This is a genomic window from Ramlibacter henchirensis (assembly GCF_004682015.1).
Classification (GTDB): domain Bacteria; phylum Pseudomonadota; class Gammaproteobacteria; order Burkholderiales; family Burkholderiaceae_C; genus Ramlibacter; species Ramlibacter henchirensis.
This window is the reverse complement of sequence record NZ_SMLM01000002.1, coordinates 894155-950419: the sequence shown is the minus strand read 5'-3', so window position 1 is coordinate 950419 and position 56265 is coordinate 894155. Positions and strand designations below refer to the sequence as shown.

The window sequence follows — 56265 nt, the reverse complement described above, 5'->3', positions numbered from 1 at the left end:
CACCAACGATCCCTTGGGGAGAATTGCAGCCCTTCCCGCTGAGGACTCCACTCACGCCGTTTGCCAAGGAACAGGGATCTCCCGCAGCCTCTCAAGGAACATAGCGCCCCGTTTCCGCTCCGCGTCCATCGAGTAGGCAACGAGCCCACCAAGATGGTTGTGGAATCCGAATGCGCTATCAAATGCAGCGCGACTCGCCGCAGCTTCCAAGCCGTACTTCTTCGCTGCATATAGATGTCGATCAACTCGGGCGATGAATTGCCTCGATAACTTGGGCTCAGCACCGTCGACTAGCAATCCAAGTACGGTCCTTCTCGACCCTGGTCCAGCAACGCGACGCTTCCGCTTGTTCTCGGAGAACCCAGTCAAGCCGATTTGGCGACTAACCTCGTACTGGAGCTGAGAGATCGGGGCCGAGAGCCTCACCGTGGAGAATGTGAGATCGTCTGCGTACCTCGTATAGATCATGCCGGCGGCGTCGGCGAAGTCTTGCAGCCGTGCGTCCAAGTCATGTGCGGCGAGGTTTGCGAGCATCGGACTCGTTGGTGCGCCTTGCGGAAGAACGCCCATAACGTCTTTTCTGTAGAACGAGTACCGCTGCGCTGCGGTGCTCGGCCGAAGATAAGCTTGGCTAGCGCCAGGAAGGTGAAGCGTCGTGCATAAACGGGCAAGCTCAAAGGAAAGAAGTGGACGGTACTGCAGGCTGGCGAACACTTCGTAAACAGACCACTCGCTGATCGAGTAGAAGAAGTCTTTGAGGTCGAAGTGAAGCAGCCAACTAGCGCCGCAGTGCATCTGCGCACACTTGCGGATTCCGCCAGTGCTGTGGAAAGCGAAGGATGCAGGGTGCGGCGCGATCCCTTGTAGCACCTCCTGGTTCAGAAATCTTTGAACGATTAGCAGCTGGGTACCGACCTCGTGGATGAAGCGACGTCCACCAGAACGTTTGGAGATTGCGAATAACTTGTAGTTCGCAGCCTCGCGTTTGCGCTCGACTGTCTGCCGTAAGAAGCTATACGACACCCCGACTATCTCTGCCAGATGGCCGAGCGTAGTAATTACGGGAAGGTTCCTGCGCTGCAGCTTTGCTACGTATGCGGCTAAGCGGCCCGCCCTAGCAACACCGATCTTCGTTGCGGCTGCCGAGAAGAGGTGGTGTGCCGACCAAGTTTCCACTTACTTCTTCCTTTGACCTCGGGTCCGACATCGTCGTGGCGAATACGAGTCGCCGAAGGTCATTTTGGCACGACGATATTGGGCGGCGAAGCCGCCTTTGCGTCAGATCTTCCCAGAGAAGCCTACCCGGCTTCCCCATTCCCAAACGACAAGCGCTCAGGAATTCTGCCCACGCCTTTACGGCGCGAGCGGCTAAGCGGATTCAAGGGGCACACCACGACTGCGGAATGTACATTGTGTAGTCGAACTCCGCAATGGCCGCCTCGGACCGCAGCAAAGCATCGCGTCCCGCTGGCAGCAACCTATGGGTTGGTGTGATGAGGCCAGCTTCGACTGAAATGGTTAGCAACCCTTTGGCGTACCTCTGATCGCAATCAAAGCGACGCGCGATGGACGCGGGGCTTCTAACACCGCGCTTGACGAGAGCTAAGAGCTTCTTGATCTCACTATCTAATTGGCTGCCTTCAGCCGCCTGATTGAAACCTCCGATGACCGCCGATGTGTCCAGGAGGTCGAGCACCCAGCTCGGCAAAGCACGATTTCCGAACAGAGGCTGGAATCCGGGGGCGTCGCTCCAGAATATTCCCGGGATGTTGTCTGGGACGCTGTGAAAGAACACTAAGTTCGCCATAACATTTCCAACGCCGCGAACTACGAAGGCACTTAATCGAGCCTCAGCGTCGCAGAAATCCAGTACGTGCTGGTACTGTTTTCCCCACCGGGACTCTAGCCACTCTGAATGGAACACCCTTCTGCTGTAGAAGGATACCTTGGTGCTTTTTCGGTACTTTCTGCTGTAGTGATCAGACCCGGGCAGTTTTGTGATGATTCGTTGTTCGCCAGACGTGATCCGGGAGTAAGCGACGACGTGGAATCTAATCCAGCCGAAGCTCCACCAACTTAGTATCGTTCTATTCTGAAGGAACGCGACTAGATAGTTCAGAACGCGCTCTCCGCTGCCTATGGAGTCGTCAATAAGGACGATGTCATGGATCTTGCTCAGCTTGAGTTCGTCTATCGTCGCATGATCGAAGGCTTGCTGCGGATCACGTCGACAGAAATTCGCAACTAGCGAATAGACAAAATCTTCACTGCCTTGTGACGTCCCTGGCCGGGATGAAAGTGCGCCTTGTGGTGTCCACAGACCCGCGTCCAGCTTCCGAACCGCGTAAAGCGCCAATTTCTTGCCTTGCTGAATTTGTTGCAAGGCTCCGTTGAGCCAACCAGAGTAGTCGTCCCGACTCACGAACTCAAGCGAGGCGACCATAGATTTCGCTAGCGCTCTGTCTGACGCGGGAAACTGGGCGCACCATGTAGCAATCTCCTCGCTCACCGCAATGCGCGCCGGGTCCAATTTCCTCATCGTGACTCCTCCACGAACTACACACATTCGCCAACGGCAGCCCAGTATGTACGTGCTCTGCAGCGGCGATCCAGATCTCAGTAGCCCCATTGTGGGCGCATATCGGCTGGAGCTTCTCCGCCCGCGACTGCAGGCGACGCAGCTTCGAGCGAAACCCCTAGCTTCGGATAACGCCCACTTATCCGAAGCTAGCCGGCGCCGCTGCTACGTGTGGGCGTGGACCGGCGGATTGCGAGTCCGCCGGCTGACGACTGCCTTCGGCCAGGAGGATGCTAGCGGGGCTCGTGCTTCTCCGGGCCTAGGTCGGGCCTCGGCCGGCGGATGATGATTTCCTTGTGAATCGCACTCGCTCACGTTGCATTCGCGACGATGCCTCACGCCACTAGAGTTCTAAATGCGGTTCCAGCGTCGGCATGTGTTGAAGCGTCTCGCTGGAGCAACCGCGTTCGGTAAGTCGTCCCGCGGAAAGCTCAGTCCAGCTTGATCGCCATTGGCTTGACAATGCTTTCCCAGAACGCCACTTGCTCTCGGCCGAACGCAGTCACCTCCGGGCCGGTCTTGAGGAACACCTGAGCGCCGATAGTTTCGAACTTTGACTTGGCTTCCGGCGATTCAAGGGATACCTGCGCGGCATGCGCTAGTCGCGTCACCGCGGCCTCGGGTGTGCCTGCCGGAACGGCAAGAGCAAACCAAAGGGAGATGGGGACATTCTTGACCTCGAGTTCATCGAGGGTGGGTACGGCAGGCATTTGGGACAGTCGCTTCTCTGTGGCGACTGCGAGGATCTTGATCCGCCCAGACTCGGCAAAGGATTTCGCGGAGCCGAAGTCGACTAGCGCGGCGCCGATTGTTCCAGTCGACAGGTCCGTCAGAATGTTGCCCATTCCGCGATAGGGCACGTGCTGCATCTTCGTGCCGGTTCGCGTCTGCAGCAGTTCCATTCCCACGTGCAGAGGCGATCCGACGCCGGGGGATCCGTAGCTGATCTTTCCTGGGTTCGCCTTCGAGGACTGGATGAAATCCTGGAAGTTCTTGCTTGGGCTGTTGCCAGGCACCGCCAGTACGAGCGGAAGGCGCACGAGCGTGGCGACGAGTTTCAGGTCTTTTGGTCCGGCAAATGGCAGCTTGCTGAAAACCAGATGCGCGGTCGTGAAGAGTGAGTTATCAATCGTCGAGACGGTATAGCCATCCGGGGCGGACTGGACGACGTAACCGGTCCCGATGGTACCTGCGGCGCCCGCGCGGTTGTCCACAACAATCGGCTGGTTCAGCGCAGTGGCCATTCCCGCGGACACGATCCGCGTCACAGCATCCATCCCGCCGCCCGCCGGCACCGGGACCACCCACTTGATCGGCTTGTCGGGGTAGGTCGCGGTCTGCGCCCATGTGTCTGCTGTAGCCATCGCAAGGATAGCCGAGCACACAGCCATCAACATGGTCTTCGTCACGGCACGGCGACCGGACTGGGTCTTCGAATGGTTCAAGGCTGTCTCCTGGAGTAGTGGATCGAATGGCACTCGCGGTTGATCCTAGATTCGCCTACTGCCGTCACGATGGTCATTCACCAACTGGCCATTCGCAAAAGGAGAAGCGCGCAGGGCTGATTCGTGGAACGCCACGCGCAGGGGGGGCACTTCGCGCTTTGAGAACGGGAGGCTGCGCAATGGGAAGTCTCGTCCTCGCGACGAGACCTAGACTCACAGGAATGGAGAGACACCAATGAGCTACCTCGAACTTCCTGGCCGCATTCTTTTTCTTTGCAATGACGGCGAAAAGGTGCGCACCCAGTTGTCCGGGAAGAATTTGAGGCTCAGCGATGCCGGGGAACTGCGCAATGACATCTCGACGGACGAGATCACCCCGGGCCCATCTTTGATCCACGTCGATGAGCAGTTGGGCCGGCACGTCTACACAGGCTTTAGCACCGGCGACGACCGACCCATCAATAAGGATGCCACGCTCGCGGGAAAGTTTTCGGTGACCGTCGGTGGTCGACGGTATGGGAAAGGCTCGTCGCGTGAGCATAGTCCAGTGGCCGAGCGATATGCGGGGATACGCCTGGTGATTGCCGAGAGCTTCGAGCGGATCTACCGCCAGAACGCTGACAACGTCGGCCTCTACACCTCAACGGATTTTGGTCTGATTGAGCGCATCCAGCGTGGCGAGTCCATCGAGATCGAGGAACTTCTCGCTCCCCGGGACAAGCTGGCCGCCTCAATCTTGCGCATGGGCGGGCTGCTCCTTTATGGGCGCGAACACTTGAAATCCGTGCGATACGGTCAGCTGTCGAAGGACGATCACCGACCTTTGACGCTTACGCAAAAGATACTGGCGCGGCATGCTGTCGAGACCACTCACACCAGTGGCGAGCTGATTCCAGGACAAGGCGCGTTCGTCCGCGCGGACTGGCGTTACATCATCGAGGTCTATACCGGGATGGCAGCTCACATGATGCATACCACCTTTGGTCGGCCGTTGAAGCTCGTTGACGTCCCCTCCATCTTGGGGTTCGCCGAGCACGCTTCTTATATCAATTGGCATCCCAAATACGTTCATCCAGGTAAGCCGCCGGTGCTCATGAGGGTCATGCACGAAGCCCACGAAGAGTTCATGAAGGAGTACGGCATCCGTTCACACGGCTACCTGCCCGGCGCCGGCGGGTCCGAGGGCATCTGCCACCCCCTGATGGCAGAGCGATATGCGCTACCCGGCCAAGTATTGGTAGGAACTGACTCCCACACTCCTCATTCTGGAGCGCTCGGCTGTTTGGCCTTCGGGGTGGGCACAACTGACATGGCCAGCGCCATGCTGACGGGCGCTGTGCGTATCACAGTGCCCGAAACGCTGCGCATTGAGTTCAATGGCGAGGTGCCGGCAGGAATCACCGGCAAGGATCTCGCCTTGAACCTGCTTGCGCATCCCAAGATTCGCGGAGGGCTCGGGCTCGGAAAGGTCTTCGAGTTCTCCGGTACGAGCATGCGCTATTTGTCGATCGACGAGCGAACGACCTTGACAAACATGGTGGCAGAACTCGGCGGGTTCACTGGGATCGTCGAGCCGGACGAGAAGACCTGCGAGTTCCTGCGTGAAAGGCGCGGCATCGACTACACGCTCGAGCCCTGGATGAAGAGTGACCCGGGCGCGAGCTATTCGGACACGATCGTTGTCGAGACGGCGCTTCTGTCCCCGATGGTCGCTGCGCCAGGCGATCCCGGAAACGGCATCCCGCTGTCCAGCCTCCCCCAGCGGCCGAAAATTCATATTGCCTTTGCGGGATCGTGTACAGGCGGGAAGCGGGAAGACTTCGATGCCTATCATGCCGTCTTGTCTTGGGCGGCGGACCGTGGCATCAAGGTGGCGGAGGGCGTCGAATTTTTCCTTCAATTCGGCACGATGGCGGTGCGCGACTACTGCGAGGCCCAAGGCTATTTGGAGACCTTTCAGCGCGTCGGTGCAACGGTCCTTCTGCCCGACTGCGGCGCCTGCGCCAACACCGGCCCGGGAGCGTCGCTGAGGCCCGATCAGGTGACGGTGAGCGCGCAGAATCGCAATTTCCCCGGTCGCTCTGGTCCGGGTCAGATCTGGCTCGCCAGTCCGCCTACGGTTGCGGCGAGCGCGATCGGCGGCGAGTTGTTGTCGTTTGCCGAACTCATGTCGCGTTTCGATGAGCACGCCGTTGCCCCCGACACGGCAGGCCTTCCACTGGCGAGATGAACAGATGGGTATCACCGTAGCAGACCTCGCATTTGTCGGCAGCGATTTGGAACGTCCCGAGAGCGTCTTGGTCACGTCAAGCGATGTATTTGCGGCCGATCACGTTTGTGGGGTCGTCCGCGTTGATGGAGAGCGAACTCCGCTTCGCGATGTTCCAGAAGGATTTCTGCCGAACGGAATCGCGTTGACTCAAGCCGGGGAGTTCCTGATTGCCAACCTAGGTGACGAGGGGGGCGTCTGGCGAATCGATGCAGACCATCGGCTGCACCCATTTCTCCTCGAGGTGAACGGGCGCCAACTCAGAAACTGCAATTTCGTCGGGTACGACGACGTTGGCAGATTATGGGTGTCGGTGTGCACGCAGCAGCGCCCCCGTATGAAGGCATTCAACCGACACGTCGCAGATGGCTACATCGTGCTTGTAGATGAGCATGGTGCGCGGATCGTGGCCGAGGGCTTGGGCTTTGCCAATGAGTGTCGGGTAGACCCGACCGGGAACTGGCTCTATGTGAACGAGAGCACGTCGCGTGTGCTCTCACGTTTCCCGATCGAAAACGTCGATGGTCGAGCGCGCCTCGGTTTGAAGGAGCAGGTGTATACCTTCACCGATGGCGACTTCCCCGATGGTCTGAACTTCGACGTCGAGGGAGGGGTATGGGTAGCGTGCGTCGTCTCCAATCGCGTCGTCCGCATTGACTTGGCCGGCCGCCGCGAAGTCATTCTGGACGACGCCGATCCTCTGCTGGTCGCCGAAGCAGAGCAGAAGTGGACCATCGATGGGCTTGACGATGCCGTTGCACGCGCTGGCTTGACCAGGACGCTGCACAACGTCTCGTGCGTTGCCTTTGGTGGCGACGACATGAAGACCGTCTATCTTGGAAGCCTCGCAGGCAAGAGGCTCGCAACGTTTCGTGCAGAGATCGCGGGGGCGCGTCCCGCGCATTGGCAGTTCAGGAGTTTCTCGTTTCGGTGAGAAAAGTGGTCAACGCCGTCAGCGCGACGGAGTGCGGGCCCGCCGCTAGTGTGAGGATGCACAGATCTCGCTCTGCCCACTTGTCCACGATGGGGACAGAGCGGACCCGTTCCGCGTCTTCATAGGGCCAGACCATCCCCGAGGGCTGTATTGATACGCCGAGGCCGGCGCGAACGAGACTGCGAGCGGCTTCGCCGGAAGCGACTCGATACTTGGGCTGGTATTTCATGTTCAGCTGTGCCGCGGCGTGTTCCAACTGCCGCGTCGTCCCGCTCTTGGCGCCGCCGCCTATGAGATCGGTTCCGAGCAGTTCCAGAAAGGTCAGTTTCTCCGCATTGGCGAGAGGATGCAGCACGCTGACCACCGCCACGAGGCGGTCCGTCCGATAGGGCTGGATGGAGAGCTTGGGCGAAGGGGCGAGTGGCGGCGCACAGATCCCAACGTCGGCGATGCCTGAGGACACAGCGTGTTCGACCTCAGTTGAATTGCCTTCGTCGATGTCCAGCGTCACTGACGGAAAGTTGCGACTGAAAGTACCAAGGTCTTCGGCCAGGTATTCCACGAGCGCGGACGCGTTGGCCCAGAGTCGGACGTGTCCCTGAACACCCTCGACGAAGTCACCAAGTTCATGGTGGAGGTCATCGACGGCGGCCAGGATGCGCTTCACGTGAGAATCCACTATCGCGCCTGCCGCTGTCAGGCGGGTGCCTTTCGGGTCGCGGTACATCAGCCTGAAGCCGAGCGTGTCCTCCAACTGCTGGATCCGCTTCGTGACGGCCGAAGGAGCGATCGATTCGCGGACGGCAGCCCGTCCGATATTTCGCTCCTCGGTAATCGAAGCGAACAAGCGCAACGTCATGAGATCCAGTTTGCGGATCCAGGTTCGCACGTTCGTGGGAACGATTCGCGACCGATCAACCCGCGACGTACCTGGCGGTAGCAGCGATGGCATCATCGACCTTGATACTGGATTCGTTCAGCCCAGGCGGCAAGACAATGACTCCGTCCTCGTCCGCAACAACACGCGCACCAGGGGTGAATGTGACTCCGCCAAAGTGGACCGGGACATCCAGTTCGCCTCGGCTGCCAATGTGCGCGCGGCGCGGAACCGTGCCGAGCGCCTTGACGCCCACATCCATCCCGTCGATCTCGACCCGATCCCGGATTGGCCCGTTGACGATTACGCCGGCCCAGCCGTTACGCGCTGCCAAGCCGGCCATGATGTCTCCGAACAGCGCGCGCCATCCCGCTTCCGCACCATCGATGACGAGCACCTGATCGTGTCCCGGCTGGTTGATCAATTCGCGCAGGACATTCAGGCCCAGCGAGTAGCGCGCCGTGCGGATGGTGCCTGCGAACGCGCGTTTCCTGCCGAATCCCATGAAGGGCAGCTCACACGCTTGCGCTTCGTCGCAGGCGTCGCATAGATCCGTTGTCTTGTATTCCATCGGCAGATGGTAGGCGGGACGCGGACATTCCCGGTATGCCAAGCCGCGATAGCCCCCCGTGCGCATCAGCACTACGCGCGAGCGCCGGGTCTCCATACAGTGCGGAGATCAAGGCCCAATGCATGACAACGATCCAATTCAACCCGCGTGTGCTCTTCCTGAGTGATGATCCGGACGCAGTCGAGCGGCAACTCCAAGGGGAGGACATGCCTCTGGTGGACGTGGGCGCGCTTCGCGACAACATTTCGACGGACGAAATCACGCCCGCCACCTTGGGGATGATCTGGGACGAGCGCCTGGGCCGGTACCCCTATTTGGGTTTCGTTTCCGGGGGCCGCCAGCCGATCGGTGCGGACGCCGTGAAGAACGGCGGATTCTCTGTCACCGTCGCCGGAAAGCGGTACGGCAAGGGATCCTCCCGGGAACACAGCCCGATGGCCGAGCGCAGCGCCGGAATCCGGCTGGTGATTGCCGAAAGCTTCGAGCGGATCTACCGCCAGAACGCGGACAACCTGGGCTTGTTCACGTCGACCGATTTCAGCCTGATCGAGCGCATCCAGAACGGCGAACCGATAGCCATCGAGGAGCTCGTTTCCTCTCGCGACGCACAGGCGGCAGCCATCCTGCGGCACGGCGGGCTGCTGCAGTACGGGCGCGCGCGGATGACGCAGATCCGCACGTCGCCGCCGGAGGCTATTGGCGGACCCAGAACGCTTGCCGAGAAGATCCTGGCCAGGCACTTGCTGGTCACCGGCGACAGTCAACCTGGGCTCGAACAGGGCCAGGGCGCTTTCGTGCGCGCGGATTGGCGCTTCCTGATCGAGTACTACACGGCCATGTGCGCGCATTCGCTGCACACGGCGTTCGGCCGGCCGCTTCGGCTGCACGACCCGCACAGCGTGCGCCTGTTCGAGGATCACACCTCCTACATCCATCGCAGTGTCGCTCACACCCGTGCCGGTCTGATTCCGGGAATTCAAAACCTGGTTCGCGAGCACCGAAAGTTCGTCGAGGACTATGGCCTGAAAGCCCACGGCCTGTTGGCGGACGGCGTCGGGAGTGAAGGCATTTCACACCCGATGATGTCCGAGCGCTATGCGTTGCCCGGGCAGGTCGTCGTCGGTACCGACTCGCACACGCCCCATAGCGGAGCTCTGGGCAGCCTCGCCTTTGGCGTCGGCAGCACCGAGATGGCCAACGCTCTGGTCACGGGAGCCGTACGGATCACGGTTCCCGCGTCACTGCGTATCGAACTATTCGGACAGCTCCCGGTCGGCGTCGGCGCCAAGGACATTGTCCTGTCGTTGCTGTCCGATCCCGGGATTCGGGCAGGTTCCGGGGTCGGCAAGGTGTTCGAGTTCACCGGGTCCACCATCTCCCAGCTTTCGACGGACGAGCGCGCCACACTGACCAACATGACGGCGGAGCTTGGCGGTTTCACTGGCATCGTTGCCCCCGACCGAGAAACCGTTCGCTTCCTCCGCGAACGCCGCGGCATCGACTTTCAGCTGGAAGACTGGATGCGAAGCGATCCGGGTGCGACGTACGCAGACACCATCCGGATCGACTGCTCGACGCTCTCGCCGATGGTGGCCCGTCCGGGCGATCCCGGAAACGGCGTGCCGGTGACGCAGCTCGAGGACCGTCCCAAGGTCGACATCGCTTACGGCGGCTCGTGCACGGGCGGCAAGCGCGAGGACTTCGACGCCTACTACCAGGTGCTGTCCTGGGCCGTAGAACGCGGCCTGCGCGTGCACCCGGACGTGAAGTTGTACCTCCAGTTCGGCACTGTGGACGTCCGCGACTACTGCATCGAGAGGGGCTACCTTGCGGTCTTCGAGCGCGCGGGGGCGGAAATGTTGCAGCCCTCCTGCGGCGCCTGCGCCAACGGTGGGCCGGGCACGTCGGAGCGTGCCGACGAAGTGACCGTCAGCGCCATCAACCGCAACTTCCCCGGGCGCTGCGGCCCAGGAAAGGTTTGGCTCGCGAGCCCCGCCACTGTCGTGGCCAGTGCGATAGCGGGCGAACTCGCAGCCTTTGGCGAGCTCACGACGCGTGTGGAGGCAGGCGCACTGCAGGCAGCCTGACACTTCTTGCGTCCGCCTAGATAGAGCCATGCTGATCCTCAGCACCCAGGAGCGCGAAGCGATTAATGCCGATCCATGGTTCGCGTCGCTTTCGGCGTCACTTCGCCACGACATCCTGAGGCGCGCGAACGTTCGTTACTACGCTGACGGCGATTTCATCTATTTTCGTGGCGCTCCCGCTGAAGATTGGAATGCCGTGGCGAACGGAGCGGTTCGGATCGGATCGAGCTCACCCGAGGGAAGGCAAGCGACGCTTCGTTACGTCGAACCCGGTGTCTGGTTCGGTGAGGTCGAGATGTTCGATCTGAAAGGCCGACCTTACGATGCGTCGGCACACGGCCCAACGACGCTGCTGTCGGTGCGGCGCGAGGACCTCCACGCGATCCTGGCAGACCACACCGAGCTTTACGCCGCGCTCCTGCGCCTCAACTCGCAACGTACGCGCCAGCTCTACCGACTGGTGGAGGATCAGGCGACCAAGCCGTTGCGAGCTCGTTTGGCCAAGCAGCTATCCCAGCTCGCGCATTGTTACGGGAAGCCGGCGGAGGAAGGTGGCGGCGAAATTCGAATCGCCCTGCGTCTCCGGCAGGAGGAACTGGCCCACCTGATCGGCTGCTCCCGGCAGAGGGTCAATGAGGAGCTGAAGCTGATGGAGCGCGGCGAAACCATTCGTATCGAGTCCTGCGGCGTCATCGTACGCAATGGCCGAGCGCTACGGCAGATGTACGAACCTGCTGGCTGACAACATCCCCTAGGCCGCGGTGGCTGACAATGCTTTCAGCCGAGCTATAGCTATGCCCCGCATTGATCCACTCAGTCTTCAGCTGTTCCTCGCTGCCGCGCGGGAAGGCTCCATCAAGCGCGCCGCGGTGGCCGAACACATCGCTCAATCTGCGCTCAGCCGACGGATCGCGGATCTGGAACACGCTCTCGGCGTACAGCTTCTAAGCCGCTCACCTCTTGGCGTCACCCTGACGGAGGCTGGACATCGGGCCTACGCGCTCGGCGACAAGCTCAACGCAGACATCCAAGCGTTTGCGCGAGAGGTGCAATCCCTGAGCGGCGAAGTCGCGGGTACTGTCCGCCTGTTTGCGAACCTGTCCTCCGTGGTGGGGTACCTACCTGAGCGACTGCATGCATTTCGAGCGAAGCATCCGAATGTTGAAATCGCACTGCAGGAGCGCAATTCCGCGGAGTGCATCCGAGCGTGCCTGGATGACCGCGCCGACGTCGCCGTTTGCATGGCGTCCAGCGCTCCGCTTCCTGCCATCGAATCCTGGCACTTCGCCGACGACCCGCTCATCGTCGTCCTGCCTCCGAACCACCCTCTGGCCAAGCAACGGGCCCTTCGCTTCTCGGAAGTGGTGAAGTATCCGATCGTTCGCATCCAGACCGGCGGTGCCGGTGACAACTTCATGCAGGAGCAGGCGGAGAAACTCAGGGTCCCCTATACCCCCGTGGTCGGTGTTAGCAGCTACGAAGCCGCCTGTCGCATGGTCGAGGTCGGATTGGGCATCGCGATCATGACGGGAAGCGCTCTAAGTGCCCTTGCGGGAACCAAGCGATTCGTCCGCCGGCCCCTCGACGAGCCCTGGAAAGACAGGGAATTGCGAGTCTTCGCACTGAAGAAATCGAGCCGGCTCCGGGCGGTCGACGCCATGATCGAATCCTTGCGCAGCTGAACACTCCGGGTATCGCGTTCGGACATATCCCGTCTGACGCAAGAGCACTTCAGGGTGGAGAGGCTGCGCACCTAAAGTCTCCGGCATTCAAGCTAGTACACCGGAGACATCAATGCGCGCCCTTAGCTTTCTCGGCCGGCGGGCCGTCCTTGCCATTTCCTTCCTCGGCCTTGCCGGTGCTATTTCGCCGGTGAGCGCGCAGACCGCCGATGGCAAGCCGCTACGCCTTATCGTGCCGAATCAGGCAGGCTCGGGGGTTGATGTAGTGGCGCGAGCGATGACCAACAGCATGGCCGCTGCCTACGGGCGGCCAATCATTGTCGAGAACCTGCCGGGATCTGGAGGCATGGTCGGAACGCAACAGATCGTGCGCGCGCCCAAGGACGGTTCGGTCCTCGGCATGGTGTCTTCCAACCATGTCATCAACCCCTTCATCTACAAGCAGGTGCCCTTCGACGCTATCAAGGACATCACGCCGATCTCCGTGATCGCGTCCTCCGCCGTGGTGTTGGTGGTGAACCCAGACACAGTGAAGGCGAAGACGACCCGCGATTTCGTCGCCGAGCTGAAGGCCAATCCAAAAGGTTTTTCCTACGGATCGGCGGGCAACGGGACTGTGCTGCATCTGGCTGCGGAATACTTCACAAGCGAGGCCGGTGTGAACATCCTGCATGTGCCGTACAAGGGCGCCGCAGCCATGACCACGGACATCATCGGCGGCCAAGTGAACTTCGGCATGCTGCCGTTGGCGGTGGCGGCGCCTCACATCAAGTCCGGCAAGCTGCGCGCCATCGCCGTCACCACCGCGAAGAGGAATGCGGCGCACCCCGACGTGCCGACACTGGCCGAGACTGGCCTCCCTGGCTTCGAGTTCGACGCCTGGATCGCGGTCATCGGGCCGGCCGGCATGCCGGCACCCCTGGTAGCCGACGCGTTCCGGAGGATCAAGGAAACCATGGCCCACAAGGAGGTCCAGGACAGCTTCCAGGCCCAGGGCCTCACGCTCACGGCGACCACGCCCGAGCAGACGCGGCCCTTCTTCGAAAGCGAGCTGGAAAAGCACAAGAAGCTGGTGAAGCGCTCCGGTGCCGTTGCCGACTGATATCAATCCCACCAGAACGAAGTTTCGCGGAGCCAAACGCATGAGTACCCCTGTTTCACTCAACGACAAGTACGAACTCGAGAAAGGTCGTGTCTTCATGACGGGGACGCAGGCGCTCGTTCGTTTGCTCTTAGCGCAGAAGGCAAGGGACGAGGCTGCCGGGCTTAACACCGGCGGCTTTGTGTCTGGCTACCGCGGCTCTCCGCTGGGATACGTTGACCAGGAGCTCTGGAAAGCCGATAAGTACCTGGCGAAGCACAACATAAAGTTCAATCCGGGCCTGAACGAAGAACTTGCTGCCACCTCGGTCTGGGGTGCGCAGATGGCAGGGATGGACACCAAGGCCACGGTCGACGGTGTGTTTTCCATGTGGTACGGGAAGGGGCCGGGCGTGGATCGCAGCGGCGACGTTTTCAAGCACGGCAACATCGCGGGTACCTCGAAGTTTGGCGGCGTGCTGGCTATTGCAGGTGACGACCACACCTGCAAGTCATCAACCCTGCCGCACCAGAGTGAACAGGCATTCATCGCCGCTGCGATGCCGGTACTCAATCCCTCCGGTGTCCGCGAGTTCCTTGAATTCGGCTTGCATGGTTGGGCGATGTCCCGCTACTCGGGCTGCTGGATCGGGTTCAAGGCGATCAGCGAAACCATCGAGACCACGTCGTCGTTCGACATCGATCCCATGGCGATCGACATCAAGGTGCCGGTCGACCACCCGCTCCCTGAGGGCGGCTTGTCGATTCGATGGCCGGATCCACTGATGGAGCAGGAAGAGCGGTTGCTCCGCGACAAGCTCCATGCCGTCCTGGCGTATGCCCGGCTGAACGGATTGAACCGCCAGGACTGGACCGTTCCCAATGCGAAGTTGGGGATCGTCGCGACCGGCAAGAGCTACCTGGACACGCGCGAAGCGCTCTCGCTGCTTGGCATCGACGAAGCGGGTGCGAAGTCCCTCGGTGTGCGCCTGCTCAAAATAGGCATGACCTGGCCGCTCGAACCCGACTGCGTAGCGGAGTTTGCGCAAGGCCTGGACGAGATCCTGGTCGTGGAAGAGAAGCGCGGCGTCATCGAGCCGCAGATCAAGGAACAGCTGTACAACGCGCCCGCGGACGCGCGCCCGCGCGTGGTGGGCAAGTCTGAAGGGGAGGGCGAATGGGTCCACTCGCCGAATGGCTTCCTGCTTCCCCCGAATGGCGAGCTCTCGCCCACGCTCATCGCCAAGGTCATTGCCCAACGCCTGCTGCAGGTTCTGGGTGCGGGTGCACTGCCACAGTCCGCCACCGCTGTCTTGGCCGACGCCGGCTGCGCCGCCGCCCTGGACCCGACGCTGCCGCAGCGGCTGCCCTTCTTCTGCTCGGGTTGTCCGCACAACACGTCCACGAAGGTGCCAGAGGGTTCTCGCGCAGGGGCCGGTATCGGTTGTCATGGCATGGCGATATGGATGGACCGAAGCACCGCCAACATCACGCAGATGGGCGGCGAAGGGGCAGCCTGGATCGGGCACGCGCCGTTCACCTCGGAAGGCCACATCTTCCAGAACCTTGGGGACGGCACATACAGCCATTCGGGCTCGCTGGCTTTGCGCGCGGCCGTCGTCGCCAACGTGAACATCACCTACAAGATCCTGGCGAACGACGCAGTCGCCATGACGGGCGGTCAACCGGTCGAGGGATCATTGAGCGCAATCCAGATCGTCCAGCAGGTCACGGCCGAGGGGGTCAAGCATGTGCATCTGGTGTCCGATGATCCTGATGCATGGAAGGCCATGGGCGGCCTGCCGGAAGGTACGGTAGTCAGCCATCGCGACCAACTGGATGCCGTGCAGCGGCGCCTGCGCGACACGCCCGGCGTTTCCGTGATCGTCTATGCGCAGACCTGCGCGGCCGAGAAGCGCCGCCGCCGCAAGAAGAAGGAGATGGTGGACCCGCCGAAGCGCGTCGTGATCAATGAGGAAGTCTGTGAAGGCTGCGGCGACTGCGGTGTGCAATCGAATTGCGTGTCCATCGTGCCCCTCGAAACGCCGCTCGGCCGCAAGCGGACGATCGACCAGAGTTCCTGCAACAAGGACTATTCCTGCGTCAAGGGCTTCTGTCCGAGCTTCGTCACGGTTGAAGGCGGTGGACTGCGTAAAGCATTCAAGAGCAAGGCGACACCGCCCTCGGGCCTCCCGCAACCGGAAATTCCAGGATTGGAGCAACCGTACAACGTCTTGATCACCGGTGTCGGCGGCACCGGCGTGGTCACCATCGGTGCGCTCCTGGGGATGGCGGCGCACATCGAAGGAAAGGGCGTCATCGTCATGGACATGGCCGGCCTGGCGCAAAAAGGGGGCGCGGTGATGTCGCACGTGCGCCTTGCAGCGCGTCCGGAAGCTCTCTACGGGGCCCGTGTCGGTCAGAAGCAGGCAGACTTGCTGCTGGCTTGTGACCTCATGGTCGCTGCCGGCAAGGAGGCGATGGCAGCCTCGAGCGCCGACCGCACAGCGGCGGTGGTGAACACGGATGTGGCGCCGACAGGTAGCTTCCTGAACAATCTCGATTGGCAGGCGCGTCCCCAGGAACTGCTTGAGCAGCTGAAATCCGGCGTGAAGTACACCGCAACTGTCGATGCCTCCAGGCTCGCCACCAAATTGATGGGCGACGCGGTGGCCACCAACGTATTCATGCTTGGGTTCGCGTGGCAGTCCGGTAGGGTGCCGCTGTCGGACGGGGCGCTGCTGCGCGCCATCGAACTCAATGGTGCGGCGGTGGAAATGAACAAGGCGGCGTTCGCTTGGGGACGGCAGGCGGCGGTTGACGTGAACAAGGTGCGCGCCGCCGCTGGCTTGGACAAACCGCAGGTCATGCTGATGCCGCAGCCAACGCTTGCCCTTGATGCGTTGCTCGCCGATCGTCGGAAACGGCTTACCGACTATCAGGGCGACAGTTACGCGCAGCGCTTCGAGGCGACCGTGCGCGAGCTAGCGGCTCTCGAGAAGACCCGTTTTGGGTCGGAGCGCGTGGCGCGCGAAATCGTAGTGAGCCTCTACAAGTTGATGGCCTACAAAGACGAGTACGAAGTGGCTCGTCTCTACACCGAAAGCGGCTTCTTTGACCGCATCGGACGCGAGTTCGAAGGCGACTACAAGCTGCACTTCCACCTCGCGCCGCCCTTGTTGGCCAAGCGGGATGCGAAGGGTCGCTTGCTGAAGAAAGCGTACGGACCCTGGGTCGCCACTGCGTTCCGTTGGCTGGCGAAGGGCAAGCGTCTGCGTGGCACGCCACTTGACATCTTTGGGTACACCGAAGAGCGCCGCACAGAGCGTGCACTGATCGCGCTCTATGTTGCACAGATTCGCCAAGCGCTCACGAGCGCGCGGCCGGATCAGGTGGCCACTGTCCTCGAACTCGCCAGGTTGCCGCAGACAATGCGCGGCTACGGGCACGTCAAAGAGGCGAACATCAAAGCCGCGCAGATTCGCGAGGCCTACCTCCTGGATGAACTGAGCAAGCCCGGCGTCAGCGACGTCGATCCGGCGCAAACCCCTGAAGTGGCACTGACATGAAAACCCAAGACGTTTACGTTGTGGCGGCGGCGCGGACGGCCATCGGCACCTTTGGCGGATCACTCAAAGACGTCCCGCTCACGGAACTGGCGACGGCGGTTGTCAAGGCAGCGCTGGATCGGAGCGGGGTTGATCCTGCAAGGGTCGGCCACGTCGTCATGGGAAATGTGATTCCCACCGAGCCAAAGGACGCCTACTTGGCACGTGTAGCCGCGATGGATTCCGGCGTTCCCGAGCTGACTCCCGCGTTCAACGTGAACCGCCTCTGCGGGTCGGGTTTGCAGGCCATCATCTCGGCGGCGCACACCCTCATGCTGGGCGAAGCAACCCTTGCCGTGGGCGGCGGCGCGGAATCCATGAGCCGGAGCCCGTACGTGATGGCCGGTGCGAGGTGGGGCGGCCGGATGGGGGACATGCAGACCACCGACTACATGCTGGGCGTCCTGCACGATCCCTTCCACCGGATCCACATGGGCATCACCGCCGAAAACGTCGCGGAACGGGCGGCGGTGACGCGCCAGATGCAGGACGAGCTGGCTGTGGAAAGCCAAGCCCGCGCGGCCAGGGCCATTGCAGAGGGAAGGTTCAAGTCGCAAATCGTTCCGATCGCGCTTGAGAGTCGAACGGGCACCGTCGTTTTCGATGCCGATGAGCATGTGCGCGCCGGCACGACCATGGAACAACTTGCGAAGATGAAGCCGGCGTTCAAGGAGAACGGCACGGTGACTGCCGGAAATGCCTCGGGACTCAATGACGGCGCTTCCGCGGTGGTGCTCGCCACGGAGGAGGGTATTGAGGAAGGCGGCTTGAAGCCGCTGGCCCGGCTCGTGAGCTACGCCCACGCGGGCGTGGATCCCAGGTTCATGGGAATAGGTCCCGTCCCCGCGACTCACCTAGCCCTTCGACGCGCGGGGTTGACCGTGGATGACCTGGACGTGATCGAGTCGAACGAGGCATTTGCCGCCCAGGCTTGTGCCGTGAGCAAGGCCCTGGAATTTGACGTCGCGAAAGTGAACCCCAACGGGTCCGGCATCTCGCTTGGCCATCCAGTCGGCGCGACGGGCGCGATCATCACAACCAAAGTGATTCATGAGCTCCATCGTATTGGAGGGCGGTACGCATTGGCCACCATGTGCATTGGTGGAGGTCAGGGTATTGCGGCAATTTTTGAGCGGGTTTGAGCGCTCGGTTGCCCGTGATCACTCTGTACCACTGCGTGAGCGCGCGCTCCTTTTGTCCGCTCTGGATGCTGGAAGAACTGGGCTTCGCCTGCAGCGGAGGGAAGGCTACAGCCGTGCCCTGCAATCGCGAAACGTTGCCGCATCAGCTCAAGGTGTTTCCACCGTTCCGGCGCCGGAAAGCTCACCGTAGCGGTCCGGCTACCCATCAGCGTTACGGGATTAGAGTTCACCCGTTCTCCCAGCTCCGGCACTGCCTCATTCACTGCATGTAGTACGTCCGCAATCAGCGCGCGGCAGCGGCCGCGACCTCCCTCACGTCACGCCACACGAAGTGGGACGTGCGTTTCGCGATCAGCCAGTTGCCGCCACGGCGAACGTATTGGTCGTATAGGTCACGCCGCTGCTGAAAGGGCGCGAGCACATTGGGCAGAGGTTCGGCGAGTACCTCGCAAACTTCAACACCGTCTACCACCACAACGGTCAGCAGACTGTGGACATTCGCGGGGATCATGCCACCGGCGTCTCCTGTTGCTTGGTCGTGCCGCACCAGCTCCCGCGAGACGCGAAAGGGCGCCTTGACGCCACCCGAACGATCTCTTGGGCGAACTGGCTGCTTGATGCGTAGCGCGCCAGCATCTTCCGCACCAGTCTCGTGTGGTTGATGGCTTGAAAAAGCACATGAGCCAAAGATCGATCGCCCCGCGGTGCCGACTTAGGTCGTGCCGCGGCCCAGACAGCGAGAGCCGCTAACCTGCGACGTACCTGGCGGTGGCCGCGATCGGCGCGGACGAGGCAGCGCAATGACACAGGCCCAGCACATGTACAGGAACCTGATTGGCGGTGCCTGGAGAGAAGGCGCTCGCACCAGTTAGAACATCAACCCGTCTGATACGCACGACGTGGTGGGCGAGTTCGCCGAGGCTGATGCCGCACAGGCTCGCGACGCCATCGTCGCTGCGAAGCAGGCGCAACCGGCATGGGGCCTGGCTACGCCCCAACAACGCTTCGACATCCCCTGGACGCCGCGGGCAGCGAGATCCTCGCGCGCCAGAAGGAACTGGGGGACCTGCTGGCACGGGAAGAGGGCAAGATCCTGTCGGAAGCGGTGGGCGAGATTGCACGTGCTGGCAACACGTGCAGCGCTTCGACGACGCGCAGGTCGGGTCTTCAGAGACGCTGCGCTGATGACCGGCCGCCGGCTGCTCCAGGCAGTCCGCAAAGCCACCGGCGACCACGTCCACATCGACTCGCAGGTCATGCAGGTCTGGGTCCTCAGCGACTCGCGCTGGCAGCAGATCGCTTTCCAGACGACGCCGACCGTGATGTCGGTGCGGCCGAAGGACTGAGACGTCGGGTCATGGGTTTACGAGCCTCCCGCAGGGCATTCAGGCTGCCCGACGAGTCTCAGCCCTCATGCAGGCAAGAGACCGTGGCCTGCAGGGGAGGCGCGGGCGTGCAGGACACTTCGGCTGCCCCCGCCGGAGGTCATCAAGGCCGCACGGGAGCCTATCGCCCGGTGAAGCGTGGAGGGCGTCCTTGGGCATGCGCAGCTGTGGCTTCGTCAACGTCCTTGCTGTATTCAACGGCTGTCCGCATCTCGTCCGAGAGCTGCCGTGCCGCGTGGAAGCCCGTGTTGAGCCGCGCATGCACGATCCGTTTGGCCCCCCGAATGGCCAGCGGCCCGTTTGCAACGATCCGCCTTGCAAGCAGCGTTGCTTCCGCCAGTAGCTCGGCGGAGGGGTGGACGGCTTGGACGAGTCCCATTGACTTCATCTCCTCGGCTCCCAAGGTGGGCGTCGCGCACATGATGTGCAGGGCATTCGCGCGACCCACAATGGCTGGGAGGCGCACCGGAGCCCCCCCGCCGGGGAAACCGCCCCACTCCGCTTCGGGCAAGCTGAACTTTGCGTGCGCGGCCGCTAGGCGGATGTCGCAGGCGAGGGAGAGTTCTGCTGCGCCGGCGCGTGCTTCGCCATTCAGGGCAGCGATCACGATCTGCGGCAGGGCTTCCAAGTGATCGAACAGCCGATTGCCCCATCTCAACATTCCGACGATGGATTCCTTTGGCAGTTCAGCCCGGATGGCGGGGCTGAGAACGCCCGAAGAGAAGAACTCGGTGCCAGCCCCGGTGATGATGACGACATGGGACTCATCGTCGCGTTCCAGCTCCGCAACGATTCGAGCCAGGTGTTCAAGCGTTGCAGGCAGCAACCGGTTCGTGGGAGCCCCGTTCAGCGTAAGCGTGACGATCCCATGTTCGCGGGTCACTTCGATGGTCGTGTCCATGGTGACGGCGCCGCTCATTCCAAAACGATGTTCTGCGCCTTGACCAGCGCGTTCCATCGCTCCTCTTCCTGTGCGAAGAATATTCCGGCCTCGGGGGAGGTCAGCGGTGGGGGAATCTGGACGCCGCCCAGACCCTTCATCCTGGACTGAAACGACTCCGTTGCAGTAGCGGCGTTGGCAGCACTGTTCAGGCGCTCGAGCACAGCGGGGGGCGTGCCTTTCGTCGTCACCAGGGCGTAGGTCACCATCGCCTCGAAGCCCTTCAATCCGGAAGCCTCGAACGTCGGGATACTTGGGTGCGCAGGGTCGGCTCTCAGCGTCGGGAGGGCGATTGCCTTCAGCTTCCCGGCTTTGACGTACTCCATTGCGCTCATCGGGGCGAAGGTGTAACCGAGGCGGTTTTCCATCATGTCCGTCATTGCTGGCTGCACCGACCGATACGGCACGTGGACGGCCTTGGCTCCGCCGATCGCCGCGTGAAACTTCTCAGCGAAGAGATGCATCGCGCTTCCAACCCCGGTCGTACCGTAGGAGTACTTGCCAGGATTGGCCTTCAACAAGTCGATGAACTCCCTCAGGTTGTTGGCAGGAATGCCCGGGGCAACCGCCAGGACGCCAACAATCGTCGAAACCCGAGCGATCGGCGCGAAGTCGGCAATCCCCTTGTAAGGAAGGTTCGCCTGGGCCGAAGGCGCGGTCACTGACGGAAGCACGTAAAGCATGACCGTGTGCCCGGTGGCCGGCGCACGGGCCACCGAACTCGCCGCGACGATTTGGCTGCCTCCGACGCGGTTTTCGACAAGGACCGGCTGCTTCAGGTTGAGTGACATCTCGGCGGCAAGCGCTCTAGCTGTCAAATCCACTGGCGACCCGGCAGCGAACGCGACCACGATCGTAACGGGGCGGTCCGGGAATGCTTGTGCCTGCGCGCCCAGGTGAGGAAATACCGCGCAGGCCAAGGCGAGGGCACGGATGAAGCGGGTTTTGAACATCGGGATCCTTATTTCGGTAAACGGGATGGCATCCCGATTGACAGATATTGACACGACGCCAATGGCGCTGTCAAGCTCGTTAATAGGGTTGGGGCGTCGGCTTGAGTCGATACCCCGATCGCCCCCGCAGGTTGGTGGCCGGGCGGGGGCGATTCGCCTACTCTGCCGACAAACCTTTGAAGCGCGAACCGCCTCCGCGCCCATTTCGTAGGACAAGACCAGCGTTGACAGCGGCTCGTCGGGCCAATATCATTCCCAATCAGTGGAAATGCGGCCCGTTAAACGGGATAAAGGACGCCGGCAACAATCACGCCGCAGCTCAACAGCCGCAGCCGCCCCATCAGGTGAGCAAACGCATGAGCAGGACTGCCCCAGGTCACCCGTGGCGGCATTTCGGCTTTCGACATGGCGCACGCGCCGTGACTATTTTTGAAGGGCCGGAACGCATGCGGCAATATTCCCTCTTCACGCTCAACGTCCCCGTGGAACTCTTCCTGGAAGACGACGCATGAGCACTATTCGCTACTCCGTCAGCGGGCTTCGCGAGGGGCCCGCCCTGTTGCTGCTCCATGCCCTGGGCGCGAACCGCCACATGTGGGACGAGTGCGCGACCTTGTGGTCGCAGCAGTTTGCGGTGGTCGCCTGCGACCTGCGCGGGGCAGGCGAGTCGCCACCGCCAGACCGACCCTGGACGCCCGAGGATCATGCGAACGACGTCGAGGCAGTCCGAGCCGAGCTTGGCCTGGGTCAGATCATCCCCATCGGGTGCGCTATTGGCGCCGTGGTGGCCACTTGGTACGCACATCGCCATCCGCGGCATGTGCGAGCGCTCGTGCTCTCGGAGCCCACCTTGAGCATCGACGAATCCGCGCGTGCGGTGATCGACGGGCGAGCCGAGGCCGTCACTCGGCACGGCATGCAGGCGCTCGTTCCTGCGGCCATAGACACGGCATTCGCCAACATGCCGAAGGACGAACGCTACGTCGCGTACACGCGCATGTTCCTCGCGCACGATCCCCTGGGCTACGCCAGGATCGCCCAGGGCATGGTGGGGGTGGACCTGCGCACGGCACTGCGCGAACTGGCGGTGCCCACCCTGGTCGCGGTGGGTCGTCATGATCTCCTTTTCACGCCGGACCTGGCGCGCCAGGTGCACGCGCATCTGGAACGCGCACCGCACGCCGCTTTCCACCAACTCGACCACGCTGCCCATTTTCCACCGTTCCAGGAAGCGCAGGCATTCAGTCACCTGGTGCTTGACTTCCTGGCGCGCGGGCCCGGCGGCGGCGCGCGGCCTTCGTAGCTGCAAGGCGGCGACGCGTTGCAAAAGGCATATCACCCTTGAAGGATCCAATTCATGGCAAACTTTTTTTTCGGCATCACGCTCCTCGACCTGGCTCGGTTCCGGGTGGCCGGATGACGCCAGCCGAAGCGACCGCGCCGGTGTGGCGTTGGGGCGCGCCCGCTGCGCCCGCGTTCGTGATGCTGCACTCGCTCGGCCTCGACGGCGGCTCCTTCCGCTGGCTGGCCGAAGCCCTGCTGTCTCGCGCAAACGTGCAGGTCATCGCACCTGATCTTCGGGGCCACGGCAGTGCGCGTTCACAACCTGGCGAGATCACGTTGCCGGGCATGGCGGCGGACGTGGTCAATCTGCTGCAGTCGCTGCAGATTGACCGTGCGCACCTGCTCGGCACATCCATGGGCGCGTCGGTGGCGCGCCTGGCGGCCGCACGCGACCCAGCGCGATGGCGCAGCGTAACCCTCGTTGCCGGGGGGCCGTCCGCAGTCCCGGCGCTGGCTGAGCGTGGCGAGCCGGCGCTGCAGGGAGGGATGGCGGCAGTGGTCGATGCGACGCTCCAGCGATGGTTCTCAGCTGCGTCGATCGCTGCGGACGACACCTTCGTGCGCTACGCGCGCGCCTGCCTGCTGCGCATGGAGCCGGCCGCGTGGGCGGCGGCTTGGCGCGCGCTTGCGACCTACCCCGCACCGGGCCCGCTCCCTGGGGAAGTGCCCGGTCTTTGTGTGGCGGGCGAGCTGGATGTGTCGGCGACGCCGCAAGTCGTGGAGGCCTTGAGAGCCGATGCTGCCGTGCCGGAACCCGTGGCACTCGTAGCCGGCGCTCCCCACCAGCTCACGATGTCGGATGCTTCGGATGTGGCCGACCTGCTACTGTCGCACTGGCGTCCCTAAGAGCTTGAAGATGGCTCGCCGCCATTCGCGACCGGGATGCAGCGCGAACCGGTGCACGCCGCACTGCAGTCACGCCTCCGACAGGTGCCCCGGCAGGCAATGCCCGCACTTCCATGGTTCAGCGATTTCGACTTTGCCGCCTTGATCAACCGGGGAGGTCCTGGATCGCGCTGTGTTTGAAGAATCCCTCTATCGGGATACTATACCGATCAACGGGAGCATGTTCATCGGCTGGCTCCGGGCCGCGTCAACTCGCTTCACACGGCCAGTGTAGTTTCAAGACCATGCGGAGGAAGCGGCAGCAACATGAGCAGTGAAGTCACATCCACAGGCACGGTCGATCGTGTTGCCCTGTTGCTGAAGGTGCTGGCGGAGTCCAATGGCGACAGCTCGGTGGCGGAGGTGGCTCAACGAATGAGGCTGCCCACTTCGACAACCCACCGCCTGTTGGTGTTGCTTGTGAATACCGGTCTGGCGGACCGCGGTTCGCGCGCCGGCACCTACCGGGCCGGGCTGGAATTCCTCCGCCTGGGGGGGCTCATCGTGTCCCGCACCGAGGTGACTACAGTCGCTGAAGGGTTCATGCAGCGGGTCGCGGATGGCACCGGTGAGACCAGCGTGCTGAACCTGTACGTGCCGGCAGAGCAGAAGGCGATGATCGTGAAGGCGATTTACGGACACCATCCGCTGCGCATCGAACAGGAGCTCTACAAGATGAGTTCACTGGCGTATGGAGCCCTGGGCCGCTCCATGCTGGCCTTCCTTCCAGCCGAGGTGGTCGACGAGGTGCTCGCGAAGCAGGAGGTGTCGCCGATCACGGGGCGGCCGATGCAGGACAACCGCACCATTCGGCGCGAGCTTGCCCTCATCCGCGAGCGCGGATACGCGGTTTCGAAGGGGCAGCGCGCACTCGGCGCCGTCGGTATGGGAACGCCAATCTTCAGGTCGCAGGGAGCGGTGGTTGGCTCGCTGTGCATCACCATGCCGGAGTCGCGCTTTGTCGAAAGCAGGGAATCGAAGATGGCCCACGTCCTCATGGAGCAGGCCAGGAAGCTGAGCGCGACCCTGGGCCATGTGCCGTCCGGAGGCTGAGCGCGCCTTACAACCCGCTCGGTCAAGCAGCGGCGGATAGGGCAGCGCGGCACCTGCGGCCGGCGTTGTCAACTGAGCACCGTTACGAGCTGAAAAGAGCGCTCGAGTCTCTGCGCGGGGGGAAGCCTGCGTCTTCTCCGCTCCCGAACACAGCCTGAATTTGCGCCCCGCCCGCTATCGCCGTTGGCGGCTGTGCGACTTCAGGCCCCGTACTTCAGCTTGTTCATCCGCAAACGCCAAACAGGCGGCGCGAGCGCGCGTGCTTGACAACACGAGACGTTGTTACGAGAATCGAATCTGCTAAACGAAATCACGTCCCGTTAAGCGGGATACGCCAAATGACTGCTTCCCCTTCCGTCGGCCCGCTCGCCGGCGTGCGCATCGTCGATTTCACGCTCTTCCTCTCCGGCCCCTTCGCCACGCAGATCCTGGGTGACCTCGGCGCCGAGGTGATCAAGGTGGAAGCGCCCGATGGTGACATGTCGCGCTCCGTGCCCCCTCGATTCGTGGACGGCTCCAGCACGTACTTCGGCAGCACCAATCGGAACAAGAAGTCGCTGATGCTGGACATGCGGACTCCCGAAGGTCTCGCGATCGCTCGCCAGTTGATCGGTGAGGCCGACGCCGTGGTGGAGAACTTCCGACCCGGAAAGCTGGCGCACCTGGGGATCAACGCTGCCACGGAGCGGGCGCGCAAGCCCTCCCTGGTCTGGGCGAGCATTTCCGGCTTTGGCCAGGACGGCCCGCTGAGGGATCGGCCCGCCTACGACATGATCGTGCAGGCGATGTCGGGCGTCATGAGCATGACGGGCGAACCCGGCCGCGAGCCGGTCCGCGCCGGTGTCCCCATTGGCGACCTCTGTGCCGGTCTGTACGCCGTGATCGGCCTGCTGTCCTCCCTGCTGGAAGCGCGCCGCACGGGTGTCGGCCGCGACGTGGAAGTGTCCATGCTCGATGTGCAGGTCGCCTTGCTGACCTACCAGGCTGCCAGCTACCTCCAGGGCGGCGAGGTGCCCGGCCTTCAGGGCAGCGCTCACGACTTCATTCCAAGCTATCGGTGTTTCCGGGCCGGCGACGGCAAGGTCATCGCAGTCACGGCCAACACCGAGAACATGTTCCGCGGCCTTGTGCGGGTGCTGGGCCTGGGTGACCTCGCGAACGACCCCCGCTTCAAGGACGGGAAGAGCCGCTACAAGAACCGTGAGACCCTGATCAATCTGCTGAACACCGAGTTCGCCCGTTCTTCTTCGGGCGATCTCATTGAGCGGCTGGTGGCAGCCGAGGTGCCCGCCGCTGCCGTCGACGACCTCGAAGCCGTGTTCAACAACCCGCAAGTGCTGCACCGTGGCATGCGCCTGAAGCTCCATGGCCCCTCTCCCGACCAGCGGCTCGAAGTCGCCGGCGACCCCATGAAGTTCAATCCCCCGGGTCGCACCGTCCACTCCTTCCCCCCGCGGCTGGGTGAACACAACGGGGAAATCCTCGCTCGCCTCAAGCAGGCCGTCGCCTGAGCCGCACGCCACGCAATTCAATGTCACCGATTGCCATGCAGCAACCCACTCCTCCTAAAGCTTCCGTCGCGCGGGTGGATGCCGGCGCACCTCAGCGGCCGGCGTACGCATGCTCGCACTGCCAGGCCTGTGGCTTCAACAACTTTCCGCCCGCCGACGTGTGCCCGAAGTGCTGGTCCGAAAAGGCGGAATTGCAGGACCTCTCCTCACAGGGAGTGCTGTACAGCTACACCACCATTGGCAGCGCTGATGCGCTGCAATACGTCGGCTATGTCGATCTGCCCGAGAACGTGCGCGTCTTCGGCCTGCTCAACACAAAGCAGGCCCCCGTTTGTGGGGTGCCGGTGACCTTGTCGGCCGTGCGTGCGCCGGGTAGCGGCCCGTGCTTCGTGTTCGACCTGACCGCCAGGCAAGGAGCCTGAGATGAATCGCCCTGTCTACGTCCTCGGCACCGGATTGCGCAAGTTCGGCAAGTACCCCGAACTCACCCACAAGCAGTTCGCCGTCCCCGCAGTGCTGGAGGCGCTCAAGGAAAGCGGCTTGTCGCGCGAGCGAATCGATGTCGCATATTCCTCCTCCGTCTTTGGCGGCTCGATGATGGGTCAGCAGATCCTGGGGCAACTCGGGCTCACCGGAATCCCGATCATCAACGTCGAGGACGCCTGCTCGAGCAGCGCAGTAGGTGTCCACGAAGCGGCCGCGCGCATTGCCGAAGGCCGGTGCGAGGCCGCGGTCATCGTGGGCGTCGACATGCTGACCAAACTGGGCCGGGGAGCCCTCCCTCTCAACCGCGAAGACTGGGATGCCATCAACGGGCTCACGATGCCCGTGCTCTATGCGATGCGCGCCCGGCGCTACATGCACGAGCACGGCCTGAAGGCGGCCGACTTTTCCGAAGTGACAGTGAAGGCTCGCGCCCATGGTGCCCGCAATCCGCTGGCGCAATTCCAGAAGCCGGTGACGCTGGAAGAAGTGAACGCGTCCCGCGAGGTCGCGGACCCGTTCCGGCTGCTCCATTGCTGCCCCACCGGCGATGGTGCCGCGGCGGTGGTGCTCGGCTCCGAGAGCCTGATGAAGGAATTCGCTGGCGGCCGGCCCCCCGTGCAGGTGGCCGGCACGGTCCTGCACTCCGGCGAGTACGAGCCCGGGCCCTATTCGATGACGACTTCGCATGTGTCGTCGAAATCAGCCAGAGACATCTACGAACTCACCGGCGTTTCGCCGACGGACATCCACGTCGCCGAAATCCATGACTCCTTCGCCGCGGCAGAGCTGATGTACTACGAAGCCTTCCAGTTCTGCAGACCCGGCGACGCGCTGGCGTTGCTGCGCAGCGGCGCGACTTCACTGGGCGGCCGTCAAGTCGTCAACCCATCGGGCGGACTCATCTCGCGCGGCCACCCGGTCGCCGCCAGCGGTGTCGCACAGATCGCCGAGATCACTCGCCAACTGCAAGGCCGCAGCGGTGCCCACCAGGTTGAAGGCGCTCGCGTCGGGTTGGCTCACGTCACCGGCGGCGGCGTCTCGAACTTCGAACACGGCGCCTGTGCCGTGACGCTGCTCAAGCGTTGAACCGGCCCATTCCGGGCTGGACTCCTGATGATCACCTTCTACCACTGCGTGAGCGCGCGTTCCTTCCGGCCTCTCTGGATGTTGGAAGAACTGGGCTTGCCCTATGACTTGAAGATGCTGCCGTTTCCACCTCGTGTCTTGGCGCGTTCGTACCTCGACATCAATCCACTGGGTACCGTCCCGCTGATGATCAACGGCCACACGCGGATGACCGAGTCGGCGGCCATCTGCCAGTACCTTTGCGCATTGAGCGCCCCCACGTCGCTGCAGGTCGAGCCCTCGGAAGATGACTATGGGGCCTATCTCAATTACCTCCACTTCGGCGAAGCCACGCTCACGTTTCCGCAAACGCTCGTGCTGCGTTACTCGCGCTTCGAGCCGGAACAGCGACGCTTGCCTACCGTCGCGGAAGATTATGGAAAGTGGTTTCTGGCAAGGCTGCGTACATTGGAGCCGGTGCTGGCCCAACAGGAGCACCTGTGCGCCCGACGCTTCACCGCGGCCGACGTCTCGGTTGGATATGCGTTGCTGCTGGCGCAGCACCTTGGGTTCGCAACACGTTTTACGCCGGGGGTGAAGGCGTACTGGGAGCGCCTGCAGCAAAGGGAGGGCTACCGCCGCGCCCTGCAATCCCAAAGCGTTGCCGCGTCAGCTCAAGGAGTTTCCACTGTTCCGGCGCCGGACAGCTCAACTTAGGCGGTCCGGCTTCCGTCAGCGTTACGGGGTTAGAGTTCACCCGTTCCCCCCGCTCCGGCACTGCCTCATGCCACGTACAACCAGAGTCTTAGTTGCCGCAGCCGTGGGCCTCTCCCTCCTGGGCGCCTGCACCTCCCTCGAGCAGCCTACGGGCAAGGAGCGCCAGCACATACAGCCACTCAGTCTTGAACAAAGAATCCAGTCCGTCGAGGACCGGGCCGCCCTCAAGACACTGGTCGACACCTTCTCCAACCTGGCCGACGCCAAGGACGTGAAGAGCCAGGTGTTGCTGTTCACCGAGGACGCGACCGTGGACAGCTATGTCGGTGGGGCGCTGACCTCTTCGCTGAAAGGGCGCGAGCAGATCGGGCAGAGGTTCGGCGAGTACCTCGCAAACTTCACACCACCACAACGGCCAGCAGACGGTGGACATTCGCGGGGATCGTGCCACCGGCGTGTCCTATTGCCTGGTCGTGCTGGTCGCCACGAAGGCGGGCAAGACCACGACAACCAGCAGCGGCGTGACCTACAATGACGAATACGTTCGCCGCGGCGGCAACTGGCTGATCGCAAAACGCACGTCGCACTTCGTGTGGCGTGACGTGAGGGAGGTCGCGGCCGCTGCCTCGCCCTGATCGCGAACGTACTACACGCACTGAATGGCACCAGCTCCCGCGGGACGCGAAAGGGCGCCTTGACGCCACCCGAACGATCCCTTGGGCGAAATGGCTGCTCAATGGGTCGCGCGCCAGGCATTTTCCGCACCGGGTTCGTGTGGTTGACGGCTCGAAAAAAGCACATGAGCCAAAGATTGGTCGACCCCGCGGTGCCGACTTGGCAGATCGGCCGCGATTCGGTGTTGCGACTCGAGCCAGATACGCACCGGCGGACAAAAGGGGCGATGTCCGCAATGGGTGTCGGAAGCGGACATTGACGCGCGAAGCCTAGATCACCGGTGCGGTCCCGAGCTGGCCCCAAGAGCCGCCGCCTAGGCGCTGCGACGGGGGTGCCCGGCCTTTCAGAGTTCGAGCTACGTCTAGGACCTTGAACACGATGGCACCGCCCCTTGCGGCGACGTCCCGGTAAGCAGCGCGAGCTGCCATTTGGTTCCCCCAGCTGTTCCCCGAGGACAAGTGACCGCCGGATTGTTCATCCGGCGGTCCTACGATCGCGCTTTCGGTCTCGTGCTTCCGAACTGACCAAACTCGAGTATCGCGCTCCTCGGTCGGGCAAATTCGCGAGGTTGGCGATGGCCGTGAGGCACGTCGCTAGACCCTCGCGGCGTCCGAGCCGCCGCTGCCCGGCGGTGAGGGGAAGTGGCTAGCCCGCTATAAGCCGGGATTTACGTAGCCTAGGAACTGCTGAAAAAAGCGGCGGGAGGCAGGCGCTATCCAAGCCCTTAGAGCTTAGGCATGGTGAGCTTCTCACCGTCAGTGAATATCAGCGTCTCAGGCACGAAGCGAGTCTTGTACTGCCCATCGTCCAAGTTCCAAAGCACTCGGTGCTCGTCGATGAACTGGTTGTAGTCGCGCCCGCCTGTCCACTTGTATGTGGCGCCAGGCTTCACGTCCCGCGTGATTTCGAAGTAAACCTTCGCGACGACTTTGTTGAAGGCATCGATGAAATCCAGTCGCCCTGACAGCGCCTTCAGCGGTTTCTGCGCGTTATTCTGGATGCCGATCACGATCTGCTGGTAGTCGCTATAGCGCCCAGCTTCGAAGCTTCTGGGAAGCTCCCTCTTGGCGAGGAGCGTGACGGTAACTGCTTCATTGATTCGCCGTGCGATTTCGATGCTCTCCGCCACGAGCTTCTGGACCAGGGCGGCGGCTTCGGCTTCTCGCTTTTGCTCTTCCGCCTTCTCCCGCGCCAGCCGCTGCTCCAGTTCCGCGGCCCACTTCTTCTGCTCTTCGATGGCCTGCCCGACGGTCATGCCGAAGGGGATTGCGTTCTTCCCTCCTGACAATCCTTCCGCCAACTTCATGCGTGCAACGTAGGCCACGAAGTGCTTCTTATCTTCTTCGCTCAGCTTCTGGACGACGGGAGCGAGCTCCTTGTCCCAGGTGCTCATGTCCGAAGGGATGATGGTTTCGGTCGCCTTGCCGCACCCGATCGCAACAACTGCCGCCGCGCAGCAGACGAAGAAACGCAGCCTCCGCATGTCACCCTCCCAACTCGAAGCAGTTCGGGATTTGTAGCGCAAATCAGGTGTTCGCGGCCACCACGTTTGCACCACAGTGAGATGGAAGCCTGCTCTACGGCAGCCAGGACGAAAGAAAGTCTACGGGCCGACGGCCCGCTGGAGGAGTAGGCAGGACACTATCTCAAGGTCTCGGCCCAAGAGAACGCCGCTACGCTCGTACGGAAATCGGCCGCGCGACATCGCGAGCGACTGGGCTTGTGGATGCAACGAGTTTCGGTGAAGTCCTCCGAGCTCAAGCTTGACAGCGCCGTCGGATTCGAGCGAGACCGCCAAGGTGTGGTCCAGATTGATCTTGTAGCCATCGAGCTCTTCAGCGAAGGCTTCACCTAGGTTTTGCAGCTCCTTCAGCTTTGCACCCAGGTAAGCGTCGACGGCAGCGACCTGGGGGAGTATGGGCTCCAGTCCTCTCAAGAACTTGAAGCGCATGAGCGTCTCCGCCAATGAAGGGGGCGGGGCCTGTTCTGCGCTCGGCCGGGCTGCGGAATTCGCCAAGCTATCCACCTTCAGCCGAGATCCCGCGCGCGTCGCGCACGCTAGCCAGCGGGGTGGAGCCTTACCGGCCGCATTGGGGTGCGCCCGATTCCCCGCTGGCAGTTGGTACGCCCCATCTGCAAGGAAGATCAGGATCGAGGTTGCGCACAGTTCCGTGAACATGAGTGCAAGAGCGTCTTCGCTCATGTCGGCCAGCACGAAATCGATCGTGCTCCTAGCGTCCTCTGTGAGCCTGTCACGCACCGCGAGAACGGATGTGTGAAGCTGTCGGACGCAAATTGGAGTTGGCAATCTGGGCATATGAGTTCCTGAATAGAGCTGTTCCCGAGTACCCATCAAACTAGTGATGGGTCGGTGAGTGCGATAGCATGGCGATCCCTCTTCTCCGTGCCTGCTACATGCCAAACATCGCCTCAGCCCTCAAGCAAGAAATCGCGCGCGTTGCTCGTAAAGTTGCTAAGCCAGACAGCGATGCACTCAAGAAGCAGGTGGCGCAGCAGCGCAGCGCAGTAGCGGCGTTGAAGCGAAGGATCGGCGCGCTGGAGAAGTTGGTCGCCAAGGCGACAAGGAGTGGCCGTGGTGCTGCTCGGAATGTGAGCGACGTGAGCGAAGAGGCCCAATCTGAGCGTCACCGCTTCAGTGCCAGGGGTTTTGCCAAGCTGCGCCAACGCTTCGGCATTTCCGCAGCGGCAATGGGGCAGATCTTGGGCGTCTCGCCGTTGAGTGTTTACAAGTGGGAGAGTGGAAAGACCCGCCCGCGCGCACAGCAGGTCGAGAAGATTGCGGCCGTCCGCGGGCTCGGCAAGCGGGAGGTGGCGGCGAGGCTAGGGCAGGAGGGCGGAAGTGAGGAGCCATCTGCCAGCGGGAAGCAGGCGTCTCCAATCGCTCCAGCTGAACGTCGCACCAGGTCTAAGACGGCGCGAGGCGGAAAATCGAGAAGCGTGCGGCGCACGGCGGCGAAGAACTCCGCGCGGAAGGGCAGCGCGGTGGCGAAAAGAACGCCCGCGAAAAGAGCTGCCAAGCGGGCGGTGGCCTAGGCGCGCTGCGAAACTAACCCACTTAAATTCCGCATTAGCGCGAGTTAGCCCCGGTCTTCAATCGCAGCGCGGACGAGGGCGTCGATGTCCGACTTTGCGCCACGCGACGGAACGCGAAGACAGCTTGATGCCGGCTGGGTAGCGGCCGGCCGTGATGCCCGCGTACCACGCGGACTTGGATACGGGATACAGCCTCAGCACCTCCGGCAGTCGGAGCAGGCGATCCTCAGGCTCGGAGGATTCGCTGGTTGGTTGTTCCACGTGTGTACCTCGCTTCTGCTGCATCCTAGTGCGAGGCAAGCTACGCGCAGCGTGTCTGCGTGGACAGGGTGCAGCTCTTATGGGGTACTTTTCGGGGTAATCGCTAATCCAATGGGGCACAACTGGTAGCCACCACAAGCACTTGCCAGAAGGATTTGAATCCCTGCTACTCCGCACCCATCAAAGCTCGGATGGGGCACTGAGCGGGGAGCGGGAGCTACCGAGGTGGCATCCAGTGCTGCTTCGCGGCCTTAATCGGGCTGCTTCCTGTTCCGCCGGATCGAGGCCGCGGTGACCGGTGGATTGCGAGTCCGTCGGTTTGCTGCGCCCGCCACGGTCAATATCTCCATTGCAGTACATCGTCCAATGGCGCGCGAGTAGTACGGAAGCCGTTTGCGGGGTGTCCAGATCGGCATAGCCAAATGAAATGCCGCAGAGGACGCGGCGTTCCGATGAGATCTGCAACTCTTCCCGCACGACATCAGGCCAAGACGACAATGCTGCCTGTGCGATAGAGGCGATACCGTGCGCCTGCGCGGCAAGCATGAAGTTGCTCACGTAAGCGCCGCAGGCAACAGCGCCGTACGGACCCAGTGCGTCCCGGCTCGTGATGATCGGCGAATCTTGGCCGCGATCGCTTCCGAGGAAGCCGGAGTGGACATGGTGACCGAGGGGTACACAGGAATCAAGAAGATCAAGTTCATCACTCGAGCGAGTGAGGGAGCACACACCGTCGCCTGTTCGTCCCACGACTCGCCGCGAGTTCGGTGCCCACAAGTCCAGCGCCTTCATCCGATCCTGCAGGTCCATCGCGCCGATCTGCATGCCGCCCTCACATCCGCAGTCCAGGCGAATGACCAGGACGCCCATTTCCGTGGGCTACGAGCTGGTGGGCCTCGTACAGGATGAATCGTCCGTCACCGCGCGGTTCGTCAACGGACAAGAGAGGGAGTTCGATGTCCCGCAAAGTGCTGCATGAGTGAGAGCATTGCCGCACGAAACGCGACTGGCTCGGGCGCTTCGCCGGAAAGGTCGACGGCCTGGGCAAGCAGTTTTTCGCGCACCGCCGGCGTCGTTGGTCCCGCTTTGCGTGAACGTCGCACTGTGAGGCTGCCAGACGTCTTCCTGGGGCAGCCAACACGAGTCTTAGCCCGTTGCGACCTGAGCGATGCAGAGCTGGTGATGAGCAAGACAAGGATTGAGAAGAGGCTTCGCCAGTAAGCCAACTATCTCCGGTCGAACTTGCTGATGTACGGGAGGCGACGGCAACAGCTTGGGGAGAGAGCGTTCACGCTGGAACGCCAACGACCACTTCCTCTGCCGTGAACCAGTTCTCCCTCAGAACAAACCTGCGTATGCGCTCCGGATCGAGGCGACCAGAGCCAGGCCTTTTTCAGCGCGACTGCAGGTCACATAGAACAGGCGTCGCGTGTTCTCAGTAGTCTTGTCTCCCGCCGATTTGCCGCCGAACAGATCTTCGTACTTGAAGTTGAAGCCCTTGGCTTCCGCATCATCCATGATGACCATCACACGCTCGAATTCGAGGCCCTTTACACCCTGATGGGTGTCCAAATGCGCATTCCCGCTGAGATACTCTGCGAAGGGCTCAACCTGCGAAAACTGCGCTGCCAGAAAGCGTTTGACTGCCCTGCCCCGGTCTGACTGGCGGTCCGACGGTTCGTCATCGATCTGTTCGGCTTCGGCCTGTTCAAGGACTCCGGAAGCATGCACTTGGAGTGACTCGGGGATCTCAAGCAAGTTGCTTCCAGCAATCTTCTGTAGGACCTGCAGGAGTGTGGGATCTGCGTTTCCCGGCGAAAAGCGCCATCACTTGTTCGATGGCTTCGTTCACGACCTTCAACTGCTTTCGCGTTCCCGTCGAAGTGGTGCCTGCGCACCGCGCCGCCCTGCCGGCCGGATTTCAAGCAGTGCGGGCAGCGGACTACCGGCAATGCAAGGTGTGCGTCGGCAAATGCTGTCCTTGTGAGCCTTGGACTTCGCAACCCCTGACCGGGTGGCACTCAGCTTGTCGCGCGTGCGGCGCGAATGGTGTCGCCCCAGCTTGACGAATCTTGTCGGCCACCAGCAGCGTGCCGTCGTCAGCCGCGACGGGACCCTCCGGGAAGAGCAGGCCTGTCGCAACAACGCGCAGGGCGGCGGGTGAACTCATCGATTGCTTGTGTGTTCCGGCGAACTGCCTTTCTACCGCATTGGCTTCAGTTGCCGGGGCATACGGGTATCCACCAACATCGGAAGGTGCGTTCCAATTGTACATTTACTTCCTACCAATCGGTAGCAAATCATTCTAACTGGTCCGGCAAGGATTTCCCGGCCCGGCAAGGAAGGAGCCAACATGCAAACAGCCGCGCCTGATAGTCCCAACGTTCGTGTCCAGCCTATCAAGGGCGAGTTCGTCGCCTCCGTGGAGGGGCTGGACCTGCGCAACACGCTGTCCAACGAGCAGGCAGCCTGGGTCGAGAAAACGCTCGCCGCGCACGGTGTCTTGATTTTCCGCGATCAGCGCATCGGAGATGTGGAACAACTGAATTTCATCAAGCTGTTCGGCCCGCCCAAAGCGGCTTCGTTCAGTGAGACGCAGACCGAGGTCCGCTACCTGATCGACGTCACCAACGCGGACGCGGAGGGCAACATCCTGCCGATGACCGACAAGGGCGCGATGTTCATGCGCTCCAACCAGCAGTGGCATTCGGACGGCACCTATAACCCGCTGCCTCACCGCATCACGACGCTGCACGCGCGCGAGTTGCCGCACAATGCGCCACCCACGGAATACGCGGACATGCGCGGCGCGTGGGAGGCGCTCTCGGGCCAGCGTCAGAGCGAGTTGCAAGGCCTCGTCGTGCAGCATGACCGCAGCTGGTCGCTGCTGCAGGCCGGGATGACGCCCGAGCAGCTGACCGAGGAGCACAAGAGCCGCACCGCTCCCCAGCCGCTTGTGCGCGTAAACAAGATTACGGGTCGCAAGTCACTCTATCTTGCCTCCCATGCTTCCCACATCGTCGGCTGGCCCGTCGAAGAAGGACGAAAGCTCCTGAAGGAGCTGATCGAGCACGCGACGCAACCCCAATTCGTGTATACCCACATGTGGCAGGCGCGCGATCTCGTCCTGTGGGATGACGCCGCCACCATGCATCGCGCGGTTCCCTACAAGGATCGGCTCGTACGCCGCATGAAGCAAGGTGGCGCGCACGAAGTGGCGCCCCTTCTGCAGGGAGCATAGAGAAGATGCAGGCGAATCCTGCGATGGCTTCATGAGAGTCGACGACATTCATTCTGTCGCCGCGATGCGGGCGGCGGCTCGCCGGCGGCTACCGAAAGTGGTTTTCGACTTTGTGGACGGTGGAGCCACCAGGGAGAACACGCTGCGCGACAACGAGGAAGCCTTTTCGCGCTGGCAATTTATTCCGCGCGTCGCACGTGACACGACGAAGGTCGACGTCAGCGTACAGGCTGCCGGCAGCAAATGGTCGATGCCGCTCGGAATCGCGCCCACGGGCCTGGCCGGCCTCCTGCGGCCGGACGGCGAGATCCTCCTGGCGAAAGCGGCGGCCCGGTTCGGCGTGCCCTTCTGCCTGTCGACGATGTCCGTCGCTCCGATGGAAGACGTCGCGCGCGGCGCTCCGGACTGCGATCTCTGGTTTCAGCTCTACATAATCACGGACCGCGAGAAGACAGCTTCGCTCCTGCATCGCGCCCAGGCGGTGGGGTGCAAGACCCTGTGCCTGGCGCTGGACCAGCCTGCGCATGGCAAGCGCTGGCGGGACCTGGAGAATGGCTGGCGTCTGCCGCTGCGCAAGGACGTTCGCACGTTCATGGACTTTGCGACGCACCCCTCATGGAGTCTCTCTGCCCTGTTCAACCCGGTGCGATTCGGCAACATCGACAACACGCAGGGCTCCTTCCTCCGTAGCGCGAAGAAGGCCGGCCACTCATTCGATGCGTCGGTCACGTGGGACGATGTCGAGGCCATCCGGGCGCAGTGGAAGGGCAAGCTCATCCTCAAGGGGCTCCTCTCAGGAGAAGACGTCCAGCATGCGCATGAGGTTGGCGCGGACGGCGTGATCGTTTCCAACCATGGCGGCCGCCAGCTGGACGATGTGCCGGCGTCGATTGATGCGCTGGATGCCATCCGGCAGCAAGCCGGCAGCTCGCCGCGCTTGCTGATGGACGGCGGCGTGCGCACCGGCACGGACATCCTGAAGGCCGTTGCGATCGGCGCGTCCGCCTGCATGGTCGGGCGTCCGACTCTCTGGGGACTGGCCGTTGGCGGTCAGGCTGGAGCTGAAAGGGTCCTGGAAATCCTCAGGAACGAATTCATGATCGCGGTTGCCATCGCTGGGGTGCGAACCCTGGACGACGCGGCTTCGCTCGTGCGGCGCAAGCCCGCGGAAATCCATTCGCCCAACGCGCCCGCCGAACATCACGACAGCAGAGGCGGATGACGACCAGATTCAAGCAGGGCCACATCAGCCTCGATTCGTTCGAGCTCTTCACGGGCGAAGTGCTCGATGATGTGCGTCTGGCCTACCGCACGCTGGGCGAACCTCGCCTGGGCGACGATGGCAGTATGGCGAACGCCGTGTTGCTCTTTCACGGAACCGGAAGCAGTTCAGCGCTGTATGAGCGCGAGACGCTCTCGAGCGAATTGTTCAGCCCTGGCGGGGTGCTCGATCCGGCGCGCTACTTCATCGTTTTGCCCGATGCGTTGGGCCATGGGGGTTCCACCAAGCCCAGTGATGGACTGCGCGGACGCTTTCCGATGTACGGCTATCGCGACATGGTGAAGGCTCAGTACCTGTTGGCAAGGCGTCTCGGCATTCAGCGCGCCGAGCTTGTGGGCGGCATCTCCATGGGCGCCATGCACACATGGCTCTGGGGGACCACCTATCCAGACTTTGCGAAGCGCCTGTTTCCGATCAGCAGTTTCCCGGTCGCAATTGCGGGTCGCAATCTCCTTTGGCGCCAGATCATCATCGAAGCGATCCTGAACGATCCGGGCTGGCAGGATGGCAACTACACGGAGCGTCCGACTCACTGGGCCAACGTGATGCCGATCATGAAGGTGCTGCTCGAAGGGCCCGCGGTGCTGCTGCGCGACATCCCTGACAGGAACGCTGCGAAATCGGTCTTCGACGCGGTAGTGCGGGAGAACCTGGCGAAGGATCCCGCGGACATGTTGCGGGCGTATCAGTCCTCGCACGACTACGATCCGCTTGCGGACCTGGGTAAGATTCGAGCCCGGCTCGTCGCTGTCAATTTCGAGGACGACGTGGTCCTGCCTGCGGAGTTGAACGTCCTGCAAGGGTCCATTCAAAAAGTAGCGCACGGGATGGCCGTGCTGGTGCCTGCAGGGCCCGACACGAACGCGCACTATTCCCAGATCGAGGCAAGATTTTGGGCCCCGTATTTGCGGCGCCTGATGGCTGAATGACTTGTCCCGCCCTTTGAAGGAGCAGCAAGTGAGCAATGGCAAATCCGCAATCCATCAGACACCTGTGAAAGGTGAGTTCGTTGCGCAAGTGCGCGGCCTTGACTTGCGCGAGCCGCTCCTTGCGCGAGCCGCTCGACGCCGGACAAGTCGACGCCATCGAGCGTGCGCTGGCCCTGCACGGAGTTCTCGTGTTGGCGCAGCAAATGCTGCAAGACGATGATCAGGTGCGCCTCCTGCGGCACCTGGGCGAGCCCCGGCGTGCATCATTCAAGGAAACACAAACCGCCACGCCATACCTCATCAATGTCACCAATGTGGCCGAGCAGGGGATGCTCCTGCCGGTGACGAGCAGCGTGGCGCTGTTCATGAAGGCCAAGACCAATGGCATGCCGACGGCACATTCTACCCTTTGCCCCACCGGGTCACCACGCTCCACGTGTCGTCGGACAGCCAGGGCCGCACCCCGAAGCAGCCGCTCGTGCGGACGAACAGGCGCACGGGACGCAGTCGCTGTACCTCGCCTCCCATGCCTCGCACATGTCGGCTGGCGCTTGGAGAAGGGACGCAAGTTGATCGACGACTTGACCGCACATGCGACACAAAGCCAGTTCGTCTATTCGCATGCCTGGCAGCTGCATGATTTGGTGATGTGGGATAACAGTGCGACCATGCACCGTGCAACCCCGTACCGCGCGCCATTCGCGCGCCGCCTGAAGCAAGGTGACGTGCAAGAAGCCGCGGCCCTCGTTTCGCAGTGAGGCTCCCGCAAACATGATCCGCAAGCTGACCGAGATCGGGATTGCGGTTGCAGACTTGGATGCCGCCGTCGAGTTGCTGAGGCGCACGCTCGGCGCCAGCCCCGGCCCGGTGCAGCGATTCGAGGATTACGGCATGGAATTCTGCCTTTGCCGCGTGGCGGACATCGACTTCGAGGTGATGGCTCCCTGTGGCGATGGCGACATCCTGAACCCGTTTCTCGAACGCTTCGGACAGGGGCTCCACCAAATTGCATTCCACGTGGACGACGTGGCAGCCACGCAGGCTAACGTGATTGGCAGTGGCCTCGAGTTTCTGGATGCAGAGCCCCGCATCCAGCATTTCCTGCTGCGCCATGGAATCTCCTGCGACGTGAAGGAGGCGCAGTGTTCGTTCGCGTTCACGCGACCTGCATCGATTCTCGGAACACTGTTCGAATTCATCCAATACCCGCCGGGCTTCGACACGTTTGCAGCATCGGCCAACCTCAGGAGGAAGAATGATGACTACAGCTGCGGCGTCTGCAGGCCCAAGCTCGTCCTCCGTGCTAGAGGCGTTTGCCGACGAACTTGCCATCAGGAACGTGCTCCTCAGGTGGTGCAGAGCCGTCGACCGCCTTGACTGCGCCGGCATGCGCGCGGTTTTTCATCCTGACGCGGTCGACCGCCATGGCCCGTTCGAGGGAACGGTCGATGAACTGATCGCCTGGATCTCAGAACGCCACCGGTCGGTGGCCTTTTCGAGTCACTCGATCTCCAACATCGTGGTGGATTTCAACGGCAGGGATTTCAACGGCAGCAACCTGGCTGTGTCGGAGAGCTACGTCAGGACGATCCAGAGTTACCCGGCGGATGCCGGCTCGAGTCTCGCGCAACTCACCGGCCAGCCCGTTTCAGGAAGCAGCGCGGGGTTCGACATGTTCTCCTCGGCGAGGTACGTCGATCGCTTCGAGCGTCGTGATGGTCCATGGCTCATCGCCCGGCGCACGGTGGTCCATGACTGGAAGCGAGTCGTGCCAATCCCGCAGGACGCCCCGCGGCCAAAGCCGCAGTGGGCCATCGGCAGACGCGATTCGCGAGATCCCCTGTTCGAGGAACTGCGGGAAATCGGCTTGCTGCCCTGAAGCAGCGCGGCCGGCCCAGTTCAGCGTACTGCGGAGGCGTCGATCCCCGCGCGTTTGATCACGTCCGCCCATTGGTCATATTCGGCCTTGATCAATTCGCTGTACTGCTCGGGCGTTGACGACATGGGGATGACGCTGTTTTGTATGTATTTCGCCTGGATTGCTTTGTCCGACAGCACCTTGACGAATGCGGAATTCCACCGCTCCACGATCGGCCTCGGTGTCCCCTTGGGCGCAACAGCACCGTACAGGATCTCCGACTTAAATCCGGGAAGGACTTGCGACACTGGCATGGCACCGGGCACGAGTTCGGACGGGCCGTTGGAGGCGACGCCGAGAATCTTGATGCGCTTGTCTTCAACGAGCTTCATGATCGATGTGTTGATTGCCGTTGTCCCGATGTTCAGGTCGCCTGACATGAGAGCCGTCAGCAGGGCGGGCGTGCCGGTGTATGGCACGTGCAGGAGCTTGATGTCGGCGCGCAAGCCAAGCAGGACGCTCGTCAAGTGGCCGAGGCCGCCCACCGCCGCGTTACCGCAGGTGATCTCTTTTCCACCGGACTTGGCATACGCAATCAGTCCCGCAATGTCCGAGACCGGCAGGTTCATGCTGCCGAAGAACACGCTGGGCGTTCTCATGATCAGGGACACAGGCGTCAGGTCCGTGCGCGGGTCGTAGCCCACACTCGGACGGAGAATCGGTATCGTCGACATAGGGCCGCTGTAAGCCCAACCGAGGGTGGTGCCGTCGGCAGGCGCGCGCGCCGTCTGCAACAGCCCGATCGCTCCGCCGCCACCCGGCTTGTAGTCCGCGACGAGAGGCCGGCCTGCGAGCCTTTCGAGCGGATCCTGAATGATCCGGAAGAGGATGTCCGCCAGGCCACCTGACGCCACCGGAATGACCATCTTTGTCGTTTCGGCCTGGGCGAATGAGGACCCCATCGTTAGCATCGAGGCGGCACCAAGGGTGCTCTTGAGAATATCGCGGCGGCTGGTCATTGCTGGCTCTCCTGGAGGTGCGCTCACTTGAGCAAATGGGGTGGGGGAAGTACCACGAGACAGGATGTGTGCGTTCAGAGCAGCGGGGACGGACGATGACTGCGGAAGAACCCATTGGTCTGAAAACATTCCGAAGAGTAGATTTCGTATGGTCGTAGGTCAAGGTGGTAGTAACCCGGGGTGGTTCTTCAGGGATAATTCGGGCGAGCGCTGCCGAGCTACTCTGCAGTATGCTTCTTTGCCTGATCGCAAAGGGATATCCAATGATTTTCGAGATTGCGGACCTGCGCGTTGAAGCGCAACACGTTTCTGAATTCGAGTCTGTGGTGGCTGCAGCCGCACGCGACTACATTGCCAAGGCCGGCGGCTATCTGCGTCATCGCATCCTCCGTGGCGTCGAGTCGCCCAACCGTTTCGTGCTCGTCATCGAATGGGGAACGATTGAAGACCACACCGTCGGATTCAGGAATTCGCCTGCCTATCTGGAATGGAGAAACCGGGTGGGCCCGTTCTTCGCATCGGCGCCGCTGGTAGAGCACTTCAGCGTGGTGGAATGAAAAAGGCATTGGTTGCCAGCAGGGATGGCAGAACGGACCCGGCAACACTCGTCCTGGGTGCGGAAGTCAGTGCAAAGACCCAGATCAAGGAGTACAAGGAGCAGCTGATCCTTTCTGCAGCCGCGAACCTCTTCTACGAAAAGGGTTTCCAGAAGACGACTCTCGACGAAATCGCGGCTGCGCTCAACATGACGAAGCCGTTCATCTACACATATTTCAAGTCGAAGGACGCCTTGCTGGAAGCGTTGTTCGACATGGTCTACTCGGACTTCTTCGGCAAGGCTTACGCCGCACTCAATTCGCGGCTGGGAAGCCCGCGCGCGAGGCTGGAGGCGTTCATGGACGTTTTCGTTCGCAGCAACATCCAGCAGCATAAGATCACAGGCATCCTGCTGGAAGAAGAAAAAAATCTCTCAGCGGACCGGATTGCGGAAATTCGCCGTCAGCAGCACGAGTTTGACCAACGCTTGACACAGCTGATCTCCGAAGGCGTGGAGGTCGGTGAATTCAACGTCGCCGACGCAGCCGTCTGCTCTCTCGCCATCAGCGGGATGGTGCGATGGACACACCGCTGGTACCGCCGTTCGGGTCGCCTCAGTGAAGAGGAGCTTTGCGCGCACATGCGCGGGCTCGCCCTGCGACTGGTCGGTTGGTCAGATCCGTCAACGTTGACCAGGACCAGAGGACGTCCGTTACGGCGGACCTTCCCGGACCGCGGTCATCTTTGAGCCAGAGGGTAGGGCTGTCACCGTTCTCGACTGAGTTGGCCCGAGCCTTATGTGACCCGCTTGACATTCCTGATTGAAGACCGAGCGCTGCTTCTCCCACAACGGTTCGAGGTCATGGGTGGGCAAGAGCACCGCTGAGGAGATTCCCTTCTCATCGCGTTGCACTGGTAGGAAATGCGAGACGCCTGCCTTCTGCTGGCTTGTCAACAGACGTGCGAATGTGGCGCTCCACCCCCCTTGTTGCCCGCAGTCAGCTGAGTGGCTGAAACCTTGCGATCTGGCTCCGGGACCTTGTACCAAGTCCAGCAACAGCGGACCCGAACCTTCAGGGTTTCCCCCGACGGGCTCGTTGCCGTGACGATGTGCTCTTGGCCGCCCCTGGGTCGTTCGTCTTCCAAGATGGTGAATCCGCGGCTTTCAAGGAAAGGGCGGACCTGCGCCCGGGTCACAGCCTGGGCCTCTATGCTCTCGAGCGACCGGAATGCTCGCTTGGTCTCCATAGCTGCCACTCCGCTGGGTCGAGAGCTTAGCGCGAGCTGCTGAATGGCTCGCTCTACGTGCCATCCACACGGCCGTCAAGCATGAACTACTGCGCTCCCGCCCAGGTGGTAACTGCGTAGCAACTGACGTAGTCCTTGAGGTCGACTGAGCCTGCGAACGCCGGCGGCACTTGCCTGCGCCAGCGGGCAGCCAGCGCGAAAAGGACCCGCGCCCCTTTAGGCTGGCTGTGAAGCAGGGGCTGTTTGCCGAGACCACATATAACCCCCCTACAACTTGCCTAAATCTTGCGGCACTGCGGGCCGAATTCACCCGCATCTTCATCACCCCGGGAGGACCCGCTGGCGCCAGGTTTACCGGTGAGCCGTCATTCGCCGCTCTTCTCATCTTGCTCATCTTTCTTCTCTTCTTCTCTTCTGGCCCAGTGTCCCAGACAGATTATGGAAATGTGAGAACGGATTTGCGCAGGCGCGATCGTGTGCGTCGCATATGCGCCGGCGCCTGGCCGCGGGTACGTGCCTGCGCACGTCAGAGAGCTCCTCCAAGCCGATCAATAGGGACGTAGCATTCCGCGCGGTGCTGCAAGTTCTCGCAGCCGCTTTAGAAAGTCTTTGTCGGGCCTGGGACACTGGGCCAGGCCTTTTTGGAAGCTGGTGCTAAATCATGTTGGTCTGATGACGTCCTCGCAGGACAGGAGTGCGAATCGCGCCTCCATCATCCCGTCCTGCGTTTCGCGCGCCGCTGCCTTTTCGGGTGGGGAACCCATCCCGGGCGCAAGGCGGCGCTCGTCATCGCCTGTTTCGGGGCAGGCTCCTTTGCATCGCTTCCCATGACCGCCGACGCCGATCCACGATGCGGTAACTTGGCCGCCAGCAGTCCTGAGCGGCCGTGCATGCGAGTGAACCATCTTCGACCTGAGCAGCGGTTTCCATTCCGAGTTTTCTTGTCGAGGGCAGCTGGGCATGAGGAGCAGCCAAGAGCTGAGCGTGGAAGAGACCGCCGAGCTGCTCGCGCATGACGTCGACATGGCGCATGAAGAGCTGTTCGGTGCGACGGCGAACGCTGCGACCGCATCGTCGCGCGGGTGCTCGCGAGCAGCAGCTGATTGCCACTAACATGCCGTCATGAAAGCGGCCTACTACGAACGCACCGGCCCGGCCGGCGAAGTCCTTCAGCTCGGCGACATGCCCGACCCCGTGCCCTCCGCCGGCGAAGTCCGCGTGCGAGTGCTATGGAGCGGCGTCAATCCATCCGATGTCAAGTCGCGCATGGGCTTTCGCAGCAAGGACCTGCCGTTCCCGCGAGTCGTGCCGCACAGCGACGGCATGGGCGTCATCGATTCGGTGGGCGAAGGCGTGCACGGCGGGCGCGTCGGCGAGCGGGTGTGGGTGTGGAACGCGGCTTGGGGCCGTCCATTCGGCACCGCGGCGCAGTTCGTCGTGCTTCCCGCCGAGCAGGCGGTGCCGCTTGCAGCCGGCGCGCCTGACGAAGCTGGCGCATGCCTGGGCATCCCGGCGCTCACGGCGATGCATGCGGTCCTCGTGGCGGGCGGCGTGCAGGGCAAGACGGTGCTGGTGCAGGGCGGCGCGGGGGCGGTGGGCCACTATGCGGTGCAGTTCGCAAAACAACTCGGCGCGGCGCAGGTGATCGCCACGGCGGGCAGCGAAGCGAAGGCGCAGCTCGCGCGTGATGCGGGCGCGGATGTGCTGGTCAATTACAAGCAGGAGGATTTGACGGCACGCGTGCTCGACGCGACCGGCGGCAAAGGCGTGGATCGAATCATCGAGGTCGACATCGGGGCAAATGGCACAGTCGACCCCGCATGCATGCGCGACGGCGCCGATGTCGTCGTGTACGGCAGCGGGCAAAGCCGCTTCTCGCTCGATTTCTTTCCGCTGATTGCGAGGAACATCGAGCTGCGCTTCTTCATGGTCTACATCCTGGAGCGCGAGCACCGCGCGCGCGCCATCAAGTGCCTGGACAAGCTGCTGGACAAAGGCACGGTCCGCCACAACATCGCGCATCGCCTGCCGCTCGCGGAGATTGCGCGGGCGCACGACATGGTGGGCGATGGCTCGGCGGGCGGCAACGTGGTGCTGCGCGTCGGCGGCTAATCGGCTGCGCGCCCGAGCAACCGCTTGAGATAGTGCCCTGTGTGGCTCGCCGGGTTTGCCGGGACAGAACTACCGCGGACGTGGCGTAGAAGAACGTGTAGCTAGCCGGTGCGGCGCGCTTGACTTCTGGGCGCCGAGGTTGCCGCCGGCACCGCCCTTCTTGTCAACGATGATGGTCCGCCCAGCTCCTTGCCGAGCTGCTACACCTGGAGCTGGTAACGTAAGGTCGGCGCAGATGAAGATGAAGTAGCGCTCGCCCTCGGCGAGTTCGTTCACGATCGGCACTCGCGGACCGCAACTCCCGCTAGCGCCCACGCCAGATCGGCGGACGCTTTTCGGCGAAGGCTCTCGCGCCTTCCTTGGCATCCTCCGATTCGAACACAGCTGCGGTATACGCCTTCTGTCGCTCGAACATCTCCGAATCCGACCAGTCACGAGATTCGGAGACCACCCGCTTGGCCGCAACCAGTGCAAGCGGGCCGTTGGCCAGCAGTTTCTTCGCGAGGTCGAGCGCGGCATCGAGTGCTTTGCCTGGCTCGACCAATTCGTTGACCAGGCCCAGTTGCGAGGCGCGGTCGGCCGGGAGCAGGTCGCCCGTCAGCACGTACTGCATCGCGACGTGATACGGGATGCGGCGCGGCAAGCGCATCAGCCCGCCCGCGGTGGCCGCGAGACCGCGCTTGACCTCGGGGAGGCCAAACTTGGCGTCGCGCGAAGCGACGATCAGGTCGCAGGACAGCACCATTTCGAACCCGCCGGCGAGCGCATAACCTTCCACCGCCGCGATCAGCGGCTTCTTCGGCGGCGCCTGCGTCAGCGCGCCGAAGCCGCGCCCTTCAATCCGCGGCAACTCGCCCCGCAGGAACGCCTTCAGGTCCATGCCCGAACAAAAGTGGCCGCCTGCGCCGGTGAGTACGCCGATGCGAAGGGCAGACTCGCTTTCCAGCTCGTCCAGCGCCGCGGCCATCTCGCTCGCCAGCGCCTGCGTCATGGCGTTGCGCGCTTCGGGCCGGTTCATCGTCATCACGAGCACGCCATCGCGGCGCTCTAAGAGCAGTTCGGACATGCTCTTACCTCGGTTGCATGCGGATGGCGCCATCGACGCGGATCGTTTCGCCGTTGATCATCGCGTTGTCGATCACATGCATCGCGAGTCTGGCGAATTCGTCTGGCACGCCCAGCCGCGGCGGGTGCGGCACCGAGGCGCCGAGCGATGCCTTCACGTTCTCCGGCAGGCGCGCCAGGATGGGTGTGTCGAAGATGCCGGGCGCGATCGTCACGACGCGTATTGCGCGTTGGGCAAGGTCACGCGCGGCGACCAGCGTCATGCCGACGATGCCGGCCTTCGCGGACGCGTACGGAATCTGCCCCACCTGGCCTTCCCACGCGGCAACCGACGAAGTCAGGATGCACACGCCGCGGTCGCCATCCACCGGCTCGTTGCTTGCCATCGCAGCCGCCGCCAATCGAAGGGCGTTGAAGCTGCCGATCAGGTTGATGCGCACGATGTTCTCGTAGAACTCGAGTGCTCCAGGATTGCCTTCCTTGTCCAGCACGCGCAACGCACCGCCGCGGCCAGCGCAGTTGACCAAGACGCGCAGCGGCGCGAGGCCAACAGCCGCGGCCACGGCTTCCTGCATTTGCGGCTCGCTGGTGACGTCGGCCGGCACGAAACGCACCGACGCGCCGAGTTGCGCCGCCACCTCGGCGCCATTGGAGGAGGGCAGGTCGGCGATGACGACTGCGGCGCCCTGTTCGACCAGTCGGCGCACGGTCGCCAGGCCAAGACCCGAGGCGCCGCCAGTCACGACTGCGCTGCTTCGTTCGATTCTCATTGAAGTGCCTTCGCTTTACGGGGAAAGCGCTTAGACGCGCTCGAGGATCATGGTGTTCGCCATGCCGCCGGCTTCGCACATGGACTGCAGGCCATAGCGCAGGCCGCGTGCCTCCAGGTGATTCAGCAACGTGGTGGTCAGCCGCGCGCCCGAAGCGCCCAGCGGATGGCCCAGTGCAATCGCACCGCCGCATGGGTTCAGCCGCTCGGGGTCCGCCTGCAGTTCGCGCAGCCAGGCCAGCGGAACCGGCGCGAAGGCTTCGTTGATCTCGAATGCGTCGATCTGGTCGACCTTCATGCCTGCTTTCGCGAGCGCCGCGCGTGACGAGGCGATGGGCGCCGTGAGCATCATCATCGGGTCGTCGCCACGCACATCGAAGGCGACGAAACGCGCCCGCGGTTTGAGCCCGAGCTTGTTCGCCATGCGCTCGCTCACGAGCAGCACCGCTGCTGCACCGTCGACCATCTGCGACGAGTTGCCAGCCGTGATCCGCCAGTCGGTGATCTCCGGGAAGCGTTCTCGAAGCTTCTCGTCCGCGAACGTCGGTTTGAGCTGGGCAAGCTTCTCGGCCGTGCTTTCGGCGCGGATCGTTTCGTCGCGTTCGACCACACCCGCGGCGGTACGGATGGCGACGATCTCGCGTGCGAATCGGCCGCTGGCGTCGGCTTCGCCCGCGAGCCGGTGCGAGCGGGCAGCGTAGCGGTCCAGCTCGTCGCGCGATAGGTTCCACTTCGCTGCCACGCGCTCTGCAGCGGCACCCTGCGAGATCTGCGCGCCGTAGCGCGCCGTGTACGAGGGCCCGAACGGGTTCTTGTCCATGCGCGCGCTGCCCATCGGTACGCGGCTCATCGACTCCACGCCACAGGCGATCACGATGTCGTGCGCGCCGGCCATGATGCCTTGGGCACCGAACGCGATCGCCTGCTGGGACGAGCCGCACTTGCGGTCGATCGTGGTCGCGGGAACGTGGTCCGGGAAGCCGGCGGCCAGCCAGGCCACACGGCCCGGCGTGGCGGACTGCTCGCCACTCTGGCTCACGCAGCCGGTGATCACATCACCGACTTCCCCCGGGTCGATCCCGTTGCGCTGGATGAGCTGCTGCAGCACCTGTCCGAGGAGTTCGGTCGGGTGCAGCTCCGTGAACGCGCCCCCTGCCTTGACACGGCCTGACGGCGAGCGGATGGCGTCGACGATGTATGCGGTCTGTGACATGTGAGACTATCTAACTAGGAAGTTGAGACCAGAGTATCGCAAAAATGAGAGTGTAGGTCCATAACTTGGATGTACGCCACTTGTGTCGAATAGACTTCATGCATGTCCAACACTCCTTCGAAGCGCGGGGTTGCCGAGGCGGCCACCCGGGTCCGGCGCCCGCGAGCGGCCGTGCGTCGCAGTGCCGACACGGAAACGGCGGCTCCGCTGGTGCCGGAGCCGCTTCGTGCCGACGATGACGAGAGGGACGGCCGTTCCTCTAGTGCCCTCGCGCGCGGCATCGGCCTTTTGCGCTGCTTTACGCCAGCGCAGCCGACGCTTGGAAGCCGCGAGTTGATCGAGCGCTCCGGCTTGCCGAAGCCGACCGCATTCCGGGCGATCCAGACCCTTGTGGAACTCGGGCTGCTCCACTCCCCAGGTGAGCGCGGGCTCTACAGGCTCGCGCCCGGTGTGCTTGCACTGTCGCTGCCACTCCTGTCCGCGATGACCATTCGATCAGTGGCGCGGCCGTTGATGCAGGAGCTTGCCGACCATGTCCAAGGCTTGGTCAGCCTCGCGGCAGGTACCGAACAGCAGCGGCCGCTTTTTGTCGAGCTGTGCGCGGGGAAGGGGAATGCTGTGTTCCGGCCGGAGCTCGGCTCGAACACCTCGCTGTCGCGGTCGGCCGCGGGTCGCGCGTACCTGGTGTTGCTGGACGACGAGTCGCGAGAGCGCCACTTGCGCCCCATGGCTGCCGCCGACCCGGAGCGCGCAGCCTGGCTGCGCGAAAAGCTCGACGAAACGCGGGCCGAGCTCGCGCGCCGAGGCTATTGCTACAACCGTGGCGAACTCGACCCGATCACGGTCGGGGTCGCGGTGCCTGTGCGCACGCGTCTGGATGGGCAATTCTTCTGTTTCGGCTGCACCGTGCCTTCGTACCGGCTGTCCGAATCGCCGGAGTTGCTGAACGAACTTGGGCTGCGCTTGGCAACGCTGGTGCAGAACGTCAGCGCGACGCTGGGGATCGACAACCGCTGAACGCTCGGCAGGCCCGCAAGATCAATCAGCCCGGCTTCCGTCTTGCGGACGCCTGTCTAGGCGGCGGCTGACTGGGCTTCGGCATGGCCGGTACGTAGCCCACAAGGCGCAGCGCGTTCTCGACGAACAGCCGGCGGATCTTCTCGTCGCTGAGCCGCCGGTCCGGCGTGTACCAGCGATGGATCCAGCGGATCATGCCGGCGATGGACAGCGCCGTCAGCGTCACGTCTTCGACGTGGAAGACGCCTGCGCGCACGCCATCGGTGATCAGCTCGGGAAGCAGCTTGTCGAACTCCCGCTGCTTTTCGAGCATGTCGGCCTGCTTGGCCGCATTGAGGTTCTTTTCCTCTTGCAGCATCAGCGCCGTGAACTGGCGCCGGTCCATGTTCTGCTGCGCGTAGGTCCCGACGAAGTACTCGAACCGCAGCACGGGGTCCGTCTCCGGCAGGTTCTTGAACTCGGCAAGGGTCCGGTAGAACTCGTCGTAGACGCGGTCGAACAGGCGCTCGAGCAGGTCGTACTTCGATTTGAAGTACGTGTAGATGAACGGCTTTGTGACGCCCAGCGCCGCCGCGATGTCGTCCAGGGTGGTGCCTTGGAACCCCCGTTCGTAGAACAGCGTTGCCGCCGCCTCGATCACCAGGGATTCCTTGTACTCCTTGATCTGGAGCTTGGCGGAGCCCTCTGCTGGATCTGGCCGTGGAGCACGGGCGCTGAGGGTGGCCGGTGGGATCGTCATGAATAAGGCTGTTGCAGCCTTGATTGTAGTGACACATGAAGCAATCAAGACTCCTCGGAACTAGGGAATACCCTATGGAACTATAAGCTACCAGCCGGTATCTTTCAGTTCCGCATTGGAATGGTGGGTGAGACCGGTGTACCGGCGAACAGGAGACGAGCTTGTCGAACTACGTAAATGGCATTGCGCTGGTGATCGGTGGCACGGGTCACCTCGGCGCCGCGGCGGCCCGCGAGCTGTCGAGGCGTGGCGTCGATGTGGCGGTCACATATCGTCATGAAGGCCCGAAGGTGCGGGCGCTCGTGGAGTCCGCGCCGGGCCCCGGCGCGATCGAAGCCCATCAGGCGGACCTGCTCGATCCTGCCTCCGTACGAAGCGTGCTCGAGAAGCTTGCGCTCAGCCGCCGCGTCCACACGGTGGTGTACGCGGCCGGCATCGAGGTGCCGCAACACTATGTCTCGCAGGTGCCGCGTGATACCTGGCTGCAGGCGATGCAGTTCGAGCTCGGCGGCTTCTTCGACGCGGCGCAGGCGGCGATTAACACGCTGCGCAAGGGCGGCGGTGGAAGCCTGGTGGCGCTGACCTCGTCGGCCATTCACCGATATGTCGCACGCGACGCGTTGTCGGCGGTGCCGAAGTCCGCAGTCGAAATGCTCGTGCGGGCCATTGCACGCGAAGAGGGCCGCAACGGCATTCGCGCCAACTGCGTGGCGCCAGGCCTGCTCGAAGGTGGCGTGGGCCTCGGAATCATCGATGAACTGGGCGCCGAGAGCCTGGTTTCCAAAGTCCTGGCCACGACACCGTTGCGCCGCCTGATCAGCGCGCAGGACGTGGCACATGCCGTGGCGTGGCTCGCTTCCGACGAGGCGGCCGCTGTGACGGGACAAACCCTGGTCGTCGACTGCGGCCAGTCCGCCTGAACCCGCGAACCCCTTCACCAAGGAGATGAAATGCTGAGGAAACTACTGATGGCTGCGGCCATAACGGCCGCCTCGGCCGCCCACGCCCAGGAGACGGTCAAGATCGGCTTGATGGAAGACTTCTCCGGGATCTTCGCCGACATCGCCGGCAAGGGCTCGGCACTGGCGGCCAGGCTTGCCATCGAAGATGCCGGCGGCACCGTGCTGGGCCGCAAGGTCGAGCTCGTCACCGCCGACCATCAGAACAAACCCGACGTCGCGTCAGCCATCGTCACTGAATGGATCAAGGTCAAGAAGTTCGACCTGGTCACAGGCGTTTCGGCTTCGGCCGCTTCGATTGCGGTGCGTCAGCTCACGCGTGACAACGGCGTAATCGACATCATGTCCTCCGGCGGATCGGTGGATCTGAGCAACAAGGCATGCTCGCCGACCGGTTTCCACTGGTCCTGGGACAGCTACATGCTGGCGAAATCCACTGGTGAGGCAGTGGTCAAGGACGGTGGCAAGGATTGGTTCTTCCTCGCCACCGACACGCCGTTCGGCGCCGCTTCGCAGCGGGACACCACCGCGATGGTGGAAGCCGCGGGCGGCAAGGTCGTCGGCTCCGTGAAAGTGCGCCAGGGCCTCCCCGACATGAGCTCGTTCCTTCTTCAGGCGCAGGGCTCAGGCGCGAAGGTGGTGGGACTCGCGATCGCCGGTTCCGACTTCATCAATGCGGTGCGGCAAGCCTCGGAGTTCGGTCTCACGAAAAACCAGTCGCTCGCCGCTCTGGTGGCCTTCATCACGGACGTGCACAGCCTCGGCCTAAAGTCGGCGCAGGGCATGTATGTCTCGGAGCCGTTCTACTGGGACCTGAACGAAGACACGCGCAAGTGGTCGCGCCGCTTCTACCAGCAGCACAAGGCAATGCCGACGACGATCCAGGCCGGCATCTACAGCGCCGTCTTCCACTACCTGAAGGCCGTGAAGGCGGCCGGCACCACGGACCCCAAGGCCGTGACCGCCAAGATCCGTGAGCTGCCGGTCAAAGACTTCTGGACCGTCAACGCCAAGGTGCGCGAGGACGGCCGCGTGCTGCGCCCCGTGCACCTCTTCAAGGTCAAGACGCCGGCTGAGTCGAAGGAGCCGTGGGACTACTACAAGCTCGTCTCGACGCTGCCCGCCGATGCCGCCGCGCGGCCGCTCGCGGCCACCGAGTGCCCCTTCGTCACCAAGCGCTGAACCGGCGGCAAAACCATCGGTGAATCATGACCCAAGAAGTCGCCATCGTCACCGGCAGCGCGCAAGGCGTGGGCCTTGGCATCGCCACGGTCTACGCGCGCGCTGGCGCGCTCGTCGTCGGGTGCGACCGCCAGGCCGCGCCCGACAGCCTGGCGCGGCTGTCGAACTACCACCACGTCGAGGCTGACCTGATCACTGACGGCGCCGCGAAGCGCATCGTCGACGCCTGTGTGGAGCGCCACGGCCGGCTCGACACGCTGGTCAACAACGCCGGCGTGGGCAACGGCCAGCCGTTCGAGAAGACCACGCAGGAAGACTTCAAGCGGTTCCATGAAATCAATGTCACAGCATTGATCGAATGCTGCCGTCATGCGCTGCCGCACCTGAAGCGGTCGCACGGCTCGATCGTGAACATCTCCTCGGCGTTCGGGCTGGTCGGTGCGGCGCAGTCCGCCGGTTACGTCCCCACGAAGTACGCCGTCGTCGGCATCACCCGGATGCTGGCCACCGAGTACGGGCGCGATGGCGTGCGCATCAACGCCGTGGCGCCGGGCCTGATCCACTCGCCCGGCACCGCGCAGCGCATCGCCAGCAACGCATGGTGGCACCGCATGATGATCGAAGGTGCGCCGCTGGGCCGCGTGGGCCAGCCGGAAGAGATCGGGGAGGCCTGCCTGTTCCTGTCATCGCCCAAAGCCGGCTTCATCACTGGCGTCGTGCTGCCGGTCGACGGTGGGTGGTCGGTGGCCAAGTTCCTGCCCAACCCGGACTTCGCGTGAGCACCGTACTGCGCGCCCAGGGCCTGACCAAGCGCTTCGGCGGCTTCGTGGCCGTCGACGACGTGAACCTGTCGATCCGCGAGGGCTCGATTCACGCGCTGATCGGCCCGAACGGCGCGGGCAAGACGACCTGCTTCAACCTGCTCACGAAGTTCCTGCAGCCTACTACCGGACAGATCCTGTTCCGCGACCGCGACATCACGCGGCTCGAGCCGGCCGAGGTCGCTCGCCTGGGCATCATCCGCTCGTTCCAGATCTCCGCCGTGTTCGGCAGCCTCACGGCGGGCGAGAACCTGCTGATGGCCCTGCAGCGCCCCACGGCGCTGCCGAACTGCTTCTGGCGCTCGTCCTCCGTCCTGCTGAGCCTCGAGGACCGCGCACGCGAGGTCGCCAGGACGGTCAACCTGCACGGCTACTTCGACCGCCCTGCGGGCGAGCTGTCGTACGGGCGCAAGCGCGCGCTCGAGATCGCCACCACGATCGCGCTCGAACCGCAGGTGATGCTGCTGGACGAGCCTATGGCGGGTATGGGCCTGGAGGACGTCGCGGTAGTTGCAGACGTCATCCGCGAAGCCGCGCGTGACAAGACCGTGGTGATGGTCGAGCACAACCTGAAAGTCGTGAAGGACCTGTGCGAGCGCGTCACTGTGCTTCAGCGGGGTCAGGTGCTCGTCGAGGGAGGCTACGACGAGATCAGCGAGAACGCGCAGGTGCGCAGCGCGTACATGGGGTCCGAGCAATGAAGAACATCCTCGAAGTGCGTGACCTGCACGCATGGTACGGCGAGAGCCATGTGCTGCACGGCGTGGATCTGCAGGTCGCCGAAGGCGAGACGGTGACGCTTTTGGGCACCAACGGCGCCGGGAAGACGACGACGCTGAAATCGATCCTCGGCCTCGTTCCCAAGCGCGCCGGGCACATTCATTTCGAAGGGGTCGACCTGCTGCGGCTCCCGATGCACAAGATGGCTTCGCTGGGGCTGGGTTTCGTGCCCGAGGACCGAGGCATCTTTCCCGGGCTGAGCGTGCGCGAGAACCTGCAGCTGCCGCCGGTGCACGGCCGGGCAGCGTTTACCGACGAGGAGCTGTTCGAGCTGTTCCCCAACCTGCGGGAACGCGAGCATGCCGAAGGCACGACGCTGTCTGGCGGCGAACAGCAGATGCTCGCCATCGCGCGGCCGCTGCGCTCGGGCGTGCGCCTCCTGATGCTGGACGAACCGACCGAAGGGCTGGCACCCCTGATCGTCGAGCGCATCGGCCACGTGCTGCGCATCCTGAAATCCAAGGGCATCACGATCCTGCTCGTCGAGCAGAACTTCCGGTTTGCCGAACGGCTGGCCGACCGCTTCTACGTGATGCAGCACGGCCGCATCGCGGACAGCTTCGACGCCGCCGGCCTGGATGCGCGGCGGCAGTCGCTCTACAAACTTCTTAGCCTCTGAAGACGGGAAGCTGGATGGGCACCCTTATCGGCATTCCGCTGCAAGCCTTCCTGAGCCAGTTGCTGGTCGGCCTGATCAACGGCTCGATGTACGCGCTCCTGAGCCTTGGCCTGGCGGTCATCTTCGGCATGCTGCGCGTCGTCAACTTCGCGCACGGTGCGTTCTACATGGTCGGCGCATTTGCGGCCTGGATGCTGCAGCAGTATCTGGAGCTGGGCTACTGGATTGGCCTCGTCGTCGCGCCGCTGCTGGTTGCGGCGCTCGCGATGCTCGTGGAGCGCAGCATGCTCGCAAGGCTGTACCGGCTCGATGCGCTGTACGGCATGCTGTTTACCTTCGGACTTGCGCTGGCAGTGGAAGGGCTGTTCTTCGAGTGGTTCGGCACCGGCGGGCAGTTCTATCCAGTGCCCGAACAGCTTGCCAAGAGCGTGGACCTCGGCTTCATGGTGCTGCCGCTGTATCGCGCCTGGGTCGTGGTGGTCTCGCTCGTGGTGTCGCTAGGCGTGTGGCTCTTGATCGAGAAGACGCGGATCGGCGCCCAATTGCGTGCATCCACGCACAACCCCGGACTGGTGCAGATCTTCGGCATCAACGTGCCGATGCTGATGACACTGACGTTCGCGCTCGGCGTCGCGCTGGCCGCCTTCGGTGGCGTGCTGTCGGCGCCGCTGTTCCAGGCCACGCCGCTGATGGGCCAGAACATCATCATCATCGTGTTCGCCGTGGTGGTGATCGGTGGCATGGGCTCGATTCGCGGCGCCATCGTCACGGGCTACGCGCTCGGGCTTTGTGAGGCAGTGGCCAAGATCGTGTATCCGCAGGGCGCGGGCATGACCGTGTTCGTGCTGATGGTCCTGGTGCTGCTGCTAAGACCGCAGGGGCTGTTCGGCGGTGGCGTGCCGGCTGCGGCGGCGTCGCACGAGGAGGTCCATCGTCATTCCGCGTCGCCGCGGGCCCAGCTCGCAATCGCGGGAGCGACGCTGCTGGCCTTCGCGGTCCTGCCGTGGGTGATCTACCCTGTGGCCGCGATGAACATCCTGTGCTTTGCGCTGTTCTCGGCCGCTTTCAACCTGCTGCTCGGATACGTGGGCATGGTGTCGTTCGGCCACGCGGCATTCTTCGGCGGTGCCGCCTACGTGACGGCTTATTCCCTAAAGACATGGGGCGTCACCGCCGAAGTCGCGTTGGTGCTGAGCGTCACCTTCGCGGCGCTGCAGGGCCTGGTGATCGGTTACCTCGCCATCCGCCGCAAGGGCATCTATTTCGCGATGATCACCTTGGCCCTGGCCCAGATGTTCTATTTCATCTGCCTGCAGGTTCCGGCCACGGGGGGGGACGACGGGATCCAGGGCGTGCCGCCGGCGCGCCTGTTCGGGGTGCTTGTCCTCGACGACCCGACGGTGAAGTACTACGTCGTCGCGGCCGCCGTGGTCTTGGGGCTGGGGATCGTCTGGCGCGTCGTGCATTCGCCGTTCGGCTATGTGCTGCAGGCGATCCGCGACAACGAGCCGCGGGCGATCTCGCTCGGCTACCGCGTCGATCGATACAAGCTCGGCGCGTTCGTGATCTCGTCGGCGCTGGCCGGTCTGGCCGGCGGCCTCAAGGCGATCGCGTTTCAGTTCGCGTCGCTTGCGGACGTGGCGTGGCAGACCTCGGGCGTGGCGATCCTCACGACTTTGATCGGCGGGATCGGCACGATGCTGGGGCCGATCATCGGCTCGGCGCTGATCGTCGGCCTCGAACGCTTCCTTGCGACTTCCGGCTACCCGGTGCACGTGGTGCTGGGCGTCGTATTCATGCTCGCGGTACTCGCGTTCAGGCGGGGCATCGTCGGCTTCGCGAGGCCCATGTTCAAACGTGCCTCCCCCGGCGCGGGGGGCGAACCCAACACACCGGACGTTGCCAAGCATTCGTGAAACGGCAGATGAAGGACGCAGAAATGGACGGCAGCAAGAAACTCAAGATCGCGGTGATTGGCGGAGGTGCCTCCGGCATCATGACGGTGCTCAAGTTGCGCGAGATCGGCCAGACCGACGTGCAAGTCTTCGAGCGCGCATCCGAGATCGGCGGGACGTGGCGCGACAACCGCTATCCGGGCATCGCATGCGACGTGCCGTCGCACCTGTACCGGTTCTCTTTCGCGCCGAACCCCGACTGGACGCACGTCTGCGCCTCAGGAAGCGAAATCCTGGATTACCTCCGCCGCGTTTACGAGGACTTTGACATCCAGCGCCACGTCGTCTTCAACGCCGAGGTGAAGGCCGCCACCTACA

The 56265-nt window shown here is 63.0% G+C and carries 54 protein-coding genes and 3 pseudogenes (1 of these 57 running past the window's edge); 39 read left to right on the top strand and 18 right to left on the bottom strand.

Annotation, left to right across the window (positions count from 1 at the left end; translation table 11 throughout):
- Positions 1–51: 51 nt before the first annotated feature.
- The 3 genes from EZ313_RS17295 to EZ313_RS17285 form a co-directional block, all read right to left on the bottom strand.
- Positions 52–1176 (bottom strand): reverse transcriptase family protein, encoded by a 1125-nt coding sequence (locus EZ313_RS17295; RefSeq protein WP_135264503.1) that lies wholly within the window; start codon positions 1174–1176, stop codon positions 52–54.
- 202 nt (positions 1177–1378) lie between these two features.
- The gene (locus tag EZ313_RS17290; protein WP_135264502.1) at positions 1379–2539 is read right to left on the bottom strand and encodes a phosphoribosyltransferase-like protein; all 1161 of its coding nucleotides are present in this window, start codon (positions 2537–2539) and stop codon (positions 1379–1381) included.
- A 470-nt stretch (positions 2540–3009) separates the two neighbouring features.
- Entirely contained in the window at positions 3010–4023 is a 1014-nt protein-coding gene (locus EZ313_RS17285; RefSeq protein WP_135264501.1) for a Bug family tripartite tricarboxylate transporter substrate binding protein, read from the bottom strand.
- Positions 4024–4258: 235 nt separating this feature from the next.
- Here EZ313_RS17285 and EZ313_RS17280 point away from each other — a divergent pair, with 235 nt between their 5' ends.
- Positions 4259–6253 carry an aconitase family protein gene (locus EZ313_RS17280; protein WP_135264500.1) on the top strand — a complete coding sequence of 665 codons (1995 nt, stop codon included), beginning with the start codon at positions 4259–4261 and terminating at the stop codon, positions 6251–6253.
- A gap of 4 nt (positions 6254–6257) precedes the next feature.
- Positions 6258–7226, top strand: a complete 969-nt coding sequence (locus EZ313_RS17275) for an SMP-30/gluconolactonase/LRE family protein (protein ID WP_167772637.1) — start codon at positions 6258–6260, stop codon at positions 7224–7226.
- On the opposite strand, the gene EZ313_RS17270 is transcribed toward EZ313_RS17275, so the two are convergent.
- Both EZ313_RS17270 and rraA read right to left on the bottom strand, forming a co-directional pair.
- Entirely contained in the window at positions 7204–8115 is a 912-nt protein-coding gene (locus EZ313_RS17270) for a LysR family transcriptional regulator (RefSeq protein WP_167772636.1), read from the bottom strand. The genes EZ313_RS17275 and EZ313_RS17270 overlap by 23 nt on opposite strands.
- A gap of 25 nt (positions 8116–8140) precedes the next feature.
- Positions 8141–8674, bottom strand: coding sequence for a ribonuclease E activity regulator RraA (gene rraA / locus EZ313_RS17265; protein WP_135264497.1), 534 nt, complete (start codon positions 8672–8674; stop codon positions 8141–8143).
- Positions 8675–8796: 122 nt separating this feature from the next.
- On the opposite strand from rraA, the gene EZ313_RS17260 reads away from it, so the two are divergent.
- The 7 genes and pseudogenes from EZ313_RS17260 to EZ313_RS23790 all read left to right on the top strand — a co-directional run.
- Positions 8797–10761, top strand: coding sequence for an aconitase family protein (locus tag EZ313_RS17260; protein ID WP_135264496.1), 1965 nt, complete (start codon positions 8797–8799; stop codon positions 10759–10761).
- A 28-nt stretch (positions 10762–10789) separates the two neighbouring features.
- Positions 10790–11503 carry a Crp/Fnr family transcriptional regulator gene (locus tag EZ313_RS17255; protein ID WP_135264495.1) on the top strand — a complete coding sequence of 238 codons (714 nt, stop codon included), beginning with the start codon at positions 10790–10792 and terminating at the stop codon, positions 11501–11503.
- 52 nt (positions 11504–11555) lie between these two features.
- Positions 11556–12443 (top strand): LysR family transcriptional regulator, encoded by an 888-nt coding sequence (locus EZ313_RS17250; RefSeq protein WP_135264494.1) that lies wholly within the window; start codon positions 11556–11558, stop codon positions 12441–12443.
- Positions 12444–12555: 112 nt separating this feature from the next.
- On the top strand, positions 12556–13545 hold the full coding sequence (locus EZ313_RS17245) for a Bug family tripartite tricarboxylate transporter substrate binding protein (protein WP_135264493.1): 990 nt from the start codon (positions 12556–12558) through the stop codon (positions 13543–13545).
- A 40-nt stretch (positions 13546–13585) separates the two neighbouring features.
- Positions 13586–17092, top strand: a complete 3507-nt coding sequence (locus EZ313_RS17240; protein WP_135264492.1) for an indolepyruvate ferredoxin oxidoreductase family protein — start codon at positions 13586–13588, stop codon at positions 17090–17092.
- Positions 17089–18273 carry an acetyl-CoA C-acyltransferase family protein gene (locus EZ313_RS17235; protein WP_135264491.1) on the top strand — a complete coding sequence of 395 codons (1185 nt, stop codon included), beginning with the start codon at positions 17089–17091 and terminating at the stop codon, positions 18271–18273. Before EZ313_RS17240 ends, EZ313_RS17235 begins: the two co-directional genes overlap by 4 nt.
- 14 nt (positions 18274–18287) lie before the next feature.
- A pseudogene (locus EZ313_RS23790) lies at positions 18288–18356 on the top strand (glutathione S-transferase); the annotation flags it as partial.
- Between the two features lie 200 nt (positions 18357–18556).
- Here the strand turns inward: EZ313_RS23790 and EZ313_RS17225 are convergent.
- Positions 18557–18784 (bottom strand): hypothetical protein, encoded by a 228-nt coding sequence (locus tag EZ313_RS17225; protein ID WP_135264490.1) that lies wholly within the window; start codon positions 18782–18784, stop codon positions 18557–18559.
- A 364-nt stretch (positions 18785–19148) separates the two neighbouring features.
- Between EZ313_RS17225 and EZ313_RS17215 the strand changes: the two are divergent.
- Together EZ313_RS17215 and EZ313_RS23330 are read left to right on the top strand one after the other, a co-directional pair.
- A pseudogene (locus tag EZ313_RS17215) lies at positions 19149–19402 on the top strand (aldehyde dehydrogenase family protein); the annotation flags it as partial.
- 55 nt (positions 19403–19457) lie between these two features.
- Positions 19458–19619 (top strand): hypothetical protein, encoded by a 162-nt coding sequence (locus EZ313_RS23330; protein ID WP_167772635.1) that lies wholly within the window; start codon positions 19458–19460, stop codon positions 19617–19619.
- A gap of 160 nt (positions 19620–19779) precedes the next feature.
- On the opposite strand, the gene EZ313_RS17210 is transcribed toward EZ313_RS23330, so the two are convergent.
- Positions 19780–20559, bottom strand: a complete 780-nt coding sequence (locus EZ313_RS17210) for an enoyl-CoA hydratase/isomerase family protein (protein WP_167772634.1) — start codon at positions 20557–20559, stop codon at positions 19780–19782.
- A gap of 14 nt (positions 20560–20573) precedes the next feature.
- The gene (locus EZ313_RS17205) at positions 20574–21551 is read right to left on the bottom strand and encodes a Bug family tripartite tricarboxylate transporter substrate binding protein (RefSeq protein ID WP_167772633.1); all 978 of its coding nucleotides are present in this window, start codon (positions 21549–21551) and stop codon (positions 20574–20576) included.
- Positions 21552–21775: 224 nt separating this feature from the next.
- Here EZ313_RS17205 and EZ313_RS17200 point away from each other — a divergent pair, with 224 nt between their 5' ends.
- From EZ313_RS17200 to EZ313_RS17160, 9 genes and pseudogenes are all read left to right on the top strand, one after another.
- A complete protein-coding gene (locus EZ313_RS17200) occupies positions 21776–22063 on the top strand; it encodes a hypothetical protein (RefSeq protein ID WP_135264487.1) in 288 nt (95 codons plus the stop codon).
- Complete coding sequence (locus EZ313_RS17195) at positions 22060–22854, top strand: alpha/beta fold hydrolase (protein WP_135264486.1); 795 nt, start codon at positions 22060–22062, stop codon at positions 22852–22854. Before EZ313_RS17200 ends, EZ313_RS17195 begins: the two co-directional genes overlap by 4 nt.
- Positions 22855–22967: 113 nt before the next feature.
- Positions 22968–23741, top strand: coding sequence for an alpha/beta fold hydrolase (locus EZ313_RS17190; protein ID WP_135264485.1), 774 nt, complete (start codon positions 22968–22970; stop codon positions 23739–23741).
- A 306-nt stretch (positions 23742–24047) separates the two neighbouring features.
- Complete coding sequence (locus EZ313_RS17185) at positions 24048–24833, top strand: IclR family transcriptional regulator (RefSeq protein WP_135264484.1); 786 nt, start codon at positions 24048–24050, stop codon at positions 24831–24833.
- Between the two features lie 338 nt (positions 24834–25171).
- Positions 25172–26344: a CaiB/BaiF CoA transferase family protein gene (locus EZ313_RS17180; RefSeq protein WP_135264483.1), complete on the top strand. Its 1173-nt coding sequence runs from the start codon at positions 25172–25174 to the stop codon at positions 26342–26344.
- 20 nt (positions 26345–26364) lie between these two features.
- The gene (locus EZ313_RS17175) at positions 26365–26766 is read left to right on the top strand and encodes a Zn-ribbon domain-containing OB-fold protein (protein WP_205960419.1); all 402 of its coding nucleotides are present in this window, start codon (positions 26365–26367) and stop codon (positions 26764–26766) included.
- Positions 26767–26800: 34 nt separating this feature from the next.
- The gene (locus EZ313_RS17170) at positions 26801–27916 is read left to right on the top strand and encodes a thiolase family protein (protein ID WP_240788689.1); all 1116 of its coding nucleotides are present in this window, start codon (positions 26801–26803) and stop codon (positions 27914–27916) included.
- Positions 27917–27943: 27 nt separating this feature from the next.
- Positions 27944–28612, top strand: coding sequence for a glutathione S-transferase family protein (locus EZ313_RS17165; RefSeq protein WP_135264480.1), 669 nt, complete (start codon positions 27944–27946; stop codon positions 28610–28612).
- Positions 28613–28679: 67 nt separating this feature from the next.
- Positions 28680–29133: pseudogene (locus tag EZ313_RS17160) on the top strand (nuclear transport factor 2 family protein); the annotation flags it as partial.
- An 878-nt stretch (positions 29134–30011) separates the two neighbouring features.
- Here the strand turns inward: EZ313_RS17160 and EZ313_RS17155 are convergent.
- Positions 30012–30770: a hypothetical protein gene (locus EZ313_RS17155; RefSeq protein WP_135264479.1), complete on the bottom strand. Its 759-nt coding sequence runs from the start codon at positions 30768–30770 to the stop codon at positions 30012–30014.
- Between the two features lie 120 nt (positions 30771–30890).
- Positions 30891–31238 (bottom strand): hypothetical protein, encoded by a 348-nt coding sequence (locus tag EZ313_RS17150; RefSeq protein ID WP_135264478.1) that lies wholly within the window; start codon positions 31236–31238, stop codon positions 30891–30893.
- 434 nt (positions 31239–31672) lie between these two features.
- Here EZ313_RS17150 and EZ313_RS17145 point away from each other — a divergent pair, with 434 nt between their 5' ends.
- Positions 31673–32341, top strand: a complete 669-nt coding sequence (locus tag EZ313_RS17145; protein ID WP_240788688.1) for a helix-turn-helix domain-containing protein — start codon at positions 31673–31675, stop codon at positions 32339–32341.
- Between the two features lie 57 nt (positions 32342–32398).
- On the opposite strand, the gene EZ313_RS17140 is transcribed toward EZ313_RS17145, so the two are convergent.
- The 3 genes from EZ313_RS17140 to EZ313_RS17130 all read right to left on the bottom strand — a co-directional run bounded on the left by EZ313_RS17140 (position 32399) and on the right by EZ313_RS17130 (position 34360).
- Complete coding sequence (locus EZ313_RS17140) at positions 32399–32626, bottom strand: helix-turn-helix transcriptional regulator (protein ID WP_135264477.1); 228 nt, start codon at positions 32624–32626, stop codon at positions 32399–32401.
- Positions 32627–32782: 156 nt separating this feature from the next.
- On the bottom strand, positions 32783–33472 hold the full coding sequence (locus EZ313_RS23770; protein ID WP_338106326.1) for a nitroreductase family protein: 690 nt from the start codon (positions 33470–33472) through the stop codon (positions 32783–32785).
- 468 nt (positions 33473–33940) lie between these two features.
- Complete coding sequence (locus tag EZ313_RS17130) at positions 33941–34360, bottom strand: hypothetical protein (protein WP_135264476.1); 420 nt, start codon at positions 34358–34360, stop codon at positions 33941–33943.
- A gap of 595 nt (positions 34361–34955) precedes the next feature.
- Between EZ313_RS17130 and EZ313_RS17125 the strand changes: the two genes are divergently transcribed.
- The 6 genes from EZ313_RS17125 (at position 34956) to EZ313_RS17095 (ending at position 39933) form a co-directional block, all read left to right on the top strand.
- Positions 34956–35843, top strand: a complete 888-nt coding sequence (locus EZ313_RS17125; protein WP_135264475.1) for a TauD/TfdA dioxygenase family protein — start codon at positions 34956–34958, stop codon at positions 35841–35843.
- Positions 35844–35874: 31 nt separating this feature from the next.
- Entirely contained in the window at positions 35875–37065 is a 1191-nt protein-coding gene (locus EZ313_RS17120; protein WP_135264474.1) for an alpha-hydroxy acid oxidase, read from the top strand.
- Positions 37062–38054: an alpha/beta fold hydrolase gene (locus tag EZ313_RS17115; protein WP_135264473.1), complete on the top strand. Its 993-nt coding sequence runs from the start codon at positions 37062–37064 to the stop codon at positions 38052–38054. Before EZ313_RS17120 ends, EZ313_RS17115 begins: the two co-directional genes overlap by 4 nt.
- 119 nt (positions 38055–38173) lie before the next feature.
- Positions 38174–38812, top strand: a complete 639-nt coding sequence (locus tag EZ313_RS23630) for a TauD/TfdA dioxygenase family protein (protein ID WP_240788687.1) — start codon at positions 38174–38176, stop codon at positions 38810–38812.
- A 13-nt stretch (positions 38813–38825) separates the two neighbouring features.
- Entirely contained in the window at positions 38826–39431 is a 606-nt protein-coding gene (locus EZ313_RS17100) for a VOC family protein (RefSeq protein ID WP_167772632.1), read from the top strand.
- Positions 39313–39933, top strand: a complete 621-nt coding sequence (locus EZ313_RS17095) for a nuclear transport factor 2 family protein (protein ID WP_240788686.1) — start codon at positions 39313–39315, stop codon at positions 39931–39933. The genes EZ313_RS17100 and EZ313_RS17095 overlap by 119 nt, the downstream gene beginning before the upstream one ends.
- 20 nt (positions 39934–39953) lie before the next feature.
- Here EZ313_RS17095 and EZ313_RS17090 read toward each other — a convergent pair whose 3' ends face one another.
- Entirely contained in the window at positions 39954–40931 is a 978-nt protein-coding gene (locus tag EZ313_RS17090; protein WP_167772630.1) for a Bug family tripartite tricarboxylate transporter substrate binding protein, read from the bottom strand.
- 263 nt (positions 40932–41194) lie between these two features.
- Between EZ313_RS17090 and EZ313_RS17085 the strand changes: the two genes are divergently transcribed.
- From EZ313_RS17085 to EZ313_RS17075, 4 genes are all read left to right on the top strand, one after another.
- The gene (locus EZ313_RS17085) at positions 41195–41488 is read left to right on the top strand and encodes an antibiotic biosynthesis monooxygenase family protein (protein ID WP_135264469.1); all 294 of its coding nucleotides are present in this window, start codon (positions 41195–41197) and stop codon (positions 41486–41488) included.
- Complete coding sequence (locus EZ313_RS17080; protein WP_167772629.1) at positions 41485–42216, top strand: TetR/AcrR family transcriptional regulator; 732 nt, start codon at positions 41485–41487, stop codon at positions 42214–42216. The genes EZ313_RS17085 and EZ313_RS17080 overlap by 4 nt, the downstream gene beginning before the upstream one ends.
- Before the next feature lie 1484 nt (positions 42217–43700).
- The gene (locus tag EZ313_RS23715; protein WP_276606967.1) at positions 43701–43829 is read left to right on the top strand and encodes a hypothetical protein; all 129 of its coding nucleotides are present in this window, start codon (positions 43701–43703) and stop codon (positions 43827–43829) included.
- Positions 43830–43838: 9 nt separating this feature from the next.
- Positions 43839–44828 (top strand): NADPH:quinone reductase, encoded by a 990-nt coding sequence (locus EZ313_RS17075; protein WP_135264467.1) that lies wholly within the window; start codon positions 43839–43841, stop codon positions 44826–44828.
- A gap of 304 nt (positions 44829–45132) precedes the next feature.
- Here EZ313_RS17075 and EZ313_RS17070 read toward each other — a convergent pair whose 3' ends face one another.
- From EZ313_RS17070 to EZ313_RS17060, 3 genes are read right to left on the bottom strand one after another with little or no spacing between them, the layout of a single operon-like run.
- Positions 45133–45894: a crotonase/enoyl-CoA hydratase family protein gene (locus tag EZ313_RS17070; protein ID WP_135264466.1), complete on the bottom strand. Its 762-nt coding sequence runs from the start codon at positions 45892–45894 to the stop codon at positions 45133–45135.
- 4 nt (positions 45895–45898) lie between these two features.
- Positions 45899–46663, bottom strand: coding sequence for an SDR family NAD(P)-dependent oxidoreductase (locus tag EZ313_RS17065; protein ID WP_135264465.1), 765 nt, complete (start codon positions 46661–46663; stop codon positions 45899–45901).
- Between the two features lie 30 nt (positions 46664–46693).
- A complete protein-coding gene (locus EZ313_RS17060; RefSeq protein ID WP_135264464.1) occupies positions 46694–47875 on the bottom strand; it encodes a thiolase family protein in 1182 nt (393 codons plus the stop codon).
- Positions 47876–47977: 102 nt separating this feature from the next.
- Here EZ313_RS17060 and EZ313_RS17055 point away from each other — a divergent pair, with 102 nt between their 5' ends.
- Entirely contained in the window at positions 47978–48892 is a 915-nt protein-coding gene (locus EZ313_RS17055) for an IclR family transcriptional regulator (protein WP_135264463.1), read from the top strand.
- A gap of 25 nt (positions 48893–48917) precedes the next feature.
- Here the strand turns inward: EZ313_RS17055 and EZ313_RS17050 are convergent, their stop codons facing one another.
- Positions 48918–49631 carry a TetR/AcrR family transcriptional regulator gene (locus EZ313_RS17050; RefSeq protein ID WP_135264462.1) on the bottom strand — a complete coding sequence of 238 codons (714 nt, stop codon included), beginning with the start codon at positions 49629–49631 and terminating at the stop codon, positions 48918–48920.
- A 161-nt stretch (positions 49632–49792) separates the two neighbouring features.
- Here EZ313_RS17050 and EZ313_RS17045 point away from each other — a divergent pair, with 161 nt between their 5' ends.
- The 7 genes in view from EZ313_RS17045 to EZ313_RS17015 are tightly spaced (at most 30 nt apart) and all read left to right on the top strand, a layout consistent with a single transcriptional unit that may run on beyond the window.
- A complete protein-coding gene (locus EZ313_RS17045; RefSeq protein ID WP_135264461.1) occupies positions 49793–50551 on the top strand; it encodes an SDR family NAD(P)-dependent oxidoreductase in 759 nt (252 codons plus the stop codon).
- A gap of 30 nt (positions 50552–50581) precedes the next feature.
- Positions 50582–51772, top strand: coding sequence for an ABC transporter substrate-binding protein (locus tag EZ313_RS17040; protein ID WP_135264460.1), 1191 nt, complete (start codon positions 50582–50584; stop codon positions 51770–51772).
- A gap of 26 nt (positions 51773–51798) precedes the next feature.
- The gene (locus tag EZ313_RS17035) at positions 51799–52551 is read left to right on the top strand and encodes an SDR family NAD(P)-dependent oxidoreductase (RefSeq protein WP_135264459.1); all 753 of its coding nucleotides are present in this window, start codon (positions 51799–51801) and stop codon (positions 52549–52551) included.
- Complete coding sequence (locus EZ313_RS17030; RefSeq protein ID WP_135264458.1) at positions 52548–53294, top strand: ABC transporter ATP-binding protein; 747 nt, start codon at positions 52548–52550, stop codon at positions 53292–53294. The genes EZ313_RS17035 and EZ313_RS17030 overlap by 4 nt, the downstream gene beginning before the upstream one ends.
- On the top strand, positions 53291–53992 hold the full coding sequence (locus tag EZ313_RS17025) for an ABC transporter ATP-binding protein (RefSeq protein WP_135264457.1): 702 nt from the start codon (positions 53291–53293) through the stop codon (positions 53990–53992). Before EZ313_RS17030 ends, EZ313_RS17025 begins: the two co-directional genes overlap by 4 nt.
- Before the next feature lie 14 nt (positions 53993–54006).
- Entirely contained in the window at positions 54007–55908 is a 1902-nt protein-coding gene (locus tag EZ313_RS17020; protein WP_135264456.1) for an ABC transporter permease, read from the top strand.
- Positions 55909–55916: 8 nt separating this feature from the next.
- Positions 55917–56265, top strand: partial view of a flavin-containing monooxygenase gene (locus EZ313_RS17015; protein WP_240788685.1) — the beginning only. The gene runs 1139 nt beyond the window's last position; the window shows 349 of its 1488 coding nt (coding positions 1–349); its start codon is at positions 55917–55919; its stop codon lies beyond the right edge, outside the window.

Bases quoted from the DNA above. Each gene is read 5' to 3' on its own strand.
- EZ313_RS17090 (WP_167772630.1), bottom strand. From the start codon at position 40,931: ATGACCAGCCGCCGCGATATTCTCAAGAGCACCCTTGGTGCCGCCTCG.
- EZ313_RS23770 (WP_338106326.1), bottom strand. From the start codon at position 33,472: ATGGGCGTCCTGGTCATTCGCCTGGACTGCGGATGTGAGGGCGGCATG.
- EZ313_RS17245 (WP_135264493.1), top strand. From the start codon at position 12,556: ATGCGCGCCCTTAGCTTTCTCGGCCGGCGGGCCGTCCTTGCCATTTCC.
- rraA (WP_135264497.1), bottom strand. From the start codon at position 8,674: ATGGAATACAAGACAACGGATCTATGCGACGCCTGCGACGAAGCGCAA.
- EZ313_RS17290 (WP_135264502.1), bottom strand. From the start codon at position 2,539: ATGAGGAAATTGGACCCGGCGCGCATTGCGGTGAGCGAGGAGATTGCT.
- EZ313_RS17180 (WP_135264483.1), top strand. From the start codon at position 25,172: ATGACTGCTTCCCCTTCCGTCGGCCCGCTCGCCGGCGTGCGCATCGTC.
- EZ313_RS17175 (WP_205960419.1), top strand. From the start codon at position 26,365: ATGTCACCGATTGCCATGCAGCAACCCACTCCTCCTAAAGCTTCCGTC.
- EZ313_RS17125 (WP_135264475.1), top strand. From the start codon at position 34,956: ATGCAAACAGCCGCGCCTGATAGTCCCAACGTTCGTGTCCAGCCTATC.
- EZ313_RS17040 (WP_135264460.1), top strand. From the start codon at position 50,582: ATGCTGAGGAAACTACTGATGGCTGCGGCCATAACGGCCGCCTCGGCC.
- EZ313_RS17025 (WP_135264457.1), top strand. From the start codon at position 53,291: ATGAAGAACATCCTCGAAGTGCGTGACCTGCACGCATGGTACGGCGAG.
- EZ313_RS17275 (WP_167772637.1), top strand. From the start codon at position 6,258: ATGGGTATCACCGTAGCAGACCTCGCATTTGTCGGCAGCGATTTGGAA.
- EZ313_RS17205 (WP_167772633.1), bottom strand. From the start codon at position 21,551: ATGTTCAAAACCCGCTTCATCCGTGCCCTCGCCTTGGCCTGCGCGGTA.
- EZ313_RS17145 (WP_240788688.1), top strand. From the start codon at position 31,673: ATGGCGATCCCTCTTCTCCGTGCCTGCTACATGCCAAACATCGCCTCA.
- EZ313_RS17060 (WP_135264464.1), bottom strand. From the start codon at position 47,875: ATGTCACAGACCGCATACATCGTCGACGCCATCCGCTCGCCGTCAGGC.
- EZ313_RS17235 (WP_135264491.1), top strand. From the start codon at position 17,089: ATGAAAACCCAAGACGTTTACGTTGTGGCGGCGGCGCGGACGGCCATC.
- EZ313_RS17100 (WP_167772632.1), top strand. From the start codon at position 38,826: ATGATCCGCAAGCTGACCGAGATCGGGATTGCGGTTGCAGACTTGGAT.
- EZ313_RS17115 (WP_135264473.1), top strand. From the start codon at position 37,062: ATGACGACCAGATTCAAGCAGGGCCACATCAGCCTCGATTCGTTCGAG.
- EZ313_RS17055 (WP_135264463.1), top strand. From the start codon at position 47,978: ATGTCCAACACTCCTTCGAAGCGCGGGGTTGCCGAGGCGGCCACCCGG.
- EZ313_RS17080 (WP_167772629.1), top strand. From the start codon at position 41,485: ATGAAAAAGGCATTGGTTGCCAGCAGGGATGGCAGAACGGACCCGGCA.
- EZ313_RS17210 (WP_167772634.1), bottom strand. From the start codon at position 20,559: ATGGACACGACCATCGAAGTGACCCGCGAACATGGGATCGTCACGCTT.
- EZ313_RS17190 (WP_135264485.1), top strand. From the start codon at position 22,968: ATGACGCCAGCCGAAGCGACCGCGCCGGTGTGGCGTTGGGGCGCGCCC.
- EZ313_RS17035 (WP_135264459.1), top strand. From the start codon at position 51,799: ATGACCCAAGAAGTCGCCATCGTCACCGGCAGCGCGCAAGGCGTGGGC.
- EZ313_RS17070 (WP_135264466.1), bottom strand. From the start codon at position 45,894: ATGTCCGAACTGCTCTTAGAGCGCCGCGATGGCGTGCTCGTGATGACG.
- EZ313_RS17185 (WP_135264484.1), top strand. From the start codon at position 24,048: ATGAGCAGTGAAGTCACATCCACAGGCACGGTCGATCGTGTTGCCCTG.
- EZ313_RS17085 (WP_135264469.1), top strand. From the start codon at position 41,195: ATGATTTTCGAGATTGCGGACCTGCGCGTTGAAGCGCAACACGTTTCT.
- EZ313_RS17050 (WP_135264462.1), bottom strand. From the start codon at position 49,631: ATGACGATCCCACCGGCCACCCTCAGCGCCCGTGCTCCACGGCCAGAT.
- EZ313_RS17225 (WP_135264490.1), bottom strand. From the start codon at position 18,784: ATGATCCCCGCGAATGTCCACAGTCTGCTGACCGTTGTGGTGGTAGAC.
- EZ313_RS17240 (WP_135264492.1), top strand. From the start codon at position 13,586: ATGAGTACCCCTGTTTCACTCAACGACAAGTACGAACTCGAGAAAGGT.
- EZ313_RS17260 (WP_135264496.1), top strand. From the start codon at position 8,797: ATGACAACGATCCAATTCAACCCGCGTGTGCTCTTCCTGAGTGATGAT.
- EZ313_RS17255 (WP_135264495.1), top strand. From the start codon at position 10,790: ATGCTGATCCTCAGCACCCAGGAGCGCGAAGCGATTAATGCCGATCCA.
- EZ313_RS17155 (WP_135264479.1), bottom strand. From the start codon at position 30,770: ATGCGGAGGCTGCGTTTCTTCGTCTGCTGCGCGGCGGCAGTTGTTGCG.
- EZ313_RS17065 (WP_135264465.1), bottom strand. From the start codon at position 46,663: ATGAGAATCGAACGAAGCAGCGCAGTCGTGACTGGCGGCGCCTCGGGT.
- EZ313_RS23330 (WP_167772635.1), top strand. From the start codon at position 19,458: ATGACCGGCCGCCGGCTGCTCCAGGCAGTCCGCAAAGCCACCGGCGAC.
- EZ313_RS17250 (WP_135264494.1), top strand. From the start codon at position 11,556: ATGCCCCGCATTGATCCACTCAGTCTTCAGCTGTTCCTCGCTGCCGCG.
- EZ313_RS17195 (WP_135264486.1), top strand. From the start codon at position 22,060: ATGAGCACTATTCGCTACTCCGTCAGCGGGCTTCGCGAGGGGCCCGCC.
- EZ313_RS17140 (WP_135264477.1), bottom strand. From the start codon at position 32,626: ATGCAGCAGAAGCGAGGTACACACGTGGAACAACCAACCAGCGAATCC.
- EZ313_RS17020 (WP_135264456.1), top strand. From the start codon at position 54,007: ATGGGCACCCTTATCGGCATTCCGCTGCAAGCCTTCCTGAGCCAGTTG.
- EZ313_RS17120 (WP_135264474.1), top strand. From the start codon at position 35,875: ATGAGAGTCGACGACATTCATTCTGTCGCCGCGATGCGGGCGGCGGCT.
- EZ313_RS17150 (WP_135264478.1), bottom strand. From the start codon at position 31,238: ATGCGCTTCAAGTTCTTGAGAGGACTGGAGCCCATACTCCCCCAGGTC.
- EZ313_RS17280 (WP_135264500.1), top strand. From the start codon at position 4,259: ATGAGCTACCTCGAACTTCCTGGCCGCATTCTTTTTCTTTGCAATGAC.
- EZ313_RS17165 (WP_135264480.1), top strand. From the start codon at position 27,944: ATGATCACCTTCTACCACTGCGTGAGCGCGCGTTCCTTCCGGCCTCTC.
- EZ313_RS17095 (WP_240788686.1), top strand. From the start codon at position 39,313: ATGACTACAGCTGCGGCGTCTGCAGGCCCAAGCTCGTCCTCCGTGCTA.
- EZ313_RS17075 (WP_135264467.1), top strand. From the start codon at position 43,839: ATGAAAGCGGCCTACTACGAACGCACCGGCCCGGCCGGCGAAGTCCTT.